55 protein-coding genes are annotated in these 55,949 nt (G+C 73.1%); 33 read left to right on the forward strand and 22 right to left on the reverse strand.

The genetic code is table 11. From position 1 onward, the window contains the following. Positions 1–101: 101 nt before the first annotated feature. Together M2302_RS26190 and M2302_RS26195 are read right to left on the reverse strand one after the other, a co-directional pair. Positions 102–1,640: an LPXTG cell wall anchor domain-containing protein gene (locus M2302_RS26190; protein WP_280840509.1), complete on the reverse strand. Its 1,539-nt coding sequence runs from the start codon at positions 1,638–1,640 to the stop codon at positions 102–104. 189 nt (positions 1,641–1,829) lie between these two features. Further along, on the reverse strand, positions 1,830–3,332 hold the full coding sequence (locus M2302_RS26195; protein ID WP_280840510.1) for an LPXTG cell wall anchor domain-containing protein: 1,503 nt from the start codon (positions 3,330–3,332) through the stop codon (positions 1,830–1,832). Between the two features lie 143 nt (positions 3,333–3,475). Here M2302_RS26195 and M2302_RS26200 point away from each other — a divergent pair, with 143 nt between their 5' ends. Beyond that, positions 3,476–3,961, forward strand: a complete 486-nt coding sequence (locus M2302_RS26200; RefSeq protein ID WP_280840511.1) for a SigE family RNA polymerase sigma factor — start codon at positions 3,476–3,478, stop codon at positions 3,959–3,961. After that, on the forward strand, positions 3,958–5,046 hold the full coding sequence (locus M2302_RS26205; RefSeq protein WP_280840512.1) for an LCP family protein: 1,089 nt from the start codon (positions 3,958–3,960) through the stop codon (positions 5,044–5,046). The genes M2302_RS26200 and M2302_RS26205 overlap by 4 nt, the downstream gene beginning before the upstream one ends. Here M2302_RS26205 and M2302_RS26210 read toward each other — a convergent pair. Continuing rightward, the gene (locus tag M2302_RS26210) at positions 5,037–5,249 is read right to left on the reverse strand and encodes a hypothetical protein (protein ID WP_210778686.1); all 213 of its coding nucleotides are present in this window, start codon (positions 5,247–5,249) and stop codon (positions 5,037–5,039) included. The two genes, M2302_RS26205 and M2302_RS26210, sit on opposite strands and share 10 nt — an antisense overlap. 131 nt (positions 5,250–5,380) lie before the next feature. Here M2302_RS26210 and M2302_RS26215 point away from each other — a divergent pair, with 131 nt between their 5' ends. Both M2302_RS26215 and fbaA read left to right on the forward strand, forming a co-directional pair. After that, complete coding sequence (locus M2302_RS26215; protein WP_280840513.1) at positions 5,381–5,764, forward strand: phage holin family protein; 384 nt, start codon at positions 5,381–5,383, stop codon at positions 5,762–5,764. Between the two features lie 126 nt (positions 5,765–5,890). Continuing rightward, on the forward strand, positions 5,891–6,913 hold the full coding sequence (fbaA, locus tag M2302_RS26220; RefSeq protein WP_238449110.1) for a class II fructose-bisphosphate aldolase: 1,023 nt from the start codon (positions 5,891–5,893) through the stop codon (positions 6,911–6,913). 52 nt (positions 6,914–6,965) lie between these two features. Here fbaA and M2302_RS26225 read toward each other — a convergent pair whose 3' ends face one another. Next, on the reverse strand, positions 6,966–8,177 hold the full coding sequence (locus M2302_RS26225) for a hypothetical protein (protein WP_280840514.1): 1,212 nt from the start codon (positions 8,175–8,177) through the stop codon (positions 6,966–6,968). Between the two features lie 252 nt (positions 8,178–8,429). Here M2302_RS26225 and M2302_RS26230 point away from each other — a divergent pair, with 252 nt between their 5' ends. Then, the gene (locus tag M2302_RS26230; RefSeq protein WP_280840515.1) at positions 8,430–8,858 is read left to right on the forward strand and encodes a DUF3151 domain-containing protein; all 429 of its coding nucleotides are present in this window, start codon (positions 8,430–8,432) and stop codon (positions 8,856–8,858) included. Positions 8,859–8,904: 46 nt separating this feature from the next. On the opposite strand, the gene M2302_RS26235 is transcribed toward M2302_RS26230, so the two are convergent. Both M2302_RS26235 and M2302_RS26240 read right to left on the reverse strand, forming a co-directional pair. Beyond that, entirely contained in the window at positions 8,905–11,397 is a 2,493-nt protein-coding gene (locus M2302_RS26235) for a chromosome partitioning protein (RefSeq protein ID WP_280840562.1), read from the reverse strand. A 79-nt stretch (positions 11,398–11,476) separates the two neighbouring features. Beyond that, positions 11,477–12,487, reverse strand: coding sequence for a hypothetical protein (locus tag M2302_RS26240; RefSeq protein ID WP_280840516.1), 1,011 nt, complete (start codon positions 12,485–12,487; stop codon positions 11,477–11,479). A gap of 123 nt (positions 12,488–12,610) precedes the next feature. On the opposite strand from M2302_RS26240, the gene M2302_RS26245 reads away from it, so the two are divergent. The 5 genes from M2302_RS26245 (at position 12,611) to M2302_RS26265 (ending at position 17,775) form a co-directional block, all read left to right on the forward strand. After that, entirely contained in the window at positions 12,611–13,900 is a 1,290-nt protein-coding gene (locus M2302_RS26245) for an adenylosuccinate synthase (protein WP_280840517.1), read from the forward strand. Between the two features lie 180 nt (positions 13,901–14,080). Further along, positions 14,081–14,986, forward strand: coding sequence for a type IV toxin-antitoxin system AbiEi family antitoxin domain-containing protein (locus M2302_RS26250; RefSeq protein ID WP_280840518.1), 906 nt, complete (start codon positions 14,081–14,083; stop codon positions 14,984–14,986). Between the two features lie 134 nt (positions 14,987–15,120). Continuing rightward, positions 15,121–16,368, forward strand: a complete 1,248-nt coding sequence (gene purD / locus M2302_RS26255) for a phosphoribosylamine--glycine ligase (RefSeq protein ID WP_280840519.1) — start codon at positions 15,121–15,123, stop codon at positions 16,366–16,368. 50 nt (positions 16,369–16,418) lie between these two features. Beyond that, positions 16,419–16,943, forward strand: a complete 525-nt coding sequence (locus M2302_RS26260) for a SigE family RNA polymerase sigma factor (RefSeq protein WP_348529457.1) — start codon at positions 16,419–16,421, stop codon at positions 16,941–16,943. After that, positions 16,936–17,775 carry a hypothetical protein gene (locus M2302_RS26265; RefSeq protein ID WP_280840520.1) on the forward strand — a complete coding sequence of 280 codons (840 nt, stop codon included), beginning with the start codon at positions 16,936–16,938 and terminating at the stop codon, positions 17,773–17,775. Before M2302_RS26260 ends, M2302_RS26265 begins: the two co-directional genes overlap by 8 nt. 61 nt (positions 17,776–17,836) lie before the next feature. Here the strand turns inward: M2302_RS26265 and M2302_RS26270 are convergent, their stop codons facing one another. The 3 genes from M2302_RS26270 to M2302_RS26280 form a co-directional block, all read right to left on the reverse strand. Continuing rightward, the gene (locus tag M2302_RS26270) at positions 17,837–19,399 is read right to left on the reverse strand and encodes an AMP-binding protein (RefSeq protein WP_280840521.1); all 1,563 of its coding nucleotides are present in this window, start codon (positions 19,397–19,399) and stop codon (positions 17,837–17,839) included. Positions 19,400–19,570: 171 nt separating this feature from the next. Further along, positions 19,571–20,785 (reverse strand): acyl-CoA dehydrogenase family protein, encoded by a 1,215-nt coding sequence (locus tag M2302_RS26275; protein ID WP_280840522.1) that lies wholly within the window; start codon positions 20,783–20,785, stop codon positions 19,571–19,573. A gap of 1 nt (position 20,786) precedes the next feature. After that, positions 20,787–21,239: an SCP2 sterol-binding domain-containing protein gene (locus M2302_RS26280; protein ID WP_280840523.1), complete on the reverse strand. Its 453-nt coding sequence runs from the start codon at positions 21,237–21,239 to the stop codon at positions 20,787–20,789. 77 nt (positions 21,240–21,316) lie between these two features. Here M2302_RS26280 and M2302_RS26285 point away from each other — a divergent pair, with 77 nt between their 5' ends. Then, complete coding sequence (locus M2302_RS26285) at positions 21,317–21,955, forward strand: TetR/AcrR family transcriptional regulator (protein WP_280840524.1); 639 nt, start codon at positions 21,317–21,319, stop codon at positions 21,953–21,955. Positions 21,956–22,002: 47 nt separating this feature from the next. Here the strand turns inward: M2302_RS26285 and M2302_RS26290 are convergent, their stop codons facing one another. From M2302_RS26290 to M2302_RS26300, 3 genes are all read right to left on the reverse strand, one after another. Next, a complete protein-coding gene (locus M2302_RS26290; protein ID WP_280840525.1) occupies positions 22,003–22,632 on the reverse strand; it encodes a DedA family protein in 630 nt (209 codons plus the stop codon). An 87-nt stretch (positions 22,633–22,719) separates the two neighbouring features. Beyond that, complete coding sequence (locus M2302_RS26295; protein ID WP_280840526.1) at positions 22,720–23,778, reverse strand: MaoC/PaaZ C-terminal domain-containing protein; 1,059 nt, start codon at positions 23,776–23,778, stop codon at positions 22,720–22,722. Then, on the reverse strand, positions 23,778–25,160 hold the full coding sequence (locus M2302_RS26300) for a 3-oxoacyl-ACP reductase (RefSeq protein ID WP_280840527.1): 1,383 nt from the start codon (positions 25,158–25,160) through the stop codon (positions 23,778–23,780). The genes M2302_RS26295 and M2302_RS26300 overlap by 1 nt, the downstream gene beginning before the upstream one ends. Before the next feature lie 56 nt (positions 25,161–25,216). Here M2302_RS26300 and M2302_RS26305 point away from each other — a divergent pair, with 56 nt between their 5' ends. The 5 genes from M2302_RS26305 to purB all read left to right on the forward strand — a co-directional run bounded on the left by M2302_RS26305 (position 25,217) and on the right by purB (position 30,219). After that, positions 25,217–26,509 (forward strand): acetyl-CoA C-acetyltransferase, encoded by a 1,293-nt coding sequence (locus M2302_RS26305; RefSeq protein ID WP_280840528.1) that lies wholly within the window; start codon positions 25,217–25,219, stop codon positions 26,507–26,509. Between the two features lie 142 nt (positions 26,510–26,651). Beyond that, complete coding sequence (locus M2302_RS26310) at positions 26,652–27,554, forward strand: TNT domain-containing protein (RefSeq protein ID WP_280840529.1); 903 nt, start codon at positions 26,652–26,654, stop codon at positions 27,552–27,554. A gap of 63 nt (positions 27,555–27,617) precedes the next feature. Then, positions 27,618–27,863 carry a hypothetical protein gene (locus tag M2302_RS26315; protein ID WP_179802599.1) on the forward strand — a complete coding sequence of 82 codons (246 nt, stop codon included), beginning with the start codon at positions 27,618–27,620 and terminating at the stop codon, positions 27,861–27,863. 228 nt (positions 27,864–28,091) lie between these two features. Next, complete coding sequence (locus tag M2302_RS26320) at positions 28,092–28,745, forward strand: NYN domain-containing protein (RefSeq protein WP_280840530.1); 654 nt, start codon at positions 28,092–28,094, stop codon at positions 28,743–28,745. A 49-nt stretch (positions 28,746–28,794) separates the two neighbouring features. After that, a complete protein-coding gene (gene purB / locus M2302_RS26325) occupies positions 28,795–30,219 on the forward strand; it encodes an adenylosuccinate lyase (protein WP_280840531.1) in 1,425 nt (474 codons plus the stop codon). 106 nt (positions 30,220–30,325) lie between these two features. On the opposite strand, the gene M2302_RS26330 is transcribed toward purB, so the two are convergent. Both M2302_RS26330 and M2302_RS26335 read right to left on the reverse strand, forming a co-directional pair. After that, the gene (locus M2302_RS26330) at positions 30,326–30,892 is read right to left on the reverse strand and encodes a YbjQ family protein (protein ID WP_280840564.1); all 567 of its coding nucleotides are present in this window, start codon (positions 30,890–30,892) and stop codon (positions 30,326–30,328) included. Positions 30,893–30,915: 23 nt separating this feature from the next. Beyond that, on the reverse strand, positions 30,916–31,599 hold the full coding sequence (locus M2302_RS26335) for a DUF1986 domain-containing protein (protein ID WP_280840532.1): 684 nt from the start codon (positions 31,597–31,599) through the stop codon (positions 30,916–30,918). 462 nt (positions 31,600–32,061) lie between these two features. On the opposite strand from M2302_RS26335, the gene purS reads away from it, so the two are divergent. From purS to M2302_RS26355, 4 genes are all read left to right on the forward strand, one after another. Next, positions 32,062–32,325, forward strand: coding sequence for a phosphoribosylformylglycinamidine synthase subunit PurS (purS, locus tag M2302_RS26340; RefSeq protein WP_088959474.1), 264 nt, complete (start codon positions 32,062–32,064; stop codon positions 32,323–32,325). Next, the gene (purQ, locus tag M2302_RS26345; RefSeq protein WP_154940681.1) at positions 32,322–33,005 is read left to right on the forward strand and encodes a phosphoribosylformylglycinamidine synthase subunit PurQ; all 684 of its coding nucleotides are present in this window, start codon (positions 32,322–32,324) and stop codon (positions 33,003–33,005) included. Before purS ends, purQ begins: the two co-directional genes overlap by 4 nt. Positions 33,006–33,075: 70 nt before the next feature. Beyond that, entirely contained in the window at positions 33,076–35,868 is a 2,793-nt protein-coding gene (purL, locus tag M2302_RS26350; protein WP_280840533.1) for a phosphoribosylformylglycinamidine synthase subunit PurL, read from the forward strand. Between the two features lie 4 nt (positions 35,869–35,872). Next, on the forward strand, positions 35,873–36,628 hold the full coding sequence (locus tag M2302_RS26355) for a 2-phosphosulfolactate phosphatase (protein ID WP_280840534.1): 756 nt from the start codon (positions 35,873–35,875) through the stop codon (positions 36,626–36,628). Between the two features lie 66 nt (positions 36,629–36,694). Here M2302_RS26355 and M2302_RS26360 read toward each other — a convergent pair whose 3' ends face one another. After that, on the reverse strand, positions 36,695–38,743 hold the full coding sequence (locus M2302_RS26360; protein WP_280840535.1) for a carboxypeptidase-like regulatory domain-containing protein: 2,049 nt from the start codon (positions 38,741–38,743) through the stop codon (positions 36,695–36,697). A gap of 152 nt (positions 38,744–38,895) precedes the next feature. Here M2302_RS26360 and M2302_RS26365 point away from each other — a divergent pair, with 152 nt between their 5' ends. The 5 genes from M2302_RS26365 (at position 38,896) to amcA (ending at position 43,605) form a co-directional block, all read left to right on the forward strand. Beyond that, positions 38,896–39,249 carry a sterol carrier family protein gene (locus M2302_RS26365; protein ID WP_210774374.1) on the forward strand — a complete coding sequence of 118 codons (354 nt, stop codon included), beginning with the start codon at positions 38,896–38,898 and terminating at the stop codon, positions 39,247–39,249. A 170-nt stretch (positions 39,250–39,419) separates the two neighbouring features. Beyond that, complete coding sequence (gene purF / locus M2302_RS26370; protein WP_280840536.1) at positions 39,420–40,958, forward strand: amidophosphoribosyltransferase; 1,539 nt, start codon at positions 39,420–39,422, stop codon at positions 40,956–40,958. Between the two features lie 55 nt (positions 40,959–41,013). After that, positions 41,014–42,168, forward strand: coding sequence for a phosphoribosylformylglycinamidine cyclo-ligase (purM, locus tag M2302_RS26375; protein ID WP_280840537.1), 1,155 nt, complete (start codon positions 41,014–41,016; stop codon positions 42,166–42,168). 128 nt (positions 42,169–42,296) lie between these two features. Beyond that, positions 42,297–43,400: a cyclophane-forming radical SAM peptide maturase AmcB gene (amcB, locus tag M2302_RS26380; RefSeq protein ID WP_348529461.1), complete on the forward strand. Its 1,104-nt coding sequence runs from the start codon at positions 42,297–42,299 to the stop codon at positions 43,398–43,400. Continuing rightward, a complete protein-coding gene (amcA, locus tag M2302_RS26385; protein WP_280840539.1) occupies positions 43,369–43,605 on the forward strand; it encodes a multiple cyclophane-containing RiPP AmcA in 237 nt (78 codons plus the stop codon). Before amcB ends, amcA begins: the two co-directional genes overlap by 32 nt. Before the next feature lie 143 nt (positions 43,606–43,748). Here amcA and M2302_RS26390 read toward each other — a convergent pair whose 3' ends face one another. Both M2302_RS26390 and M2302_RS26395 read right to left on the reverse strand, forming a co-directional pair. Beyond that, positions 43,749–43,964: a DUF3073 domain-containing protein gene (locus M2302_RS26390; RefSeq protein WP_179802609.1), complete on the reverse strand. Its 216-nt coding sequence runs from the start codon at positions 43,962–43,964 to the stop codon at positions 43,749–43,751. 290 nt (positions 43,965–44,254) lie between these two features. Beyond that, positions 44,255–45,337: a Glu/Leu/Phe/Val dehydrogenase gene (locus M2302_RS26395; RefSeq protein ID WP_280840540.1), complete on the reverse strand. Its 1,083-nt coding sequence runs from the start codon at positions 45,335–45,337 to the stop codon at positions 44,255–44,257. 170 nt (positions 45,338–45,507) lie between these two features. Here M2302_RS26395 and M2302_RS26400 point away from each other — a divergent pair, with 170 nt between their 5' ends. Both M2302_RS26400 and M2302_RS26405 read left to right on the forward strand, forming a co-directional pair. Further along, the gene (locus M2302_RS26400; protein ID WP_210774358.1) at positions 45,508–46,347 is read left to right on the forward strand and encodes a hypothetical protein; all 840 of its coding nucleotides are present in this window, start codon (positions 45,508–45,510) and stop codon (positions 46,345–46,347) included. Between the two features lie 252 nt (positions 46,348–46,599). Next, positions 46,600–46,809 (forward strand): BldC family transcriptional regulator, encoded by a 210-nt coding sequence (locus M2302_RS26405; RefSeq protein WP_007073996.1) that lies wholly within the window; start codon positions 46,600–46,602, stop codon positions 46,807–46,809. Between the two features lie 95 nt (positions 46,810–46,904). Here the strand turns inward: M2302_RS26405 and M2302_RS26410 are convergent, their stop codons facing one another. Further along, a complete protein-coding gene (locus M2302_RS26410; RefSeq protein ID WP_280840541.1) occupies positions 46,905–47,285 on the reverse strand; it encodes a PPOX class F420-dependent oxidoreductase in 381 nt (126 codons plus the stop codon). Positions 47,286–47,338: 53 nt separating this feature from the next. On the opposite strand from M2302_RS26410, the gene M2302_RS26415 reads away from it, so the two are divergent. Further along, on the forward strand, positions 47,339–48,118 hold the full coding sequence (locus M2302_RS26415; RefSeq protein ID WP_280840542.1) for a methyltransferase domain-containing protein: 780 nt from the start codon (positions 47,339–47,341) through the stop codon (positions 48,116–48,118). A 204-nt stretch (positions 48,119–48,322) separates the two neighbouring features. Here the strand turns inward: M2302_RS26415 and M2302_RS26420 are convergent, their stop codons facing one another. Beyond that, positions 48,323–48,628: a hypothetical protein gene (locus tag M2302_RS26420; RefSeq protein ID WP_154940649.1), complete on the reverse strand. Its 306-nt coding sequence runs from the start codon at positions 48,626–48,628 to the stop codon at positions 48,323–48,325. A gap of 160 nt (positions 48,629–48,788) precedes the next feature. On the opposite strand from M2302_RS26420, the gene M2302_RS26425 reads away from it, so the two are divergent. Then, positions 48,789–49,667, forward strand: coding sequence for a 3-hydroxyacyl-CoA dehydrogenase family protein (locus M2302_RS26425; protein WP_280840543.1), 879 nt, complete (start codon positions 48,789–48,791; stop codon positions 49,665–49,667). After that, positions 49,664–50,407, forward strand: coding sequence for an enoyl-CoA hydratase/isomerase family protein (locus tag M2302_RS26430; RefSeq protein ID WP_280840544.1), 744 nt, complete (start codon positions 49,664–49,666; stop codon positions 50,405–50,407). Before M2302_RS26425 ends, M2302_RS26430 begins: the two co-directional genes overlap by 4 nt. Positions 50,408–50,467: 60 nt before the next feature. Here M2302_RS26430 and M2302_RS26435 read toward each other — a convergent pair whose 3' ends face one another. After that, complete coding sequence (locus M2302_RS26435) at positions 50,468–51,823, reverse strand: ABC transporter substrate-binding protein (protein ID WP_280840545.1); 1,356 nt, start codon at positions 51,821–51,823, stop codon at positions 50,468–50,470. A 166-nt stretch (positions 51,824–51,989) separates the two neighbouring features. Here M2302_RS26435 and M2302_RS26440 point away from each other — a divergent pair, with 166 nt between their 5' ends. Continuing rightward, a complete protein-coding gene (locus tag M2302_RS26440; protein ID WP_154940641.1) occupies positions 51,990–52,379 on the forward strand; it encodes a hypothetical protein in 390 nt (129 codons plus the stop codon). Between the two features lie 38 nt (positions 52,380–52,417). Here the strand turns inward: M2302_RS26440 and M2302_RS26445 are convergent, their stop codons facing one another. Next, the gene (locus M2302_RS26445; RefSeq protein ID WP_088959459.1) at positions 52,418–52,831 is read right to left on the reverse strand and encodes a hypothetical protein; all 414 of its coding nucleotides are present in this window, start codon (positions 52,829–52,831) and stop codon (positions 52,418–52,420) included. Between the two features lie 118 nt (positions 52,832–52,949). Here M2302_RS26445 and M2302_RS26450 point away from each other — a divergent pair, with 118 nt between their 5' ends. Beyond that, complete coding sequence (locus M2302_RS26450; RefSeq protein WP_280840546.1) at positions 52,950–53,654, forward strand: DUF2786 domain-containing protein; 705 nt, start codon at positions 52,950–52,952, stop codon at positions 53,652–53,654. Positions 53,655–53,817: 163 nt separating this feature from the next. On the opposite strand, the gene M2302_RS26455 is transcribed toward M2302_RS26450, so the two are convergent. Then, positions 53,818–54,333, reverse strand: a complete 516-nt coding sequence (locus tag M2302_RS26455) for an SRPBCC family protein (protein ID WP_280840547.1) — start codon at positions 54,331–54,333, stop codon at positions 53,818–53,820. Between the two features lie 172 nt (positions 54,334–54,505). On the opposite strand from M2302_RS26455, the gene M2302_RS26460 reads away from it, so the two are divergent. Continuing rightward, positions 54,506–55,537: a hypothetical protein gene (locus M2302_RS26460; RefSeq protein WP_280840548.1), complete on the forward strand. Its 1,032-nt coding sequence runs from the start codon at positions 54,506–54,508 to the stop codon at positions 55,535–55,537. The last annotated feature ends 412 nt before the right edge of the window (positions 55,538–55,949 follow it).

Below are 55,949 nucleotides of genomic sequence, written 5' to 3' on the forward strand. Positions count from 1 at the left end.
GGGGGGGCGTGGGTGGGGGCCCGGGGGGGGGGCCCCGCCCCGCCCCGGGGGGGCCCCCCCCCCCGGGGGGGGGGGGGGGCCGCGCCGGGTGGTGCGGTGAATCAGGCGACGAAGCGGGTGCGGCGGCGGGCCACCACGTAGCCGCCGACGCCGGCGGCGAGCAGCAGGCCGCCGATGCCGGCGATCAGGCCCGTGTTCCCACCGGTGATCGGCAGCGAGCCACCGTCGCCGCCACCGTTGCCACCGTCGCCCGAGCCGCCGTTGCCCGGCTTGATGACGACGGCCGCCTCGTTGTTGTCCGCCTTCGGGTCGCCGTCCAGGTGGGTGGTCACCTTGCCGGAGGTCGGCCCGGTCAGCTTGTCGATCCGCAGGGTGAACGGGTACTTGCCGCCCACGCCCGGCTCCGGGTCACCCGCGGAGATGCAGCCGTACAGGTCGGCGCCCGGCTCACCCCCGTGCTCCCAGGGGTTCCAGGGCTCCTCGCTGTCCTTGTCGTACGGCGCGCACTCCTCCGAGACCTCGATCGCCTCGGTGCCCTTCGGGATCTCGACGGTCACGATCGGCTCGGTGAGCCGCCAGGCGTCCACCGTGGCCGGACCCAGGTTCGTGAAGCCGGCGGTCACCGTGACCTTGTCACCGACCTTGCCGGCGGCGGTGCCGCCCACGGCGGCCAGGTCGGCCGGGTTGTTTCCGCCGACCTTGATGTCGATGACCGTGAAGTTGTTCGTCTGGTCCACGTCGGTCTGCGGGACGGACGCCTGCCGGGCGGCCGGCAGCTCGACCAGGCTGAGCTTGTCGCCGGTGCTCGGGGTGCTCGGCGGCAGCGGAGAGCCGGGGTCGTCGTCGATGATCTGGGCCCAGTCGTCCTTGGTCAGCCAGTCGACGTAGTTGTGCAGCGTGCTGCCCGTACGGGCACCCTTGTCCAGCTTGACCGGGAGCTTCTCGGAGAGCCGGTAGCTCTTGCCCGGCTCCAGGTCGGTGTCGAAGGTGCAGATGATGGCCCGGCCCTCGAAGTCTCCACAGTTGCTGAAGTCACCGACGTACGGGCTGCGGTAGTCGTCGGTCTGCAGCCGCAGCACCGCGCCGTGCGCCGTGTTGTCGCCCGAGTTGCGGACCACGTCGCCGGGCAGCCCCACTGTGGCGCCCGGATCGCCGTCGGCCTTGGCCTCCGGCTCGGACTGGAGGTCGACGCCCTCGGCGATGGTGACCGTGACGCTGCTGCTGGCGGTCTTGCCGCCGCCGGCCGCCTTGATGCCCAGCTCGGCCTTCTGTCCGGGCTTCGCGTCCGCCTTGGCGGTCAGGTAGTAGTCGAGGCTGGGGACGCCCCACTCCGTGGCCTCCGCCTCGCAGTGCAGCGTTTCGCCGGAGGGGACGCACTCCCAGTCGGAGGTGATCAGCTCGATGGTGGCGACGTCGTTCACCGCGGACAGGTCCAGGTCCAGGGTCGCGCTCTTCAGCTGTTCCTCGCCGGCGATGTACGTGGCGATGAAGTTGTACGTGGTGTGTCCCGGGGCGACCAGGACGTCCCAGGCGGCGATCTCCAGGGGGTCTGCCGCGTGGGCGGGGGTGGCGGAGGCGGCGACGAACGCGCCTGCGACGCCCAACCCGGCGAGCCAGCGCCGGGTGGAGTGCGTGAGCATTGGGGGTTCCTCCCGTGGGGGTGTACAGGTGGAGCCTGCGGATCTTAAGGACTCCTTAAAACACCGCGTCACCCCGAATGGCGTCCGGGCCAGGCAATCGAGCCGAACGGCTGAGCATCTTCGGCGCAACGGGCCGACCCTGGCGACGCCCCGTCGCCAGGGCGGCGACGGGGCGTGACGCGGTGCTGGTCAGGCGACGAAGTCGGTGCGTCGGCGGCGGGCCAGCAGGACCCCCGTCGTACCGGCGGCGAGCAGCAGCCCGCCGACGGCCATCGTCAGCGCGGTCGATCCGCCGGTGATGGGCAGCGAGTCGTCGCCACCGCCGTTGCCGCCGCTCCCGGCCGGCGGGACGAGCACGATCTCCGCCCGGTCGTTGGCCGGGTCGGTGTCGGCCTCGACGTCGATGGTCACTCGCCCGACGGTCGGCCGCGGCAGCCGGTCCACCCGGAGGGTGACAAAGTACGAGACGGTCTCGCCGACACCGGCAATGTCGCCCGGGCCGCTGCAGCCGTACTCCCGCGCACCCGGTTGGCCGTACGTGTCGCCGGGTTTCCAGGGGCCGCCGCCGATCGGCGCGCACCCCCAGTGCACCTCGACCGCGGTGGTGCCGTCGGGGATGCGGAACCGCACCAGCGGGATCTCCCGCCAGGTCTCCACCGCCATGGGCCCGTGGTTGCGGAATCCGGGCGTCACCGTCACCCGGTCGCCGACCTTGGCGCTGACCCGCCCCCCGACGGCGGCCGCATCCGCGGTCCGGTCGCCGGTGACGGTGATGCCCACCGCGGTCCAGTTGTTCCAGGCGGCGGTGTCGGTCTGCCGCGCCGTCGGCTCCGCCACCAGACGCAACTCGTCGCCGGTACCGGTGGTGTCCGGTGGGAGCGGCACGTCCGGGTCCTGCTCGACCAGCGCCCAGTCGTCGACGGTCCACCACTGCAGGCGGTTGGGCAGCACGAGGCCGCTGCGCAGGAACGTCTTGAGGGTGAGCGGCAGCGGTGCCGACAGCCGGTAGCTGACCCCGGGCGCCAGTTCGGTGTCGAACCGGCAGATGGTGGGTCGGGCCTCGGCGCGTCGGCAGTTGCGAAAGTCGTCGACCGACATGACGTGCATGTCGGCGTCGAGGGTCAGCACCGCGCCGCGCACCGGCGCCGGGCCGGCATTGCGTACGGTGCTGGTCAGGTCGACGGTGCCGCCGGGCCCGGCGCGCAGCGCGGTCTTCGGCTCGGTGACCAGGTCGACTCCCTCGACCACGGTGACCGTGATCTTCCGGGTGGCCGTGCCGCCGGCCGAGACGGCCCGGACGGTCAGCTCGGCCCGCCCGTCCAGCGGAGCGTCGGCCCGCGCGGCGAGCTGGAAGTAGAGGGTGGGCGTCCGGCTCCACCGGCCGAAAGCGCCCAGGCAGCGCAGGGTGTCGGCGCGCCGGGCGCAGTCCCACCCGCCGTCGTCGGTCACCGTGAAGGTGCCCAGCGAGTCCCACTCGGACAGCTCGATGTCGAGGGTCACCGGGCTGCCGGCGGGGGAGGGGTTGCCGTCGACCCGTACCGCGCCGGGAGCGGTGTGTCCCGGGGCGACCAGCAGGTCCCGGGCGGCGATCCGGAGTTCGTTGGCGGCGATCGCGGGAGCGGCGGTGGCGGCCAGGAACGCGCCCGCGACGGCCGCGCCGGCGAGCCAGCGCCGGATGGAGTGCCGGAGCATCGACTGTCCTCCCGATCGGTGGCGGAGCGTGGTCAGCCTCTCACGGATGTCACTCTCCGCCGGCCTGCCGCGCCCGGCGAGCGGGCGGCGCAACGTTTCGGGCGCCCACTTCCGTCATCAAGGTCGGGACACCGGGAGGTGCAGTGACGTACGAGGAGTTCGCCGACTCGCGGCTGACCGCGCTGCTGCGGTACGCGGTCATGCTGACCGGCGATCCGCACCAGGCGCAGGACCTGGTGCAGGACACGATGGTCCGGGTCCAGCTGAACTGGCGGAGGGTGGCCCGGGCGGAGTCCCCGGAGCGCTACGTCCGCCGAATGCTCACCAACCAGTACGTCGACTGGCGGCGGGGCTCCTGGATGCGTCGGGTGCTGCTGCGCGGCGAGCCGGAGGAGTCCGCACCGTCGGCCACCGACCACGCCCAGGACGCCGTGGAGCGCGACCAGGTCTGGTCCTGGCTGGCTCGGTTGCCCCGCCGGCAGCGCGCCAGCCTGGTGCTCCGCTACTACGAGGACCTGCCCGACGCGGAGATCGCCGAGATCCTCGGCTGCGCCGTCGGGACCGTCCGGTCGTCCATCTCCCGCGCCCTGGCCACGCTGCGCGCCGAACACGTGGAGGTCTGCTCATGACCGAGGCCGAGCTGCGGGCCGCCTTCGCCCGCCACGAGTCGCTGACCCCGCCGGCCGGGCCGCTGCGGGCGGCCGTCGACCGGATCGTCGTACGCCGTCGCCGTCGGCGCCGCCGGCTCCGGGCCGGGGCCGCCGCGCTGGCGGTGCTGGGGCTGCTGGGCCTCGCGGTGCCGCAGGTCGTCCCGTCGCTCGGCGGGCAGAACGGCACCGCGGAGCTCCCCGCCGACCGGGTCGCGCCGGGCGGCGCGCTGAACGTGCTGCTGGTCGGGGTGGACGGTGCCCCCGATTCCCGGGTCCCCGGCGCCGATTCCGTCCACCGCGCCGACTCGGTGCTGCTGGTGCACGTCCCGGCGGACCGGAGCCGGCTGTATCTCGTGTCGCTGCCGCGCGACCTGATGGTGGCGATCCCCGGGCACGGCATCGACAAGCTGAACAGCTCCTTCCAGTTCGGCGCCACCGCATCGCGGCCCGGCCTGCGCCGGGGCTACGACCTGACCCGTCGGGTGGTCGGCGACACCACCGGCGTACGCATCGACGCCGGCGCGGTGCTGACGTACCCGGTGCTGCGGCGACTCACCGACGGCGTCGGCGGGGTGGAGGTCTGCCTGCCGGAGCAGGTCCGCTCGGTGCACACCCGGCGCGTCTTCCCGGCCGGGTGCCAGCGGCTGGACGGCAGGAAGGCGGTCGATCTGCTCCGCCAGCGCATCGGGATGACCGGGGGAGGCCAGGATCGGGACCGCAACGCCCAGCGCTACGCGGCGGGACTGCTGCGGCAGCTCGACAGTGGGGACGCCCTGCGCAACCCGGTGGCACTGAATCGGCTGTTGGTCGCCCTCGGCCCGGACCTGGTCACCGACACCGGCGACGCCTCGCTGCCGGAGCTTCTCACGCGCACCGTGCAGGCGTCCCGGGCCGCTCCGGTCGGTCTCGCCCTGCCGACCGTCGACTCGCCGAAGCGGCCGGGCAACCTGTTGCTCGACGAGCGTGCCGCACCGGCCCTGCTGACCGCGCTACGCCAGGACCGGCTGGCCGAGTGGGCGGCGGCGAACCCCGACCGGGTGACCGCCCTGGGGTCTCAGCGGTAGTCGTCCTCGTCGCCGGTGACCACCCGGGCCTGCTCCATCGCGTCCCAGTCGCCGACCTCCAGGCCCCGGTGCGGCTCGGCCTCGGCGTCGCCCGGGTCGATCGAGGCGGCCTGCTCGACCGCGTCGGCCGGCTCGGCCTCCAGGTCGCGCTCCTCCGGGCTGAGGTGGTCGCTCGGCGCGAAGTCCTCGTCGGGCTGACCCATCGTCCCTCCCTGGTTCCGGCGGACTGTCCCCCACACCGTACGGGCTGCGCGGCGCGGGTGCCCGGTGGGCGCGGCAGGCGGACTCGGTGGATCGTCCCACCGGGGCCTTCCGGCGGTGCCAGGATGGAGGCGTGGGCTTCCTGATCCGGCTGGCGATCACCGCGGTCGCGCTGTGGGTCACCACGCTGATCGTGCCCGGCGTCGACGTGACCGGCGGCAACGCCGCCGAGACGGCGTTCACCCTGATCGTGGTGGCGCTGATCTTCGGCGTGGTCAACGCCGTGCTCAAGCCGGTCATCAAGGTGGTCGGCTGCGTGTTCTACCTGCTCACCCTCGGTCTGATCGCGCTGGTGGTGAACGCGCTGCTGTTCCTGCTGACGGACTGGATCGCGCGTGGGCTCGACCTGCCGTTCCGGGTGGACGGTTTCTGGGCCGCCTTCTGGGGGGCCATCGTGATGGCGGTGGTGAGCTGGCTGATCAGCGTCGCCGTACCGGACAGTCTGGAGGACCGGTGAGGGGAGGCGGTTGTGCCCGCCGCCACCTTCTACGGGATACTGCCGGCGGTGGACAGCGCGGTCCGGCGCACCCGATGGAAGACAGCGGCCAGCTCGGCCGAGAGCGGTAAGTAAGGAGCGTTCGACATGCCCATCGCTTCCCCCGAGACTTACGCGGAGATGCTGGACCGGGCCAAGTCCGGCCGGTTCGCGTACCCGGCGATCAACGTGACGTCGTCGCAGACGCTGAACGCGGCGCTGAAGGGCTTCGCCGACGCGGAGAGCGACGGCATCATCCAGGTCTCCACCGGCGGTGCCGAGTACCTGTCCGGCCCGTCGGTCAAGGACATGGTCACCGGCGCGGTGGCGTTCGCCGCGTACGCCCGCGAGGTGGCCAAGAACTACCCGGTCAACATCGCGCTGCACACCGACCACTGCCCGAAGGACAAGCTGGACAAGTTCGTCCGGCCGCTGATGGGGATCTCCCAGGAGCGGGTGAAGCGCGGCGAGGAGCCGCTGTTCCAGTCGCACATGTGGGACGGCTCGGCCGTGCCGGTGGCGGAGAACATGGAGATCGCCGCGCAGCTCCTCGACGAGGCCGCCAAGGGCAAGATCGTCCTCGAGATCGAGGTCGGCGTGGTCGGTGGCGAGGAGGACGGCGTCGAGAACGCCATCAACGAGAAGCTCTACACCACGGTCGAGGACGGCCTGGCCATGGTGGAGGCGCTCGGCCTCGGCGAGAAGGGCCGCTACATGGCGGCGCTGACCTTCGGCAACGTGCACGGCGTCTACAAGCCGGGCAACGTCAAGCTCCGCCCGGAGGTCCTCGACCACATCCAGATGGCGGTCGGCGCCAAGTACGGCAAGGAGAAGCCGCTCAGCCTGGTCTTCCACGGCGGCTCGGGCTCGCTGCTGTCGGAGATCCGCGAGGCGCTGGACTACGGCGTGGTCAAGATGAACATCGACACCGACACCCAGTACACCTTCACCCGTCCGGTCGCGGACCACATGTTCCGCAACTACGACGGCGTGCTGAAGGTCGACGGCGAGGTCGGCAACAAGAAGATGTACGACCCGCGGGTCTGGGGCAAGGCCGCCGAGGCCGGCATGGCCGCCCGCGTCGTCGAGGCCTGCGAGCACCTGCGCTCGACCGGCACCAAGATGAAGTAACAGCGGTCAGCACGACGGCCGGCTCCCCGCCCGGGAGCCGGCCGTCGGCGTCTCAGGCGGTCGCGGTGAGCACCCGGACGGCCTCCCGGACGTCGTCGGTCAGGTGCACCGTGGTCGACAGGTCACCGAACGGGGACGCCGCGAACAGCGGCCGCAGCAGCGACTCGATCGGCAGTTCCCGGGTCCAGTACGCGCGGTCCAGGAAGACGTACGCCCCGCTCGCCCCGTCGGTCCCGTAGTAGGTCTTCGTCGCCGCCTGGAACACCTCCTGCACGGTGCCCGCCCGGCCGGGCGCGAAGACGATCCCGCCCCGGGCCAGCCGCAGGATCGTGTCCTCCCGGATGGCGTTGGAGAAGTACTTGGCGATCCGCCCGGCGAAGAGGTTCGCCGGTTCGTGCCCGTACAGCCAGGTGGGGATCGCCAGCCCGCCGGAGCGGGCCCAGTCGAGCTCCGGCGCCCGCTGCTGCGGAGCGGCCGGCCCGGTCGCGTACCGCTCGCGGACCGCCAGCGCCGCCGCCGTGTAGCGGTCGTGGTCGGTGAAGTCCGGCGCCACGGCGAGCAGGTCGATCGCGGCGGTCAGCTCCTCGGCCGGCCGACCCGCGAGGAACGCGCCGAGGTTGGCCGCCTCCATCACGCCCGGTCCGCCGCCGGTCACCACCAGCCGGTCGGCCCGCGCCAGCTCCCAACCCAGCACCGCCGCCATCCGGTACGGCACGCTGCCGCGCGGCACGGCGTGCCCGCCCATCACCCCCACCACCGACTGCGGCCCGTGCTTCGCGAGCCAGGACCGGGTGGCGTCGACCAGCGCGTTGTCCACGCCGTGGTCGTGCAGCCGCTGGCCGAGCGCCTCCCGGACGTCCGGCAGCGCGCCGCCGTGCTCGCGGAAGTGCGCGTACACCCGGGTGTCGTACATCCCGGCGAAGCCGCCCTCGGCGAACCCGGCGGCCAGCTCCTCCGGGGTGTAGAGGTGCGACGGCTGGGTCGGGTACGGCAGCCCGGAGAAGGGCGGCACCACGTTCGCCCCGCGCCGGACCAGGTCCGCGCCGACCTCTCGGGAGGCGAACCGGCAGCCGACGAAGAGGGTGCCGGCGACCTCGGTGCGGGTCAGGTCGGGGATCGGGTCCAGGTCGAGGCGGAGCCCCTGCACGGTCAGGCCGGCGAGGCTGCCGGTGGCCAGCCGCCGGTCGAACTCGGCGCGGGTCTCGATCTCGTCGTGGCTGGTGTCGTGCGGCGCGATGACGTCCGCGGGAGGTGGGGTCGGCACCAGGCCATCCTGCCCGGCCCGGGCAATGGCGCAAACCTGCCGGTCCGGGGGGCCGGGACGACAGGAGCCCGGCGGTCGAGACCACCGGGCTCCTGCGTAACCGGGTCCTGGGGAGGCTCCGGATTAATAGTTGTAATGGAAAACATCTCGCGGCGGCATGGGCCGCAGGCGTGACGGACGCCTCCCCCATTCAGCCAGAGCGCTGGGCCGATCCTCTCGCGCGCGGTAGGGCGAAGCCGGTTGAATGGGACGATGCAGAACCTGTTGCCTGAGCCACCGGCCACCCTCCTGCCCGCGCACGAAGAGGCCGACGCCACGCTCGCGGCCGCCGCCGAGAGGGGCACCGACGAGGCGTACGCCGGGGTCGCGGCCCGCTTCCCGACCTACAGCGCGGCCTGGGCGGTGCTGGCGACCCGGGCCTTCAACGCCGGCCAGGTCATCCCCGCGTACGCCTACGCCCGCACCGGCTATCACCGGGGCCTGGACCAGCTGCGCCGCAGCGGCTGGAAGGGCCACGGGCCGGTGCCCTGGTCGCACGGCCCCAACCAGGGCTTCCTCCGCTGCCTGTACGTCCTGTCGCGGGCGGCGGGCGAGATCGGCGAGGCGGACGAGGCGGCCCGCTGCGCGCAGTTCCTGCGCGACTGCGACCCGGCCGCCGGGGACGCCCTCGCCAGCGAGTGACCCGTCGCGACGGCCGGCCCGGCGGTGATCGGGCCGGCCGTCGCGGCTACAGCCCTTCGGCCACCGCGGCGGCGATCTTCAGCCAGGCGTCCCGGGTGGCGGCGGAGAGCCCGCCGTACCGGATCGGCTCCCCGGTGTCGATCAGACGCTCGTACGGCGCGAGCAGCACCGCCCGGGTGCGGGCGGCGAAGTGCTCCTGGATCGCCGGCAGGTCGATCTCCTTGCGGGACGGCGGCATCGACACCACCGTCACCGCCTGCCGGACCAGCCGCTGCCGGCCGCTCTGCTCCAGGTGGTCGAGCATCCGGGCGGCCGTCTCCGCCGAGTCGTTCCGGGCCGACATGGTCACCACCAGTTGGTCGGTGGCGTCCATCGCGGCCTGCCAGTTCTGCGCCCGGACGTTGTTCCCGGTGTCCACGAAGATCAGCTTGTAGAACCGGCTGACCACCTCACGGATCTCCGCGAAGGCCGCCGCGGTGAGCATCTCGCCGCCGGTGGCCGACTCGTCCGAGGCGAGCACGTCGAACATCCCCTCGCCCTGCGAGCGGACGTACTGCGACAGGTCGCCGATCCGGCCGTGCGCGCCCTGGAACTGCCCGAGGTCGCGCAGCATGTCCCGGACCGTACGGGAGTGGAAGTCCTGCTGGGCGCGCATGCCCAGGGTGCCCTGGGTCTCGTTGTTGTCCCAGGCCAGCACGTACCCGCCGCGCTTCTGACCGAAGGTCATCGCGAGCAGCAGGATGGCCACCGTCTTGCCGGCGCCGCCCTTCGGGTTCACCACGGTCACCTGGCGCAGCCCGCCGAAGTTGCGGCGGACCATCTCGACGTCCCGCTTGATCTCCTGCTCGTGCCGCCCCGGCGGCAGCTTCAGGCCGATCTTGTTGACCACCGCCCGTACCCCCATGGTGGCGACCGGGTCGGCCGGGCGGGCCTGCCGGCGGCGGGCGAAGTCCTCGGCGGTCGGCGCCGATGCGCCGTCCGGCGTCCAGCCCGCGTCCGGGTAGCCGCCCTGCGTCGCCCGCGCCGGCGGCTCCGGGTACGACTGCCGGGGCAGCCCGGCCGGCGGGGTGCTCTCCTGCCAGGACGGCTGGTACCACCCGGCGGGCGGCTGCGGCCCCGGCGGCCCGGGCGTCATCGGCCCGGGCTGCGGCGGGCCGGCGTGTGCAGGCGGCACCGCGAGCGTGGGCCCCGGTGGGTACTCCGTCGGCGGGTGCGGGCCGGGCGGCGTCAGCGGCGTGCCCGGCGAGGGCGGGAACGGACCCAGCTTCGGCGCCGGGGGCGTGGGCGCCGCGGGCTGGCCGGGCACGGTCGCGCTGCCGATCGCCTCGTCCCCGATCGCGGCTCCGCCGTGATCGCCGCCCATCGCCGGGTCGCCGCGCAGCGCCGGGTCGCCGTGCATCGCCGGGTCGCCGTGCAGCGCCGGGTCGCCAGCGGCGGCGGAGCGCTGCGGTGGCTGGGCCCACGGCGACTCGCCCTGTCCCCGGGCCGCCTGCGGGATGCTCGCCACGGGTACGACCGGGGTGCCCGGCGCGGTGTGCGGCACGGGCGCGGTGATCGGCTGGTCCAGGGTGAAGGGCAGGTCGAGGTCGACCGCCGGCTGCCCGACCCGGGGTGCCGGCGCGGGGTGCGTCGGCCGTCGGGCGTCCTCCGCCGGCTCCGGCTCGGCCTGCGGTTCGGCCTGCGGTTCGGCCTGCGGCTGGGCCTCCCCGGTCACCGGGCCCGCTTCGGCGGCCGCGACGGCGTGCCCGGCCGGCAAGCTGGCCTCGGCCACCATTCCGGGTTCGGCGGCCCTGCCGTTGGTCCCTGGGATGCTCGGGCCGGCGGCAGTGCCGCTCGCGGCGGGAATGTTCGGGCCGGGTGCGGTGCCGTTGGCGGCCGGGATGTCGGGTCCGGCGAAGGTGCCGTCGGGGGTGGCGCTCGGGATGGTGGTCGTGTCGCCCGTGGCTGGAGTGGCCGGGCTGTCCGCCGCGCTGGTCGTCGGCGGGGCACCGTGTCCGACGAAGCTCCCGTCGGGGGTGGCGCTCGGGCCGGTGGCGCCGCCGTTCGTGCCGGCCCCGCCGTTCCCGTTCGCCGCGAACCCCGTCGTGGGTGGGCCGCCACCAACGACGTGTTCGGCGCCGACCAGGCCGCGAACGCTGTCCCCACCGACCGGGCCGCCGCCGGCACTCACCGGGGCGCCGCCAGTGACGGTGCCCGCACCGGCGCTGGTGTCGTGGCCGAGCTGGGAGGGGTGTTCCTCGCCCGAGTCGGCCGGCGTGGCGGGTCGGTCGTCGGGACCAGCCGCGTACGGCGGCATCGGCGGTGGGGTTGGTTCGTCGGCGCGCAGGGACGCCCAGTCGCCGTCCGGCGGGGGTGCCGTCCAGCCGTCGGCGGCGGGGGCGGCGTTGACCTCGGCGGTCAGCGACGGGTACAACGGCGAGGCCTGGACGCCCCAGGTCGGGGCGGTGTCGGTCGCGTCGGGCGGCCAGAGCGGTTCGATGTCCCGCTCCGGCACCGCAGGCGGGCCGGGCAGCCGGCCCCGGTCGGCGTTCTCGTCCACCACGGTTCCTCCCCATTCCTCCTGCCGAGGATAGGCCGTCCCGTTCCGGTCACGGAACGTAGCGGAACGCCGTTCCGGGTCAGCTCGTCCAGACCGCCCAGGCGCCCGCCTCGGTCCACCAGGACCGCTTGCGGCTCAGTTCGCCCTCCACACCGTCGTCGAGGAAGGGGACCTTCTCGTCCCGGGGGACGACCGCGACCGCCCGGCCCCGGGCCCGGCGGACCTCGAACCGGATCCGCTTCCGACCGAACGCCTTCCGGGTGACCACCGGCACGGCCACCGCCACCTCGACCACGCCGTCGGTGGGGTCCGGCGCGGTCAGCAGCGGCAACCCGTCCAGGAACGCGTACCCGCCGGCGTTGCCGATCGCGCAGGCCAGGATCGGGTCCTCGCCGTCGGAGAGCACCGCGTCGTCCACCTCGACCCGGCCGCGCCAGTGCAGCGGGCGCCCCCCGTCGTCGGCCGCGCCGAGCAGCGCGCCGTCCAGGGTCACCGAGCCGGCGTCGTTGCGCAGCAGGTCGAGCCGGCGAGCGGTGCCGTCAAGCACCGCGGCGGCCACCGCCGCCGGGTCGCGGGGCAGCCCGAGCTGCGCCGCCAGGTCACCCCGCGTGCCGCTCCGGGCGGGGTCGAGCGGGAGTACGCCGATCGGCGGCAGGTCCGGCACCGTACGGTTGCCGGCCAGGTCCGCCGGGCGGCGGCTGGGCGGTGGGGCGTACCGCCGGACCAGCCGGCGCAGGACGGCGCGCAACTGTGCGTCGGTGGCCGTGGCGACGATCAGCCGGGTCTTGGAGTCGGGGTCGGGCCAGGTGAGGCCGTCGGGGCGGGCGGGCGCGTCGAGCCGGGCCAGCACCTCGTCGATCTCGGCGTCCGAGCGGGCGGTGACGGTCTCCACCCGGGCACCCCGGGCGGTCAGCGCGTCCGCGCAGGCCAGCACCGGTACGCGCGGCGTCTCGCAGCGCTCCTCGGGCTGCTTCGGCGCATCCGCGCCGTCGGACCCGGTCGCGCCACCGCAGCAGGCTCCGCCACTGCCGCAGCCTCCACCGGGAGCGTCCCGCTCCGAGCCGAGGGTGAGCAGCACCACGTCGTACACGAAGGAGCCTCCTGACTCTCGACGCGACCCCTGCCGGTCCCGCCGTCACTACTTGTTAGCCTGACACCCCGGGCTCGCCAACCGGTCGCCACCTGGCACCCGAGCCTTCTGGAGGCGGAGAAGATGCCAGCGATCGTGCTCATCGGCGCTCAGTGGGGCGACGAGGGCAAGGGCAAGGTTACCGACCTGCTGGGTGAGCGGGTCGACTACGTCGTGCGCTACTCCGGCGGCAACAACGCCGGTCACACGGTGATCACTCCCGACGGGCAGAAGTACGCGCTGCACCTGATGCCGTCCGGGGCGCTCTCACCGAGCGCGATGATCGTCATCGGCAACGGCGTGGTGGTCGACCCGAAGGTGCTGCTGGCCGAGATCGACGGGCTCGCCGAGCGCGGCGTGGACGTCTCCCGGCTGCGCATCTCCGGCGACGCGCACCTGATCATGCCGCACCACCGGGCGCTGGACCGGGTGGTCGAGCGCTACCTCGGCTCGGCCCGGATCGGCACCACCGGCCGGGGCATCGGCCCGGCGTACGGCGACAAGGTCGCCCGGATGGGCATCCGGCTCCAGGACCTGCTCGACCCGGGCATCCTGCGCAAGAAGCTGGAACTCGCGCTGCGTGAGAAGAACCAGCTGCTGTTCAAGATCTACAACCGCAAGGCGATCGACGTCGACGCGACGATCGAGGAGTACCTCCAGTACGCGGAGCGGCTCAAGCCGTACATCGCGGAGACCCGGGTGATGCTCTGGGACGCGCTCGACCGCGGCGAGACCGTGCTGCTGGAGGGCGCCCAGGCCACCATGCTCGACATGGACCACGGCACCTACCCCTTCGTGACCTCGTCGAACCCGACGGCCGGTGGGGCGTGCGTGGGCGCGGGCATCCCGCCGACGGCGATCAACCGGGTGATCGCGGTGAGCAAGGCGTACACCACCCGGGTCGGTTCCGGGCCGTTCCCGACTGAGTTGTTCGACGACAACGGCCAGCACCTGCGCAAGATCGGCCACGAGTACGGCACCACGACCGGCCGGGAGCGCCGCTGCGGCTGGTTCGATGCCGTCGTCGCCCGGTACGCCTGCCGCCTCAACGGCGTCACCGACCTGGTGGTCACCAAGCTGGACGTGCTCACCGGCATGGCGAAGGTGCCGATCTGCGTCGGGTACGAGATCAACGGCGAGCGCTTCGACGACATGCCGATGACCCAGACCGACTTCCACCACGCCAAGCCGATCTACGAAGAGCTCGACGGCTGGTGGGAGGACATCACCAAGGCCAGAACCGAGGAAGACCTCCCGGAGAACGCCCGCCGCTACATCGCCAGAATCGAAGAGATCACCGGCACCCGCGTCAGCGTCGTCGGAGTAGGCCCCGGCCGCGAAGAAAACGTAGTCCGCCACCCCCTCCTCCCCTAACCCCCTCCCTCCCCACCGTTTCCGCCTCGCCTCGGTGATCAAGAAGTTTGCGTCGGGATCCGGCCCGAACCTGACGCAAACTTCTTGATCACCGGCACAGGTCGGGGCGGTTGTCCACAGGGTTGGGGTGGTTGTCCACAGGGGTCGCCGGTGGGGGTGGGTGGGGGGCAGGCTGAGTGGGTGGGTGAGTTCGGCGCGCTGCGGCACGACGGGGTGGTGACCGTCGCCCAGGCGTTGGCCGCCGGTTACAGCCGGGATCAGATTCGGCACCTGTGCCGGTCAGGTCGGTGGCTGCGGGTGGCGCGTGGGTGCTTCGTGCCGGCATCCGAGGTGAGCGGGGATGCGCTGCGCCGCGCCCGCATCCGGGCGGCGGTCACGAGTCTCGGTGCCGGCGCGTTCGTCGTGCTCGACACCGCTGCCGAGTTGCACCGCATCGGCGGCCTCAGGCCGACCTCGGCCATCCACGTCTCGGTGCCGGTGGACCGCCCGCGCCCCCAGCGTCCCACCGACCCGGCTCTGGTGGTGCACCAGTTGACCGTCGACCGAGGCGACACCTGCCGGGTCGCCGGAGTGCCCGCCACCACCCCGCTTCGGACGCTCGCCGACGTCATCCTCCGGGCGGACCGCTATGCCGCCGTGAGCGCACTGGACTCCGGGCTGCACCGGCAGCTCGTCACCGGTGCCGACCTCTTGTCGATCCCCGCTCTGATCGCGAGTCGTCGGGGCGCCGTCGCGGCCAGGAGCCACTTGGCGGAGGCGGACGGACGGGCGCAGTCGCCGCTGGAGACGCGAACCCGGCTGCGGTGTGTCGACGGCGGGGTCCCGCCCGACGCGCTCCAGTTGGAGGTACGCGACCACGACGGCTACCTGCTCGGTATCGGCGACCTCGGCTGGCGGGCCGCACGCCTGATCGCCGAGGCGGACGGCCACGACCCGCACTGCACACCGCAGGCGGTCTACGAGGACCGGACGAGGCAGAACCGCCTGATCAACGCCGGTTGGCGGCTCCTTCGCTTCACCTGGTCCGACACCCTCCGCCCCGACTACATCCCGTACACCGTGAAGGCCGCCCTCCGCGCCCCTTGACCCACCCCCACCCACCGGCCCGGCCGCCCCGGCATTCGTAGTTGACCAAGAAGTTTTGGTCTCGGAAGGGCCGTATTGAGACGCAAACTTCTTGATCAACAGGGGTGGGGGTGAGGGTCGGTAGGATCGCCGGCGTGCGGGTTCTTCTTGTGGGTGGTGGGGGGCGGGAGCATGCTCTCGCGCTGGGGCTGGTCGGTGACCCGAGCGTTGCGGGGGTGATCGCGGCGCCGGGGAATCCGGGGATCGCCGGCATCGCCGAGCTGCGCGACGTGGCGGCCGCGGATCCGGGGGCGGTGGCGGCGCTCGCGGTCGAGGTGCAGGCTGACCTGGTGGTGATCGGGCCGGAGGCGCCGCTGGTCGCCGGGGTCGCGGACGCGGTGCGGGCCAAGGGCATCGCGGCGTTCGGGCCGTCGGCCGAGGCGGCCCGGCTGGAGGGTTCCAAGACCTTCGCCAAGGAGATCATGACGGCGGCCGGCGTGCCGACCGCGCGTGCCCACACCTGCACGGACGCCGAGAGCACCGCCCGGGCCCTGGACGAGTTCGGTGCGCCGTACGTGGTGAAGAACGACGGGCTGGCCGCCGGCAAGGGCGTCGTCGTCACCGAGGACCGGGACGCCGCGTTGAAGCACGCGCAGGAGTGCGGCCGGGTCGTGGTCGAGGAGTACCTCGCCGGGCCCGAGGTCTCGCTCTTCGTGGTCACCGACGGCGAGGCGGCGCTGCCGTTGCTCCCGGCGCAGGACTTCAAGCGGGTCGGCGACGGCGACAGCGGCCCGAACACCGGCGGCATGGGCGCGTACGCGCCGCTGCCCTGGGCACCGCCCGGCCTGGTCGACGAGGTGATGCGCGACGTCGTGCACCCGACGCTGGCGGAGATGCGCCGCCGGGGCACCCCGTTCGCCGGGCTGCTCTACGTGGGCCTGGCGCTGACCGCCGCCGGCCCTCGGGTGATCGAGTTCAACGCCCGCTTCGGCGACCCGGAGACCCAGGTGGTCCTCGCCCTGCTGGAGACCCCGCTGGCCGGGCTGCTGCACGCCGCGGCCACCGGCACGCTGGCCGCGCACCCGCCGCTGCGCTGGCGCGACGGCGCCGCCGTCACGGTCGTGGTCGCCGCCGACGGCTACCCCGCGTCCCCGCGTACCGGTGATGTGATCACCGGCGCGGACCGCGCCGGGATCATCCACGCCGGCATCCGCCGGGCCGCGGACGGCGCGTTGCTCTCCGCCGGGGGCCGGGTCCTCTGCGGTACGGCCACCGGCCCGGACCTCGCCGCCGCGCGGGACGCCGCCTACGCCCTGGTGCGCGGCGTCGAGCTGGCCGGCTCGCATCACCGCACCGACATCGCCGCCGCCGCGGTCGAGGGCCGGATCGCCGTTCCGGGCTGACCGGGCAACCTCCGGCACCGTCGCCTCCGTTTGAACGGTGAGGTGAGGAGGTGGCGGGATTGCCTGCCGACATCGAGGGCTACCGCGAGTACGTCGCGGCGCGGCTGGAACCGCTGCGCCGCACGGCGTACCTGCTCTGCGGCGACTGGCACACGGCCGACGACCTGGTGTCGACGGCGCTGGTCAGGTTGCTGCGGCACTGGCGGCGGGTGTCCGCCATGGACAGTCCGGACGCGTACGTCCGGCGTACCCTGCTGCGGGTCTGGCTGGACGAGCGCCGCCGGCCGTGGCGGCGGGAGGCCGCCTGGGCGCAGGTGCCGGACAGCGCGGTCCGCGCGACCACCGACGGTACGGCCGATCGCCTGACCATCCTCGCCCTCGTCGCCGAGTTGCCGCCGCGCCGCCGCGCGGTGCTCGTGCTGCGTTACTTCTGCGACCTGTCGGTCGAGGACACCGCCCGCGAGCTGGGCTGCACCCCGGGGACCGTGAAGAGCCAGTCCGCGCGGGCGATCGAGGCGTTGCGGGGCCGCCTCGTCACCGCACCGACCAGTCGGGAGGCACGTACCGATGGATGAGATCTCGCACGAGCTGCGCCTCGCGGTGGCCGACGCGCCACCCAGCCGGATCGACGTCGACCAGCTGATCCGGGTCGAGCGGCAGCGTCGTCGGCACCGGACCTGGGTGTGGAGCGGTACCGGGGTGGCGGCGGCCGTTGCCGCGGCGGTCGTGACACCGGCGCTGATCGCCGGGGGACCGGCGCCCCGGACGGCGGTGCCTCCGGCGATCGGCTCACCCACCGCCAGCCCCACCGCCGAAGTGCGGCTCTGCACCGGCGTGACGCCGAAGCCCAGCGGGCCGCAGCCGCCGCTGCAGTCGCACGCCACGGTGCGCGACCGCCCGACGGAGGAACCCGCCGCCGGGGTGGCCCGCCTGACCGCGGCGCTGCGGGACGGACTGCGCAACCGGCTGCCCGCCGACGTGCGGATCGACCCGGGGCAGAAGGGCTGCGCCGAGCCGCAGTTCCAGTACCACCCGAGCTACCGGGAATACGTCGTGGGCGGCACGGTCCGGCGGGGGAAGGACTCGGGCTTGTTCCTGCTCCGGGTGGCCCCCACCCCACGCGACGAGGCTGTCCCGAACTGCGCCCAGGCGCCCGACCCGGAGAACTGCGAGGTCGTCCGCTATCCCGACGGCTCGGTGGCCCTGCACAGCACGATGCCGGCGGAACGGCGGCATCGGCAACTGTCGGTCCTGCTGCTGCGGCCGGACGGCACCTCGGTGCTGGCCATCACCAACAACGGCGTCGACAACAGCGTGGAGACCGCGAAGACCGCCGACACGCCGCTGCTCACCCTGGACCAGCTCGCGACCGTCGCTCGGATGCCGGGGCTGACCCTCTACCCGTGAGCGTCCCGGGGGTCGCGCCGATCGCGCGGCCCCCGGCGCGGCGCTCAGCGCAACCGGCCGGTCAGCCGTAGTAGCGGCGCAGTTCCCGGCTCAGCACCTTGCCGGTGGCGTTGCGCGGCAGGTACTTCACGAAGATCACGTCCCGGGGTACGGAGAACCGGGCCAGGTAGTGCCGGACGTACTCGCGGACCGCCTCGGGGTCGAGCACCTCGCCGGGGTGCAGGCCGAGGAAGGCGGCGAGCCGCTGCCCGTACTCCGGGTCGGGTACGCCGATCACGGCGGCCTCCCGGACCTGGGGGAGCCGGGCCAGCAGATCCTCCACCTCGGACGGGAAGACGTTCTCCCCACCGGAGACGATCATGTCGTCGGCGCGGCCGTCGACGAAGAGCAGGCCGTCGGCGTTGATCCGGCCGAGGTCGCCGGTGTCCAGCAGCCCGTCGTGGGTCTCCCGCCGCGCCCCCGAGGTGTAACCCTCGAAGAGCATCTCGTTGCCCACGAAGATCCGCCCGACCCGCCCGTCGGGCACCGGCTGGCCGTCGTCGTCCAGGATCTCCAGTCGGGTGCCGTGCGGTGGCCGGCCGGCGGTGGTGGGCGCCTCGCGCAGGTCGGCGGGGCCGGCGATGGAGGCCCAGGAGACCTCCGTCGAGCCGTACAGGTTGTAGATCACATCGCCGTAGACGTCCATGAACCGCGGCGCCAGCCCGCCGGGCAGTGCCGAGCCGCTGACCGCGACCACCTTCAGCGGCGGCCGCGGGTCCGGCGGCGGCACGTCGAGTAGTCGCTGCACCATCACGGGTACGGCGAAGAGCGCCTGGCACTGGTGGGCCACCAGCGCGGCCAGCGTGGCGGCCGGCTCGAACCGGCGGTGCAGCACGATCGTGGCGCGCAGCGCGAAGGCGAACTGGAGGGCGGCGTACCCCCAGGTGTGGAAGAGCGGCGCGGCGATCATCACGGTGTCCCGGGTGTGCAGCGGGATTCGGTCGATGATGGACACCAGCGGGCCGAAGCCGTTGGGAGTGGGTCGACGGGCACCCTTGGGCGCGCCGGTGGTGCCGGAGGTGAGCACGATCGTCCGGCCGTCGCGCTCGGGCGGTTGCAGGTCGCCGCGAAGCGCGCCGGCGATCAGCTCTTCGAGGCCGCGCTCGTCCACCCGGTGCACCTCGGCGGGAAGGCCGAGGATCCGGTCGGCGAACTCGTCGTCGTGGACCAGCACCCGTAGCCGCTGTTCCTCGGTCACGGTGGCCAGTTGAGCGGCGGAGAGGCCACTGTTGACCAGCACCGCGTCGGCGCCGAGCACGGTGGCGGCGACGACCGCCTCGATCAGCCCGTGGTGGTTGCGGCAGAGCACCCCGACCCGGTCGCCGGCCTGTACGCCGAGCCCGGTCCGCATCGCCCGGGCCAGCCGCTCGGCCCGGTCGAGCAGCTCCTGGTAGGTCAGTTCGGCGCCCTGCTCGTCGATGACGGCGGTCCGGCCCGGGTCGCGGGCGGCGGCCTGCCGCAGCTCGCCGGCGAGGCTCCAACCCCACTTGCGCAGCGCCTGGAGCTGGGAGGCGACCCGGATCGGCCGGCCCGGGGTGAGCAGCCCCCGCCGGGTCAGCGTGGCCACGACGAACGGCAGGTCCATGCGGCGCCTCCTTCTCCGGGGGGGTGAGCGTGAAGGGCCCCCGCAGGGGCCCTTCAGCCGGACGTCACCTTTCGATCATGCACCGGATGCCTGCCGGAGCCCAACCGGTGCGAGCAGTTGCCACCTGGTGGACACCCGGCAGTGGCGGACGCCACCACCGAGGGTGACGGGTCAGCGGATCTGCATGCCGGAGATCGCGCGGGAGATGACCAGCCGCTGGATCTCCGAGGTGCCCTCGAAGATGGTGTAGATCTTGGCGTCCCGGTACCACCGCTCGACCGGGTGGTCGCGCAGGAAGCCCGCGCCGCCGAGCAGCTGCACCGCCCTGTCGGTCACCGCGACGGCCACCTCGCCCGCCTTGAGCTTGGACATCGAGCCCTCGCCGGCGGTGAAGGGGCGGTTGTTGCGGCCCATCCAGGAGGCCCGCCAGACCAGCAGCCGGGCGGCGTCGATCTCCATCTTCATGTCGGCCAGCGCGAACGCGACCGCCTGGTTCTCGATGATCGGCCGTCCGAACTGGACTCTCTCCTTCGCGTAGTCCAGGGCGTACTCGTAGGCGGCCCGGGCCACGCCGAGCGCCTGCGCGCCGACGGTGGGCCGGGACAGCTCGAAGGTGCGCATCGCGGCCTGGCCGGAGGCCTTCCGGCCGGAGCGGGCCCGGTCGAGTCGTTCCAGCAGGGCATCCCGGCCGCCGAGCAGGCAGCGCCCGGGCACGCGTACGTCGTCCAGGAAGACGTCGGCGGTGTGCGACGCGCGCAGCCCCAGCTTGCGCAGCTTGCGGGTCGCGTTCAGCCCGGCGGTCCCCGGCGGTACGACGAACGCCGCCTGCCCCCGCGAGCCCAGCTCCGGCTCGACCGAGGCGGTGACCACGTGCACCCCGGCGATCCCGCCGTTGGTGGCGTACGCCTTCTGCCCGCGCAGCACCCACTCGTCGGTGGCCTCGTCGTAGACCGCCCGGGTACGCATCGCGCCGACGTCGGAGCCGGCCTCCGGCTCGCTGGTGCAGAACGCCGCGACGGCGGGCTGGTCGACGTCGCCGAAGCACTGCGGCACCCACTCGACCATCTGATCGGGGGTGCCCGCGCCGTAGATGGCGGCGACCGCGAGGCCGGTGCCGAAGATGCTCAGGCCGATGCCCGCGTCACCCCAGAAGAGTTCCTCGCTGGCGATCGGCAGGGAGAGGCCGGTGGGGTCGGCCCAGCAGGTGGCGAGGAACTCGAAGCCGTAGAGGCCGACCTTCGCCGCTTCCTGGATGATCGGCCAGGGAGTCTCCTCCCGGGCGTCCCACTCGGCCGCGGCCGGGCGCACGACCTCGGCGGCGAAGCCGTGCACCCAGTCGCGTAGATCCCGCTGTTCCTCGTTCAGGTCGAGCGAGAACTCGCCCATGTCAGGCCTTGGGGATGTCGAACAGGTTGGCGATGTTCGCCGCGAGGCCCAGGTCGCCCTTGGCCTTGAGCTTGCCGGTCATGAACATCATCACCGGGTTGGCGCCACCGGAGACGATCTTCAGGAACTCGACCGGGCCCATGGTGAGGCTGAGCTTCGGGTCGTGCTGCGGGGTCTCGTGGACGTGGCAGGTGCCGTCGGCGATGGCGACCTCGTAGGTGTCGGTGCCGCCGTCGGGCCGGCCGGTGATGTTCCAGTGGATGGCCGCGTTGGTGGAGCCGGCCCGGTCCGCGCGGAACAGCTGCGGCATCCGGGCGAAGACCTCGCTGAGGATCTTGCCGCGCAGGTCGCCGGACATCACCTCGGCGATCTTGTCCTCGGGGGTGGACTTGACCAGCTGCGCGAACTCCTTGGGGCCGACGTTGGCGAAGTTGGCCGGGTCGAAGTCAGTCATGGGGGAATGCACCTCTCGGGCGGGCCGACTTTGGTTACTCGGGCGTAACCTTACGCACGAGTAGGTATGCTCGCAAGGTGTCCAGCACACCCACGTTCAAGCGCCTCCCGCGGGCCGTACGCGAGCAGCAGATGCTCGACGCGGCGGTCAAGGTCTTCTCCCGGCGCGGCTTCCACGCCGCCAGCATGGACGAGATCGCCGAGGACGCCGGCATCTCCAAGCCGATGGTCTACGCCTACCTCGGCACCAAGGAGGAGCTCTTCGTCGCCTGCCTGCACCGCGAGGGCACCCGGATGATGGAGGCGATCGCCGGGGCCGCCGCCCCGGACCTGCCCGCCGACGAGCGGCTCTGGCGGGGGCTGCGCGCCTTCTTCGGCTTCGTCGGGGCGCACCGGGACGGCTGGGCGGTGCTCTACCGGCAGGCCCGGGGCTCGCAGCCGTTCGCCGCGGAGTTGGCCACGATGCGCGCCCGGCTGGTCGAGGTGGTCGCCGGGATGCTCGACCACGCGCTGCGCGCCGACGGGCGCGAGGTGGGCGAGACCGAGCTGGAGGTCGTCGCGTACGCCCTGGTCGGCGCGACCGAGTCGCTGGCCGACTGGCTCGCCGACCACCCCGAGGCCGACCCGGAGAAGACCGCCACCCGGATGATGAACGTCGCCTGGCTCGGCGCCGGCCAACTGCTGCGCGGCGCCACCTGGCGACCCCCGGCGGCCTGACGGCCACGCCCCGACTCCCGATTACGGGCGGCGCGAGGGAGCGACGGTCAGCGGCGGGCGACGGCGCGGCGGTCGGCGCGGCGGTGGGCGCGGCGGCGCAGCCAACGGGCCGACTCGACCAGCCCGGTGACGGCGAGGGAGAGGCCGACGCCGGCCAGCAGGGCCTTGACCGGGTCGCGCTCGAAGGCCAGGCCGCCGAAGTAGCCCAGCAGGGCGCAGTAGGTCCCCCAGGTGCCGGCCGCGAAGGCGTCGAAGAGCAGGAAGCAGCGCAGCGGGTAGCGGACCGCGCCCATGGTCAGGGTGACCGCGGTGCGGCCACCGGGCACGTACCGGGAGGTCATCAGGATCATCCCGCCGCGCCGGTCCACGGCCCGGCGGGCCCACTCGGAGCCGGTCCGGCGGCGGCTCTCCGCCGGGAGCCGGGCCAGCCGGTGCGCGCCGCCACCCCGGCCGATGCCGTAGGAGATGTGGTCACCGACGAGCGCCCCGAGCGCGGCGGTCGCGATCACCGCCACGATGTTCGGCTCACCGCCGGCGGCGAAGACCCCGGCGGTGATCACCACGGTCTCGCCGGGCACCGCCGGGAAGAACGCGTCGACCGCGGTGACCACGAGGATCACCAGGTACACCCACGGCGAGGTGACCGTGTGGTGGAGCAGGTCGAGCACGGACTCCATGCCCTCATGCTCCGGGCTCGACCACCGCCCCCGGGCCGAGTCGGCGGATCAGGCCACCGCCGACCGCCGCCGCGCACGCCCCGTCGTTCAGCGGACGGTGCCGACCAGGTGCGGACGGCCGGTCCGCGCGTCGTGCAGGGCGAAGTCCCAGGCCGGGGTGGCGCTGAACGCCACGGTGCCGGGCAGCGGCACCGGCAGCTTGAACGCCACGTCCACCGTGTACGCCTCCGGCAGCCGGCTCTCCAGCGCCGCCAGGCAGCGGGCCTTGCTCCACATCCCGTGGGCGATCGGGCGGGGGAAGCCGAGCAGCCGCGCCCCGAGCCGGGAGGTGTGGATCGGGTTGTGGTCGCCGGACACCCGGGCGTAGTCCGTACCGACCCGGGGCTCGACCCGCCAGCGGGCGGTGGCGGCCGGCGACGCGGGCCGCTCACCCCGCTCGCGCCGCCCACCGCCGCCGGGCGTGCGCTCCTTGCCCAGGTACGTCGAGACGCCGCGCCAGACCTCCTCGCCGCCGACCGACCCGATCAGGACGACGTCGACCTGCCGCCCCCGCTCGTGCGGCCGCAGGTTCTCCGCGTGGGTGACGAAGTCCAGCGTCTCGCCGGCCTCGATCGGGCGGTGCACGGTGATCCGGTTGCCCACGTGCACCACGCCGGTCAGCGCGATGGGGAACTCCGGCGTGGTCATCAGCCGCAGCGACAGCGGAAAACCCAGCACGTGCGGGTACGTCGCCGGCAGCCGGTCGGAGAGCCGGAACCCGCAGACCCGGTCGTAGTCGGCGAGGTGCGCACGGTCCACGGTGACGCCGGCGACGGCCAGCTCGACCTGCGGCGGGGCGTCCGGGCGGCGGGACCGGCCGATGACCGGTACCGCGTCGCGCAGCGCCCGCCGGTAGAGCGCGCCGGGTGCGGGCAGCCGGGGCAGCTCGACCCGCGCCCGTGCCGCCGGGGCGGCGTGCGCGGACAGATCCGTGGTCGCGTACGCCGACAGGTCGTGGGTGGCTTCCAGGCTCACGTCGTGCTCCGACGAGGCGGCCCGGACGGCGGCCAGGTCCGCCGCCGAGATCACCTCGGTCGGCCCGTCGATGAGGTCGTGGACGGAGAGGTTCTCCGCCGGGCCGTCCTCCGGCCGCTTCTTCCTTGCCATCACGCCCCCAGCAGACTCTGGCCGCAGACCCGGACCACGTTGCCGCTGACCGCGCCGGACGCCGACCAGGCCAGCCAGCCGATTGTCTCGGCCACGTCCACCGGCAGGCCGCCCTGCGACATGCTGTTCATCCGGCGGCCCGCCTCGCGCAGCGTCAGCGGGATACGCGCGGTCAGCCGGGTCTCGATGAACCCGGGGGCGACCGCGTTGACGCTGATCCCGCGCCCGCGCAGCGCCGGGGCCAGCGACTCGACCAGCCCGATCACGCCGGCCTTGCTGGTGGCGTAGTTGGTCTGGCCCCGGTTGCCGGCGATGCCGGCGATCGAGGAGACCGAGACGATCCGCCCGCCGGCCGGGATCAGGTCGCGGGCCAGCAGCACGTCGTTGATCCGCTCCTGGCTGGAGAGGTTGACGTCGAGCACCTGGTCCCAGCGGTCGGCGTCCATCCGGCCCAGCGTCTTGTCCCGGGTGATGCCGGCGTTGTGGATCACCACGTCGACCCGGCCGTGCCGGCCGGCGAGGTGCTCGGCGAGCCGGGTGGGAGCGTCCGGGGCGGTCAGGTCGAGCTGGACGGCGCTGCCGCCGATCTCGTTGGCCACCGCGGCCAGCTCGTCACCGGCCGCCGGGATGTCCAGTGCGACGACCTGCGCGCCGTCGCGGGCGAGCACCCGGGCCAGCGCCGCGCCGATGCCCCGCGCCGCCCCGGTGACGAGGACGACCTGCCCGTCGAGCGGGCGGTCCCAGTCCGCCGGCGGCTGGGCGGTGCCGGCGCCGACCCGGACCACCTGCCCCGAGACGTACGCGGACCGGCCCGAGAGGAGGAATCGGAGGGTCGATTCCAGGCTGGTGAGGGTGCCGGCTGAGAGGTCCGGGCCGTCCGAGGCGTTACCTGCCTCCTTCGTGACGTACACGAGCTGGGCGGTGACGCCGCGGCCGAACTCCTTGCCGATGCTGCGGGTCAGCCCCTCCAGGGCCCGCTGGGCGGTCGCCTCGCGCGGCGAGTCGCACTCCGCCGGCGGGGTGCCCAGCACGATCACCCGGCCGCTGGGCAGCAGCGTGCGGGCCTGCGGGTGGAAGAAGTCGTACAGCTGGCGCAGGCCGGTGGAGTCGGTGATGCCGGTGGCGTCGTACACCAGGGCACCGAAGCGCGCGGTGGCGTCGACGGCGGCGGGATCGCGCAGCTCGACGCCGGCGGCGGTCAGGATCTTGCCGACCGGCTCGGCGAGCCGGCCCCCGGTGGCCGTCCCGAGCAGCACCGGCCCTTCGACGATCGGGTCGCCGGGCGTGTGCCTGCGCAGTCGCGGCGGATCGGGCAGCCCGAGGCGCTTGACCAGCGCGCGGCCGGCCCCCGATTGGACGAAGCTCGCGTACCTGTCGGTCATAGGCGTAGCCTACTGGCCAGTAGGTTGTGGGCAAGTCCTGAAACGGAGGCGGGATCGTGCAGAGCATCCGGCGGGTCGCGGTCATCGGCGGCAACCGCATCCCCTTCGCCCGGTCCAACTCCCGCTACGCGAACGCGTCCAACGCGGACATGCTGGGCGCGGCGCTGGACGGGCTGGTGGCCCGGTTCGGGCTGGCCGGGCAGCGGGTCGGCGAGGTGGTCGCCGGCGCGGTGCTCAAGCACGCGAAGGACTTCAACCTGACCCGCGAGGTGGTGCTCGGCTCGACGCTCGACCCGCACACCCCGGCTTACGACATCCAGCAGGCCTGCGGCACCGGCCTGGAGGCGGCCATCCTGGTCGCCAACAAGATCGCCCTCGGCCAGATCGAGGTGGGCATCGCCGGCGGCGTCGACACCACCTCCGACGCGCCGCTCGCGGTCAACGAGGACATGCGCCGCACGCTGCTCAAGCTCAACTCCGCCCGCACCCTCGGCGAGCGGTTGAAGATCGCCGCCAAGCTGCGGCCGCACCAGCCGTTCAAGCCGGAGATCCCGCGCAACGCCGAGCCGCGTACCGGGCTGTCGATGGGTGAGCACGCTGCGCAGACGGCGGTGCGCTGGCAGATCGACCGGCAGGCGCAGGACGAGCTGGCGCTCCGCTCGCACCAGCGGCTCGCCGCCGCGTACGACAAGGGCTTCTTCGACGACCTGATCACGCCGTACCTGGGGCTGACCCGGGACCAGAACCTCCGCCCGGACACCACCCTGGAGAAGCTGGGCTCGCTCAAGCCGGTCTTCGGCGCCAAGGGCCCGGACGCCGACCAGGCGACCATGACCGCGGGCAACTCCTCCCCGCTCACCGACGGCGCGTCGGCGGTGCTGCTCGCGTCGAAGGAGTGGGCCCGGGAGCACCACCTGCCGGTGCTGGCCTGGTTCTCCTGGTCCGAGGTTGCCGCCGTCGACTTCGTGCACGGCGACGAGGGGCTGCTGATGGCCCCCGCGTACGCGGTGCCCCGGATGCTCGCCCGGGCCGGGCTGACGCTGCAGGACTTCGACTACTACGAGATCCACGAGGCGTTCGCCTCGCAGGTGCTGGCCACCCTCGCCGCCTGGGAGTCGCCGGAGTTCTGCAAGGACCGGCTGGGCCTGGACGCCCCGCTCGGATCCATCGACCGCGACAAGCTCAACGTCAACGGCTCCTCGCTGGCCGCCGGGCACCCGTTCGCCGCCACCGGCGGCCGGATCGTCGCCACCCTGGCGAAGCTGCTCGCCGAGAGGGGGAGCGGCCGGGGGCTGATCTCCATCTGCGCGGCGGGCGGGCAGGGCGTCACCGCGATCCTGGAGCGCTGACCGTTCCGCGTGGCTACCCGCTCGTCCACGGGACGAGCGGGTAGCGGTCCCCCTTTCGGCGGCAAAGGGCACAAAGCCTCACATTCTCGCCCCGCTCTCCCGACGATGAAGGCGTTGACCGTCCTTCACCGGGAGGTTCGTCGTGGACCGCAGACGCTGGCTGCTCGCCCTGCTCTCCGGCGCGGCGCTGATCCTCTTCCCCGGGCCCGCCGATCAGGCCGCCGCGCCCGACGTGGTCGCGCGGGCCGGCACCCACCCCGACGACGGCGCACCGGAAGCGGGCGACGCCGGCGGCCGGCCCGGCGACCCGCCTGGTGTCCGCCCCGGCGCCGACCAACCGCAGCCGCCGGCCGGGCCGAGCCTCTGCCGTCCCGGCCTGCCACCGAGCGCGCCGCCGACCACCCGGTACCTCGACGACAACCCGCTGCTCGGCCCCGCCCGGTTGCCCACCGCGTCGCCGCTCGGGCCGCTGCTCGCCGGCTACCAGCGCTTCGGCGGGCTGACCGAGAGCCGGTTCCTGGCCCGGTACACCACCGGCACCCCCGCCGGGTACGTCTTCCCGCCGGCCAACGGCTTCGTCGTCGCGCCGGACGGCACGCCGCTCAAGACCCGCCAGACCCTGCTGGCCGGGTACCGCCTGGACCGCTTCGGCTTCGCCGGCGGCGTGTTCCTGGCCCCGCTCGGCACCCCGGTCAGCGCCCGCTCCCTGGCGCCGCAGAGCCTCGACACGCCGCCACTTCCCGCACCGCGGCCGGCGCTTCCGTCGGCCGCGCCGCTGGCGAACTACCACACCTACTGCGTGCTCAAGCCGTTCGACGTCGACTCCGGCCCGACCGCGCCGTGGTTCGCGCAGCCCGGCCTGGGCACCCAGTTCCAGCTGAACCCGGCCTACCTGCCGCAGGCCGGTGTGAACCTGACCGTGCAGTGGCTGGTCGACCACCGGTTCCTGGTGGAGGAGTCTCTGGCCGGCGGGGAGTGCGTGACCGACAGCGTGCCCCGGCGGGGTGGCGCGGGTGGCGGCGTTCCCGCCGTACACGTCTGCTGACCCGGCGGGCGGTCACCGCAGCGGCGACCGCCGGAGCGGCCGGTGCGGAGCGGGAGGTCGGGAGTGGATCGACACGAGGTGCGCAACGCCCTGCTGGCGACGGGACTGTCGCCGGACGCCTTCGAGCTGGAGGGGGTGCACGAGCACGTGCCGGTGCCGCCCGACTTCTGGTTCCTGCGCCGGTCGGCTGGTGGGCGCTGGGAGATCGGCCTGTACGAGCGCGGGACGCGGGACGTGCGGCAGGTCTTCGACACCGAGGAGGAGGCGTGCGCGGGACTGTGGCGGGCGCTCACCGGCCGCCCCGCGTGACGCGAATGGGGCTGCGCGGGAATCAGTGGCGGACGTGCGAGAAGGGCCTGATGCCCGATTGGTGCGCGAACAGCCGTAATCGCGAGCTGGTAGACCTTTGCTCTGGTCTGGATAGGGTGGCAGGGCCTCAAGCGGACAAAAAAACGGCCCCTTGCGGGGCCGTTCCTGCCGTATCTCTCGGCGTCGTATGAGACAACCATACACCCTCGTGGCTGTGAAGGAGTGGACGTGGCCACGGTCGCTGCCTACATCGACGGCTTCAACCTGTACTACGGGATGAAGAACAAGTACGGCCGCAAGCACCTGTGGCTGGACGTCGTAGAGCTTGTTCGTCAACTGCGACCGAAGGACCAGGTGGGGGTGGTTCGGTACTTCTCGGCCATCGTGAAGAACGAACCAGCGGCGGCGCAGAACCAGCTGGACTACATCGAGGCCATGAAGGCGCGCAACGGCCCCCTGCTCGACGTGCATCTGGGCCGCTTCAAGGACCGCACCATCCGGAACTGTCACCGCTGTGGTCAGCCCTACATGTGCAAGTGCGGTCGGCTGTACCGGAGTTATGAGGAGAAGGAGACCGACGTGGCGCTCGGGGCCATGATGGTTGCCGACGCGGCGCTCGAGGTCGCCGACACGACACTTCTGGTGAGCGCCGACACCGACCTCGTGCCCGCACTGGTGGCAGTCCGGCGGGTGAAGCCTTCGCAGCGGATCTACCTGGCCATGCCGCCGGGGAGCGGCGGGGCGGCCCGCCACAGGGCCAGCGTGGGCGATCTCGGCTTCTTCTCGATCAACGAGCCTGCCCTACGAAACGCTCAGATGCCCGCCCTCGTGGCGGATCGCGGGACCGGGCTGTCCTACCGCCGACCCGTGAAGTGGGCCTAGCCACCCGCCCGACGTGGCCAGCGCCTGTGCGTGCGAGAGAATGAGGCACGTGACGACGATCCCGAACGTGCTCGCCAACCGGTACGCCTCACCCGAGCTGGTCGCCCTCTGGTCACCGGAGGAGAAGGTACGGCTGGAGCGTCGGCTCTGGCTCGCCGTACTGAAGGCCCAGCGCGACCTCGGCGTGGCCGTGCCGGACGGGGTGGTCGAGGCGTACGAGCGGGTGGTCGACGACGTCGACCTGGCCTCGATCGCCGAGCGGGAGCGGGTCACCCGGCACGACGTGAAGGCCCGGATCGAGGAGTTCAGCGCGCTCGCCGGGCACGAGCACGTGCACAAGGGGATGACCTCCCGGGACCTCACCGAGAACGTCGAGCAGCTCCAGGTGCGCCGCTCGCTGGAGCTGATCCGGGACCGCGTCGTCGCCGCCCTGGCCCGGCTGGCCTGGCTCGCCCACGAACACTCCGGACTGGTGATGACCGGGCGCTCGCACAACGTCGCCGCGCAGGCCACCACGCTGGGCAAGCGCTTCGCGTCGGCCGCCGAGGAGCTGCTGATCGCGTACGAGCGGCTGGAAGACCTGATCAACTGGTACCCGTTGCGCGGGATCAAGGGCCCGGTCGGCACCGCCGCCGACCAGCTCGACCTCTTCGACGGCGACGCGGAGAAGGTGGCCGAGCTGGAGCGCCGGGTGGCCGGGCACCTCGGGTTCAACCGGGTGCTGGACAGCGTCGGGCAGGTCTACCCGCGCTCGATCGACGTGGCGGTGCTCGCGGCGCTCTCCCAGGTCGCCGCCGCGCCGTCCTCGCTGGCCACCACGATCCGGCTGATGGTCGGCCAGGAACTGGTCACCGAGGGCTTCAAGCCCGGCCAGGTCGGCTCCAGCGCGATGCCGCACAAGATGAACACCCGCTCGTCGGAGCGGGTGAACGGCTTCGCCGTGATCATCCGGGGCTACCTGTCGATGGTCGGCGAGCTGGCCGGCGACCAGTGGAACGAGGGGGACGTCTCCTGCTCGGTGGTCCGCCGGGTCGCCCTGCCGGACGCGTTCTTCGCCGCCGACGGGCTGTTCCAGACCTTCCTCACCGTGCTGGACGAGTTCGGGGCGTACCCGGCGGTGATCAACCGGGAGCTGGAGCGGTTCCTGCCCTTCCTGGCCACCACCAAGATCCTGGTGGCGGCGGTACGCCGGGGCGTCGGCCGCGAGGTCGCCCACAAGGTGATCAAGGAACACGCGGTCGCCGTGGCGCTCGCCATGCGGGAGAAGGGCGCCGCCGAGAACGACCTCTTCGACCGCCTCGCCGCCGACGGCCGCCTCGGCCTGAGCCGGGCCGAGATCGACGCCCTGGTCGCCGACCCCACCACCTTCACCGGCGCCGCCCAGGCCCAGGTCGACGCGGTCACCAAGCGCATCACCGCGGTCGTGACGGCCCACCCCGAGGCCGCCACCTACTCCCCGCCGCCCATCCTCTGACCCTCGGCGGTCGCCTCCGTTTGCGGCGTGTCGCGGTGTCATCCGGCCGGGACTCCGCGACACGCCGCGAACGGAGTGGATCAGGCGCGGCGTCGCCGGCCCAGGGTCAGGAGTTGCGGGTGGGGGTGTCGGCGGCGGAGGAGAGGTTCGGGGCGCTCGCCGGCTCCGCGATGCCGCCGGGGGCCTCGGTGAAGCCGGGCTCCTGGGCGGTCTCCGCCGCGACCAGCGGCTGGTCGCTCGGCATGACGTCGGGCACCTTGGGTACGACGATCACCGCCGTGCCGTACGCGCAGATCTCCATCCACATCTCGCCGCAGTCGCGGCTGTCGAAGCGCATCCCCACCACGGCGTTCGCGCCGAGCCGGAGCGCCTCCTCGCCGAGCCGGGCCACCGAGTCGGTCCGCCACCGGGTGAGGTTGTCCGGCGCCATCGGGTCGTACGCGCCACCGCGCAGGTTCTTGACCCCCTCGCGGTACGGGTTGCGCGTCCGGGCCATCGATGAGACCACTTCGCCGAGGATCTGGCGGATCTCGTAGCCAGGCAGTTGATCCGTCGTCACGACCAGCACGGTTCCGATGCTGTCAGTCCGCGCCCGGGCCGTTCGCGAGCCGTGTTCACCTGATCGGATGCTGCAAAACGAGGCGGCGCGGACGGCGGGCGCTCGGCCGGCCATCCGCGCCGCCACGGCGCTAACCGTCAGACACCGGAAACCGAGGTGATCCAGGCCCGGTTGTACGCGACGCTGCCGTAGTTCTGGATGCTCACGCCGTCGGCGGTGGAGGCCACCCCGACCTGCCGGCCGTTGTAGAACTGCGGGCCGCCGGAGTCACCGCGCCAGGCGTTGCCGCTGATCTCGGTGCTGCGGATCGCCTGCCCGCCGTACGCGTCGGTCACGTTGTTGCTGGTCACCTGGACCGAGGCGGTCTTGAGCTGGCTGGAGGCCGAGCAGCCGCTGTAGCAGGTCATGCCCCAGCCGTAGATCGAGTTGGTGGAGCCGACCGGCGGGTTGCTGCTGGCCAGCGTCACCGCGCTGGTGGTGACCGGGCTGGACAGGCGCATCAGGGCGAGGTCGTAGCGGCTGTAGGTGGCGCTGACCGTGCGGGTGACACCGCCGGAGGAGCGGTAGACGCTGCCCACCCGGACGGACATCGAGCCGCTGATGCAGTGCCGGGCGGTGAGCACCCACTGCGCCGAGATCACGCTGCCGGAGCAGGTGAACGAGCCGTTGCTGAACACCGCCGCGGCCCACGGCGCGGAGGAGACGGTGTTGCCGCCGATGATCGGCTGGGGGCCGGCCGGGGCGGCGGTGGCGCCGGAGGCGGTGGCGAGGACGCCGGCGAGCGCGGTGGTCAGCACCGCGAGCAGGGGGCGGAGGCGCATGGGGGAACTCCTTGGTCGGGGGCCCGGGGTCGCCGGGTGGAGTCGGCCTCGGCGGGCGGGGGTGATCCGCCGGGGACGTCGAAAGCATCGACGTCTGCCGATGTAGGCTAGAGCCCGCGAGTCCCGTTCACAAGAGTTATATCGAGATTAACGGATGTGACGCCGCCGGCTCGGGGCCTGCTCGTCCGTGTTTGTCGGGAACCGGTCAGCCCTGGCGAACTCTTGCCGGGGAATTGCCTGGTCAGCGCGGTGGCGACGGCGGTCCATCGACGCAGCAGGCAACGAAACCGCATCGGCCCGGCAACGAACGCGCATCGGCCCTCCGCCGGGACGCGTCGTTATGTCGATCACTGCCTGAACTGCCCCCGGCCGGTGCGTCCGGACCGGAATCTGCCAGGTACGCTGGCTGCGCTCGCCCGTAGTGGGCCGGCACCCAACTGCGTACACAGTCAGGAGTGCCCAGTGCCTCGCGTCGTCGTCGACGTCATGCTCAAGCCCGAGATCCTCGATCCTCAGGGCCAGGCCGTCGCAAACGCGCTGCCGCGGCTCGGCGTCAGTGACGTCGCCTCTGTCCGGATCGGCAGGCGGATCGAGATCGAGTTCACCGGCGAACCGGACCTGGACCGGGCCCGCGAGATCGCCGACAAGCTGCTCGCCAACCCCGTCATCGAGGACTTCACCGTCCGGGTGGTCGAGGCGGACGAGACCGTGGACGCGCACCCGTGACCGCCCGCGTCGGTGTGGTGACCTTCCCCGGTTCGCTGGACGACGGGGACGCGGCCCGGGCCGTACGGATCGCCGGGGCCGAGCCGGTCCGGCTCTGGCACGGCGACGCGGAGCTGCACGGGGTGGACGCCGTCGTCCTCCCGGGTGGCTTCTCCTACGGCGACTACCTGCGCTGCGGCGCCATCGCCCGGTTCGCCCCGGTGATGGACCGGATCGTGGACGCGGCCCGGGGCGGCCTGCCGGTGCTCGGCATCTGCAACGGCTTCCAGATCCTCTGCGAGGCCCACCTGCTGCCCGGCGCGCTCACCCGCAACCAGCACCTGCACTTCCGTAACCGGGACCAGATCCTGCGCGTCGAGTCGACCGGCACCGCCTGGACGAACGCCTTCCAGGCCGGTCAGGAGATCCTGATCCCGGTCAAGAACGGCGAGGGCTGCTACGTCGCGGACACCGCGACCCTGGACGAGCTGGAGGGCGAGGGGCGCGTCGTCGCCCGCTACGTCGGCGGCAACCCCAACGGGTCGCAGCGCGACATCGCCGCGATCACCAACCCCGCCGGCAACGTGGTCGGCATCATGCCGCACCCCGAGCACGCGGTGGAGGCGCTCACCGGCCCCTCCCTGGACGGTCTCGGCTTCTTCACCTCGGTGCTCAAGCACCTGGTGGGGGCGCCGGCGTGACCGTGCGCGGCGGGATCATCGGTCGGCTCCCCCGCCCGACGGGCGGCCACGAGCGCAGCGAGGAGACGTCATGACCACCCATCCGGACCCGGTCGTACGGGAGACACCGGGCGCCTTCCCGGCCGCCCCGACTGAGCCGCGCGCGGCCACCGTGGTGCCGCAGGGCGGCCCGGCCGACGGGGGCCGGCACGCCGGCTCGGCGCCGGCCGCCGACTGGACCGCCGGCGTGGACACCGTGTCGCAGGCCGCCGGCACTCCCGAGGAGCTCCAGCCGTACGCCGAGCTGGGCCTGCGGGACGACGAGTACGACCGGATCCGGGACATCCTCGGCCGGCGCCCCACCCAGTCCGAGCTGGCCATGTACTCGATCATGTGGAGCGAGCACTGCTCCTACAAGTCGAGCAAGGTGCACCTGCGCCAGTTCGGCGAGAAGGCCCCGCCGAGCGACCGGCTGCTCGCCGGCATCGGTGAGAACGCCGGCGTCGTGCGGATCTCCGACGAGCTGGCGGTGACCTTCAAGGTCGAGTCGCACAACCACCCGAGCTTCGTCGAGCCGTACCAGGGCGCGGCGACCGGCGTCGGCGGCATCGTCCGGGACATCCTCGCCATGGGCGCCCGCCCGGTCGCCGTGATGGACCCCCTGCGCTTCGGCGCGGCCGACCACCCGGACACCGCCCGGGTGCTGCCCGGCGTGGTCGCCGGCGTCGGCGGCTACGGCAACTGCCTCGGCCTGCCCAACATCGGCGGCGAGCTGGTCTTCGACCCCTGCTACCAGGGCAACCCGCTGCTCAACGCGCTCTGCCTCGGCGTGCTGCCGGTCGACCGGCTGCAGAAGAAGGACGCCACCGGCCCGGGCAACATCGTGGTGCTGCTCGGCGCCAAGACCGGCCGGGACGGCATCGGCGGCGTGTCGGTGCTGGCCAGCGCCACCTTCGACGAGGGCAGCGAGCAGCGCCGCCCGTCCGTGCAGGTGGGTGACCCGTTCACCGAGAAGCTGCTGATCGAGGCCTGCCTGGAGCTGTACGACGCCGAGCTGGTCGTCGGCATCCAGGACCTGGGCGGCGCCGGCCTGACCTGCGCGCTCACCGAGACCGCCGCCTCCGCCGGCACCGGCATGCGGGTGTGGCTGGAGCGGGTGCCGCTGCGCGAGCCCTCGATGGAGCCGCACGAGATCCTGGCCAGCGAGTCCCAGGAGCGGATGCTGCTGGTCGTCGCCCCGGAGAAGCTGGAGGCGGTGCTCAAGACCGCCGACAAGTGGGGCGTGCTGGCCACCGCGATCGGCGAGGTCACCGCGCCGTCCCCGGACGGGCAGCCGGGCCGGCTGCTGGTCACCTGGAACGACCACGTGGTGGTCGACGTGCCGCCGGGCTCGCTGGTGGACGACGGCCCCGTCTACGCCCGCCCGATGCGCGAGCCGGCCGACCTGATCCTGCTCCAGGCCGACCGGGCCGAGACCCTGCCCCGGCCGAGCACGCCGGAGGCGCTGCGGGAGACCCTGCTCCGGATGATCGCGTCGCCGAACCTGGCCGACAAGACCTGGGTCACCGAGCAGTACGACCGGTACGTGCTGGGCAACACCGTGCTCGCCCAGCCGGAGGACTCCGGCGTGATCCGGATCGACGAGCGCACCGGCCTCGGGGTGGCCCTGTCGGTGGACGGCAACGGCCGGTACGCCCGCCTCGACCCGTACAACGGGACCAAGCTGGCGCTGGCCGAGGCGTACCGGAACGTGGCGGTGACCGGCGCGAAGCCGATCGCGGTGACCAACTGCCTCAACTTCGGCTCGCCGGAGGACCCGGGCGTGATGTGGCAGTTCGCCGAGGCCGTGCGCGGCCTGGCGGACGGCTGCCTCGAGCTGGGCATCCCGGTGACCGGCGGCAACGTCAGCTTCTACAACCAGACCGGCGCCGCCGCGATCCACCCGACCCCGGTGGTCGGCGTGCTCGGCGTGCTGGACAACGTCGCCGACCGGGTGCCGATGGGCTTCGCCCCGCGGGCCGGTGGCGACCACGACCAGCTCTTCCTGCTCGGTGACACGCACGTCGAGCTCTCCGGCTCGGAGTGGGCCTGGGTGACCCACGAGCACCTGGGCGGCATGCCGCCGCAGGTCGACCTGGCCCGCGAGCGGGTGCTGGCCGAGCTGATGGCCGAGGCGGCCCGGGTGGGTCTCCTCAGCTCCGCGCACGACCTCTCCGACGGTGGTCTCGCCCAGAGCCTGGTCGAGTCCTGCCTGCGGCGCGGGGTCGGCGCCCGGATCGCCGTGCCGGAGCGGTTCGCCGACGGTTCGCTGCCGTTCGTCTTCCTGTTCAGCGAGTCGGCCGGCCGGGTGCTGGTCTCGGTGCCGCGCGGTCGCGAGAAGGCGTTCACCGCCCTCTGCGGTGAGCGCGGTGTGCCGTGGGAGCTGATCGGCGTGACCGACCCGGCGGGCGGCGCCCTCGAGGTGCACGGCCAGTTCCGGATCGGCCTCGACGAGCTGCGCGAGGTGCACACCGCCACCCTGCCGCGGCTCTTCGGCGGCGCGGAGGCAGTGCAGGTCGAGGTCGAGGCGACCCGGACCGGCACCACCACCGTCGCGCCGGCCACCGCCGTGCAGCCGGTGGACGTGCCGACCGCCGCCGACACGGAGGCCGAGCGGGCCGAGGCCGACGAGGACGCGCGGCCGGAGCCGGCCGCCGCCGACGAGTCGCCCCAGCCCGAGGCCGGTGTCGCCGAAGGCACCGTCGCCGAACCCACCGCCGCCGAGGCGGCGGAGCGGGAGCGTCCGACCACGGAGGTCACCGCAGATGCGACGGCTCCCGGCGCTCCGGCGGCCCCGTCCGACCCGGGTGACGACGAGCAGCCCTCCGCGCCCGATAAGCGCTGAGGCATTGGCCGGGGCCGTCTACGCCCAACCCGGTGCCGGCGCCCGGTTCGACTGGGGGCTGACCGGGGCGGCCGAGCTCGGCCGGGTCTGTGCCGTGCTGGTGGTGGTGGACGTGCTCTCGTTCACCACCGCCGTCGAGGTGGCGGTCGGCCGGGGCATGCGGGTGCACCCGTTCCCCTGGGGTGAGCAGGCGGCGGACTTCGCGCGGCGGGTCGGCGCGGTCGCCGCGGTCGGCCGCCGGCAGACCACCCCGGAGCACCCGTGGTCGCTCTCGCCGGCGGCGTTGAGCACCGCGCCGGTCGTCACCGACCTGGTGCTGCCGTCGCCGAACGGCTCCGCCATCAGCGCCGCCGCCAGCGCCACCGGCCTGCCGGTGGTCGCGGCGTGCCTGCGCAACGCCCGCGCCGTCGGGCGTTGGCTGCGCCGCCAGGGGTACGGCTCGACCGACGCCCCGGTGGGCGTGGTCGCCGCCGGTGAACGCTGGCCGGACGGCTCGCTGCGCCCCTGCGTGGAGGACCAGCTGGGCGCGGCGAGTGTGCTGGACGCTCTCTCCGGCGTACCGGGTGGGCTCTCGGTGGAGGCGGCGATGGCGCTCGCCGCGCTGGCCAGCACCCCTGACGTTCCGGCGGCGGTGCGCGGGTGCGTCTCCGGCCGGGAGCTGATCGAGGGCGGCTTCGCCGACGACGTGGAGGTCGCCGTGCGGGTCGGCGTCTCCGAGGTGGTGCCGTTGCTGCGCCAGGGCGTCTTCTCCGCCGCCTGACCAGGCAAAGCGAAAGGTAAGGGCCGCCCGGTGCTCCGGGCGGCCCTTACACGTCGGTCCCTGCGGTCAGTCGTCCAGCCAGTCGAGGCGACGACCGCCGCGGTCCTGCTGCGGCGCCGCGTCCGGCCGCCCCCGACCCGCCTGGGCCTGGTCGCCGTAGTAGCCGCCGCCCTGCTGCTGGTCGTAGCCCCGGTCGTCGTACCCGGCGGTGCGCTGCTGCGGCGGGTCCTGGTCGTAGCCGCCCTGCTGGCCGTAGCCACCCTGGCCGGCGCCGTAGCCGCCGGCCGGCTGCTCGTAGCCGCCCTGCTGGTCGTACCCGCCCTGGCCGGCGCCGTAGCCGCCGCCCTGCTGGTCGTAGCCGCCCTGGGCAGCGCCGTAGCCGTTGTCGTAGCCCGGCTGCTGGCCGCCGGCGTCGTAGCCGCCGCCCGGCCCGCCGTAGCCGTTGCCGCCGCCGTAGCCGCCGGCCGGTTCCTGGCCCCGGCCGTACGGCGCCGTGTCCGGCTGGCCGTAGCCCTGGCCCTGGTCGGGCTGGTAGGTGCTGGTCGGGTAGGGGTCGGCCGCCGGGGCGTACGCGCCGGTGCTCTCCCCGGTGTACCGGCCGGTGGGCTCGTCGTAGCGCTCGCCGTAGCCGCCGCCCTGCTCCTGGCCGGCGTAGCCCGGGCCGCCGGCCGGAGCGCCGTAGTCCTGGCTGCCGTAGCCGCCGGCGGAGGCGGGAGCGTTGCCGTAGCCGCCGGCCGCCGCGCCGGCCGCGCCGTAACCGGCGTCGGCGGACGGGGCGCCGCCGTAGCCGCCACCCGAGGCGGGAGCGCCGCCGTAGCCGCCGCCGGAGGCGGGAGCGTTGCCGTAGCCGCCCTGCTGGCCGTATCCGCCCTGGGCGGGCTCGTCGCCGTAGCCGCTGCCGGCCCAGCCGCCCGCTGCGGCACCCGCGGCGCCGTACGGCTGCGGCGGAGCCCCGTACGGGTCCGGCGGGACGTCGTCCACGACCGGACGGTGCATCATCGTCGGCGCGTCGCTGAGCGAGGTGCCGCCGATCATGGTCGGGTCCGGCCCGGCCGCCCCGACCCGGTTGACCACGCGGGTCTGGTCGTCGGCCCCCCGGAACGCGCCCCGTGCGCCGGGAACCGCGCCCGCGGCGGCGGCGCCGGCCGGGGCGTCGTCGTCCTCCTCGTCGGCGTTCTTGCGCCGCATCCAGAGCAGCACGATCGTGCCGACGCCGGCCGCGACGAGCAGGCCGCCGAGCAGGATGATGATGAAGGAGCCGGCGCCGCCGCCGTCGTCCGAGGCGGCCTGGGACTGCCCGGGGGCAGCCGCATCGGTCTCCTCGGGGGTCTCCTCGGTCGCCTCATCGGTGGGCAGCGGCTCCTCGGTCGCCGACGGCGTGGCGCTCGGCGAGACCTCCACCTTGAGTGCCAGGGCGATCCGCTGGCCGGTCAGGCTCTGCCCGGCGCTCGCGTTGATCGTCTTGGTCGCGCGGATGTTGTCCTTGGTGGCGCCGAGGTCGATCCGGCCAGGGCTGATCGGCTGCGTACTGGAGCCGCTGAAGCGGTAGTTGCCGCTGCCGTCGCTGGTGGTCTGATACTGGTGTCCCTGCGTGTCGAGCAGCAGCACCACGGCGTTGGGCACCGCGTCGCCGTTGGCCGCCACCACCACCTTGCCGGAGATCGACTTGACCGTCTGGTTCTGCGGCGGGGTGGTCGGCGGGGCAGCCTTGGCGTTCACGGTCACGCTGAGCGGCTTGGAGTCGGAGCCCCCGTCGCCCTCGACGCGCACGGTCGCCCGGGTCCCGTTGGCCGCCGGCGCGTCGTCACTGGCCGACAGGGTCAAGGTGACCCGCTGCGACCCGGGAATCAGGCCGAAGTCGACCTCCCCGCAGCCGCCGCAGGACACGCCTTGCGGAAGACCGGTGACGCTGACGTTCGCCGTCTTCTCGCCGTCGTCCGGATTGACCTGGACGCTGATGCGGCTGCTGCGGCCGGCGTCGATGGTGACCGAGCCGTCGGACGAAGTGATCTTGGCCGCGAGGGCCGGTGTGGCGGGGACGGTGAGCAGGGCGCCGGCAACCAGCGCTACGACCACACCGGCCCGCTGCTTCCAGGCACGTCGGTGTGTTGACACGTCCACCGCCTTCCGGACTGACTTCCCGGGCCGGGTGGGCCCGGAATCATCACGGTACGAATACGCCGTCGGCAACTATGCCTTGTCTGACCGGATCAGCGCGACCCAGGGCCAGCGTCGCGGCCTCTGCCGTCGAGTCGTATCGTCCCGTCGTGTCCTCTCCGCACATTAAGTCCGCCGCGGTCGCGGCGGCGTTGTCGGCGCTCGACGAGGGGCGTACGCCCGAACGGCCGGTGTACCGAGAGGCGGTCCGTGCCTTGTTGACCGCCCTCGCGGAGCGCGCCCCCGGCCGATCGGTGGAGGTGCGTGTCCCACCTTACGGTGCAGTTCAGTGCCTTCCGGGCCCCCGACACACCCGGGGCACCCCGCCGAACGTGGTGGAGATGGATCCGGCGACCTGGTTGGCGCTGGCGACCGGCCGGCTCTCGTGGGCCGAAGCCGTCACCGAGGGTCGCGTACAGGTGAGTGGGAACCGGGCGGACCTTTCCGCGCATCTACCGCTCTAGCAGCGACTCCACGACCGTCGTGGTGACGCGCCGGAGCCAAATCGTGACTATCTGTATCGACTGCCATTCGCGTACACTGTCAGGCGACGACAGTGGTCCCGGCCGAGGAACGCGGATCAGCACCTCTGATTCCGCCAGGCCAGTCCAGACCAGCATGAGGGAGCGGCAGGGTGCCCCGAGGCGACGGCCGGCTGAGCCACGACCTTGATCCCCAACGACCCGGCCCGCAGGACGCCTGTGGCGTCTTCGGGGTCTGGGCCCCCGGCGAAGAGGTCGCCAACCTGACCTACTTCGGCCTGTACGCGCTCCAGCACCGGGGTCAGGAGGCCGCCGGCATCGCGGTGAGCGACGGTTCCGGTGTCGTGGTCTACAAGGATCTCGGTCTGGTGGCCCAGGTCTTCGACGAGCCGACGCTGGCGAGCCTGCGTGGCCATGTCGCGATCGGGCACGCCCGTTACTCCACCACCGGCGGCTCGACCTGGGAGAACGCCCAGCCGACCATCCGGTCCACCACCTCCGGCACCACCATCGCGCTGGCCCACAACGGCAACCTGGTCAACACCGCCGAGCTGCAGAAGGAGGTCGCCGAGCGGGGTCTGGTCGCCGACGGCGCCACCAATGACACCTCGCTGGTGACCATGCTGCTGGCCAGCCGCCCCGACCTGTCCGTGGAGGCCGCCGCGCTGGAGGTGCTGCCGCAGCTGCGGGGCGCGTTCAGCTTCGTCTTCATGGACGAGTCGACGCTCTACGCGGCCCGCGACCCGCACGGCGTACGCCCGCTGGTGCTCGGCCGGCTGGAGCGCGGCTGGGTGGTGGCCAGCGAGACGGCCGCGCTGGACATCGTCGGCGCCAGCGTGGTCCGCGAGGTCGAGCCGGGTGAGCTGATCGCCATCGACGCCGAGGGGCTGCGGTCGGCCCGGTTCGCCGCGCCGGAGCCCAAGGGCTGCCTCTTCGAGTACGTCTACATCGCCCGCCCGGACGCCACCATCGCCGGGCGCAACGTGCACTCCGCCCGGGTGCAGATCGGCCGCCAGCTCGCCAAGGAGCACCCGGTCGAGGCCGACCTGGTGATCCCGGTGCCGGAGTCCGGCACGCCGGCCGCGATCGGGTACGCCGAGGAGTCCGGCATCACCTACGGCGCCGGCCTGATGAAGAACCCGTACGTCGGGCGCACCTTCATCCAGCCGTCGCAGACCCTGCGCCAGCTCGGCATCCGGCTCAAGCTCAACCCGCTGCGGGAGAACGTGCGCGGCAAGCGGCTGGTGGTGGTCGACGACTCGATCGTGCGCGGCAACACCCAGCGGGCCATCGTGCGGATGCTGCGCGAGGCGGGCGCGCTGGAGGTGCACGTGCGGATCTCCTCCCCGCCGGTCAACTGGCCGTGCTTCTACGGCATCGACTTCGCCACCCGCGCCGAACTGCTGGCCAACGGGCTGGACAACGAGGGCATCCGCCGGTCGATCGGCGCCGACACCCTCGGGTACGTCTCGCTCCCGGGTCTCATCGCCGCGACCGAGCAGCCCAAGACCCGGCTCTGCCGCGCCTGCTTCGACGGGGAGTACCCGATCGAGCTGCCGGCCGGGAACCTGATCGGCAAGCACGTGCTCGAAGGAGTGGGGCGGCGGGTCACGAACCAGCCCTCCGACGACCTCGGGCACACCGCCCCACCGCTCGTCGCCACTCCCGGCGGCGCGACCGTCCACCCGTAGCACCACCGGCGCCGCCCGGCACCCCGAGCGGCACCGTGAACCAAAGGGGAGAACCGTGACGCACGTGTCCGAGCGCAGCGGCGCAGGAAGCAGCCCGACGGGCGCCGGCGGCGACCGCCAGCCCTGGACGGCCGGCTCCGGCCGCACGGCGCGCAAACGCTCGGTCTCGTACGCGGACGCCGGTGTGTCGATCGAGGCGGGCGACCGCGCGGTCGAGCTGCTGAAGTCCAAGGTCAAGCAGACCCGGCGGCCGGAGGTCATGGGCGACCTCGGCGGCTTCGCCGGCCTGTTCCGCCTGGACACCAAGAAGTACAAGAACCCGATCCTGGCCTCGTCCACCGACGGCGTGGGCACCAAGCTGGTGATCGCGCAGCAGATGGACATCCACGACACGGTCGGCATCGACCTGGTCGCGATGGTCGTCGACGACCTGGTGGCCTGCGGCGCCGAGCCGCTGTTCCTGCTCGACTACATCGCCACCGGCGAGGTCGTGCCGGACAAGGTCGCCGAGATCGGCGCCGGCATCGCCGACGGCTGCCGGTACGCCGGCTGCGCGCTGCTCGGTGGCGAGACCGCCGAGCACCCGGGTGTGCTGCGCCCCGACGAGTACGACATCTCCGCGACCGGCGTCGGCGTGGTCGAGGAGAGCGACATCCTCAGCCCGGAGCGGGTCGAGGTCGGCGACGTGGTGATCGCCATGCGCTCCTCGGGCCTGCACTCCAACGGCTACTCCCTGGTCCGGCACGTGCTGCTCGGCGCGGGCCGGATGCGGCTGGACGTGGTGATCGAGGACTTCGGCCGGCAGCGCACGCTCGGCGAGGAGCTGCTCACCCCGACCAAGATCTACGCGCAGGACTGCCTCAAGCTGATCGCCGAGGCCGAGGTGCGGGTGCTGGCCCACGTCACCGGCGGCGGCATCCCGGGCAACCTGGTGCGGGTCCTGCCGGAGCACGTCGACGCGGTGGTCAACCGCTCCACCTGGAAGCCGCAGCCGGTCTTCGACCTGATCCAGACCAAGGGCCGGATCGAGGACCCGGAGATGGAGGCGACCTTCAACATGGGCGTCGGCATGTTCGCGATCGTCTCGGCCGAGGACGCCGACCGGGCGCTGGCCACCCTGACCGGCCGCGGCGTCGACGCCTGGCAGGCCGGCGAGATCATCGAGGGTTCCGGCAACGTGCAGATGATCGGGCAGCACACCCGCGGGTGATCACGCTGCGTTGATCATCCGGGCACCTGATCAGGGCTTCACCCGAGTGGCCATCGCCGCCTAGCCTGAAGGGCCTCAGGCACGGGGGAGGAGGGCCGATGGCTGCTCGGGCACAGCCCGTGACGGGGATGCGGGGCATCGCCGGAGTCCCCTCGTACGTGGTGATGCAGCCGACGACCCTGTGCAACCTGGACTGCGTCTACTGCTACCTGCCGTTCCGCGCCGTCGACCGGCGGATGCCGGTGGCGGTCGCGGAGGCGGTCGCCGCCGCCGTCGGCCCGTGGGCGGCCACCGGGCGGTTCTCGGTGGTGTGGCACGGCGGGGAGCCCCTTGCGGCCGGCCGGGAGCACCTGGCGGCCCTGATGGCCCCGTTCGGGCCGCAGGTGGAGCATCACGTCCAGACCAACGCCACGCTGATCGACGACGCCTGGTGCGCGTTCTTCGTCGAGCACGGGGTGCGGGTGAGCGTGAGCGTGGACGGCCCCCGGGAGCGCAACGGCGACCGGGTGACCCGGGCCGGGCAGCCGGCGTACGACCGGATCGTGCGGGGGGTGGCGGCGCTGCGCCGGCACGGCCTGCCGTTCTCGGCGCTCGCCGTGGTGAGCCGGCCCGCCCCCGGCTACGCCACCGAGCTGTACGACTACTTCCTCGACCTCGGCTGCGACGTGCTCGGCGTCAACATCGAGGAGACCGAGGGGGTCAACACCCGCGGCAACGCGCACGACGCGGCGACGGTGACCGCGTTCTGGGCGGAGCTGGTCGCGGCCTGGCGCCGGGCGCCCCGGATCCATCTGCGGGAGGTGGAGTGGTCGTTGCGCTACGCCGCGGCGGTGCTGGACGGCGCGGCGGACGACCTGCTGCCCCGGCAGCTCGACCCGATCCCCACGATCGGCCACGACGGGTCGGTGACCGTGCTCTCCCCCGAGCTGGCCGGCTTCACCCACCCCCGCTACGGCGACTTCAGCAGCGGCAACGTGCTGGCGACCCCGCTGGCCGAGATCCTGGCCGGCGCGGCGGGCACGCCGTGGGTCGGCGAGTTCCTGGCCGGGGTCGAAGCGTGCCGGTCGTCCTGCCCGTACTTCGGCTTCTGCGGTGGCGGCCACGCGGCCAACCGTTACTTCGAGCTGGGGCGTTTTGACGGTACGGAGACCGAGCACTGCCGCAACAGCAAGATCCGCCTACTGGAGGGAGTGTTGGAGCATGCCCGAGACCACGAGTCACCGGCAGCCTGAGCACGTCGGGAGAGACGTCGTCGATCCGGTCGTGGACCGGGTCCGGCAGGCCGCCCCAGGGCTTACCGCCCTGCTCCACGAGGCCGAGGCCGCGCGTCGGTCACGGGCGGAGGTGTCGGGTTCCGACGGCGCCAGCGCGGTCTGCGCGTGGAACCACTTCGAGAACATCCCGACGTTCTACAACTGGAACAACCGCCCGCGCTGAACAGGCCGCGATCAGGGACCTGCCGGCCGGCCGGAGAGCGTTCCGGCGGGGCGAGGTCCCTGATCGTCGGTCGTGGTGCCGCTTCTGTCGGGCACATGCGTGAGCACGCGGGGAGTTACCGCGTGCTCAGATGCGACCGGAGGTCAGCGGGTCGGAGGAACCCAGGGATCCGGGTCGTCGTCCGCGTGATCCTCATCATCGTCGTCGACATACTCTTTGTAGTCGTCGTCGAAGTTGTGCTCAGACTTACCAGCACCCGCCAGTTCGCGCTGCAAGGCGGTGAGGTCGGTGTTCGGGGAGTGGTACTTCAACTCCCGGGCCACCTTCGTCTGCTTGGCCTTAGCACGGCCGCGCCCCATGGCTCGACCCCCTCGCACAGAATGCGGGGCAGCCCGAAGGCGGGCCCCGATGACGTCAGGCATCTCTCGTGGCTCTTACGGTACATGGGGATGCCACCGTTCGGCACCTCGGGTTACCGTCAGCCGGCCCTGCGCGTCGCAGCGATCCGGCCGTCACCGAGTGTACCCGGTAAGGAGCGGATGCCGGGGCCGGCCGTGACACCGGACAGATCGTGACGAACTCCCCGAATGGAGCTTACTCGGGGGAGCCCCGGGGCGCGGGGCGGTGCCCGCACCCCGGGGGGCTGCCGTCAGCGCAGGAGGATGCTGCGCAGCCGGCCCACGTCGGCCATCCGGCGCTCGGCCAGCCGGTCGGCGGCCACCGCCGGCGGCACGCCCTCGTCGTCGGCGAGCTGCAGGATCTCCCGGGTGGTGTCGTAGATCTTCGTGGCGCGCAGCTTGGCCCGCTCGAAGTTGAAGCCCTCGATCTCGTCGGCGACCTGGATCACGCCGCCGGCGTTCACCACGTAGTCGGGGGTGTAGAGGATGCCCCGGTCGGCGAGCAGCTTCTCGATGCCCGGGTGGGCGAGCTGGTTGTTGGCGGCCCCGGTGACGACCTTGGCGCGCAGCGCCGGCACGGTGTCGTCGTTGAGGGCGCCGCCCAGCGCGCACGGGGCGTACACGTCGATGTCGGCGGCGACGAGCGCGGAGGCGTCGTCGACCAGCTCGACCTGCGGGTGGGTGGTGCGCACCCACTCCAGGGCCTTCGGGTTGACGTCGGTCGCCACGACCTCGGCGCCGTCGTCGAGCAGGTGCTTGGTGAGGTACTTACCGACCTTGCCCAGGCCGGCCACGCCGACCCGCTTGCCGGCCAGCGTCGGCGCGCCCCAGACGTGCTCGGCGGCGGCGCGCATGCCCTGGAACACGCCCCAGGCGGTGAGGATCGAGGAGTCGCCGGCGCCGCCGTGCTCCACGCTGCGGCCGGTGACGTAGCGCGTCTCCCGGGCGATCACGTCCATGTCGGCGACGTAGGTGCCGACGTCGCAGGCGGTGTAGTAGCGGCCGGCCAGCGACTCGACGAACCGGCCGTACGCGCGCAGCAGCGCCTCGCTCTTGATCTGCTCCGGGTCGCCCCAGATGACCGCCTTGCCGCCGCCCAGGTCCAGCCCGGCGAGGGCGTTCTTGTACGCCATGCCGCGGGAGAGGTCGAGCACGTCCGCCAGCGCCGCATCCTCGCTGGCGTACGGGTAGAACCGGGTGCCGCCGAGCGCGGGGCCCAGCGCGGTCGAGTAGATGCCGATGATCGCCTTGAGGCCGGTCTGCTTGTCCTGGCAGAAGACGACCTGTTCGTGACCGGTCGATCCCGGATCGTCGGTGCTCGCGAATACGCCCATGGCTTGCTCCTGTTTCGGTGTGCGCCCTTGTGGGACGCGGACCTGGTGGACGCCGGCGGGATGCTGCCGGTGCTGCTGAGCCTAATATCGGTCCACGCCGCACCGCCGTCCACGTCATGCCTGCCGGGCGCTGACGGCGCTGGGGCCCCGTCTCGTGGGAGGATCGCGCCGTGCCGTCGCTCTTCGCTGCTTATCTGCGCGTCTACGAGCCGCTGACCGCCTTCGACCGGGACCGTCAGTCGTACTGGCGGCGCTACGTGCGGGAGGGGCGGGCGGTCGCCCCGCTGGAGGGCCCCGGACGGCAGCGCACCTCGGTGATCGAGGCGCTCGGCGCGGGCTGGACCCGGCTGCCCGACCTGCCGGACGAGGCGTACGTCCTGGAGGCCGACGACACGCTGCTGGTCTGCCCGTGGAACCTGCGGATCCGGGTGGCCGAGGCGGCGCTCAGCGCGCGGGACGGGGTGCCGTCGGTGCTCGCCGACGCGTTCGTCCCACCCGTGCTGGCGGGTCAGGCCAAGGCGGTGGTCGACGACTGGCGCAGCGGGGCGCGGGTGCTCGAACACGGGGTCCCGCGGCTACACGAGCAGATCGCCACCTGGGGCGTGCCGCTGCGGTGGTTCGTGCTCTTCGAGCCGGCGGAGCGGGACCTGGTCACCCACCCCGGGCGGCGGGCGCTGCGCTACCGCACCGAGATCTCCAAGGCCCGCCGCCGGTCGTCCCGGGCCTTGTCGGTGCTGCGCAAGTCGGTCGGGGACGCCCCGATCACCGAGGCGGTCGAGGAGGCCGCCCGCTGGCTGGAGGAGTTCCATCCGCGCTCGGTGGTGGAGCTGGACTACGGCGGCCTGGTGCAGCTGCTCTCCGACGAGACGCTGACCGCGGACGACTCGACGGAGCTGGTCGCCGCCGGCCTGGCCGGGCTCGCCCGGGGCGAGGCGGAGGAGGCCTCCGCGGCGTACGACCGGCTGGTGGCCCGCTGGCGTGCGGTGCAGCTGCTCGAGCGGTGCAACTGACCACGAATCCACCCAGCGATGCCGTCAGATCCGAGGCGATCTCGTAGTTGACGCATCACGAACCGTGATCATGAGTCCGAATAAGGTACTTTCTGCCCTGTAAAAGTCAGATAAATCGGGCATGGTTCATCCGTCCGTCTAGGGACCTTCGGCCGTTCGGCCCATGTCGGACATCGGGGACTAGCCGGACCATGGGAGACGCGTCGGCCGGCGGGACCCCGGCCGATGTCTATACACGTGGAGGAGTGACCGATGGCATCGCGAACGCACGAACCAGAGCCGCTACTCACGCCGGCCGAGGTGGCGTCGATGTTCCGTGTCGACCCGAAGACGGTGACCCGGTGGGCCAAGGCGGGAAAGCTCAGCGCGATCCGGACCCTGGGCGGCCACCGTCGGTACCGTGAGTCGGAGGTTCGGGCCCTGCTTCAGGGGCAGATCCCGCAGCAGCGTCAGGGAGACTGACCTACCGACACCGAGAAGCGTTCCGGTCTCAGGGGCGGGCGGACGTCGCGACAGCGACGATCCACCGCCCCTGAACCATGTCCGGGCTCCCACGCTCACTCCTGGACGGTGATCCGGATCCCGATCGTGCCCCGCTCGCCCCGGCGCAGCCGGCTGCCCAGCAGGCTGAGCCGGCCCAGCAGCCGGTACTTCCGCTTGATGAGGTCGCGGACCCGGTTGGTCTCCTCGGGGGAGCAGAGCACGGCGTGCCCGGGGACCGCCGTACCGCGCGGGCGGCCTCGCACGTCGCAGGGGGCCACCGTCACCGTGCCGTCGCGCCGGATCCGCTTCACCTTGCCCGAGTCCGCCGCCGTCCACACCGCCAGCGTGTCGCCGTCGCGCACCGCCCAGACCGGGGTCGGCACCGCCCGACCGTCCTTGCGGAACGTCGTCAGCAGGACGTACTTCTCCGCCGCCAGGCGGTCCAGGTCGGTCACGCCGCCAGGATACGACCGCGACAGGTCCCGGCCGCACGGATAGCGTGAACCCCGTGACCGGGGAACCGAGGATCGGCGACGTGTTCGGCGAGATGCTGCGCGACGCGTACGCCGTGCACACCGGCATCGGTCCCCGGCCGCTGGTGGGCGGGCGGCTGCCCCGACCGGTCATCGAGATCATCGAACGGGAGGACGGGCTGATCAACGGCGCGCCCGCCGCGCACTACCTCGACGGGCCGCAGGACTGGCAGCCGTACGACCACCGGGCCGTGGACCGGGCCCGGGGCGCGACGCTCGACATCGGCGTCGGGGGCGGGCGGATCGCGCTGCTGCTCCAGGAGCGCGGCCTACCGGTGACCGGACTGGACACCTCGGTCGGCGCGCTGCGGGTGTGCCGGCACCGGGGGGTACGCGACCTCGTCCTCGGCACGGTCGACGAGCACGCCGCCGACGGCCGGCGGTACGACACGTTCCTGCTGCTCGGCAACAACCTGGGGCTGATCGAGGGGCGGCACCGGGCGGCGGCGTTCCTGGCCGCGCTCGCCGCGATGGCCGCCCCCGGCGCGCAGGTCATCGCGCACGGCACCGACCCGTACGGCACGAAGGACCCGGTGCACACCGGCTACCACGAGCTCAACCGGCGGCGTGGCCGGCTCGGCGGCCAGTTGCGGCTGCGGCTGCGCTACCGCGAGCTTGGCACGGAATGGTTCGACTACCTCGTCTGCTCGGCCGAGGAGCTGGCCGAGCTGGTCCGGGACACCGCCTGGCGGCTGACCGACGTGGACGACCGGGACGCCCCGTACTATCTGGCCACCCTGCGGCTGCCGGGCTGAGCGCGCCGCCGGGACCCCGGACCGGGGCCCCGGCGCGGGGTAGGCCGTGTTTCATGAGGACTGGCCGGCCTGCGGCGGGCCCAGGCGACGGCCGGCAGCGTTGCGATTCCGTCCGGATACAACACCGGTATCCGGACGAAACCGCGCCTTGCCGGACCGCCGCCTGGGCTCCGCCTCGGCTCGACCGCCCTCATGAAACACGGCCTACACCTGCACGGTCGGGGGCAGCTGCTCCGGCGGCAGCCCGCCGTCGCCGTCGACCACCTCGTCCGGGGTGCCGTCCTCGTCGATGTCGACCATCGTGATGTCGACCTTGCCGTCACCGTCGGTGTCGAACTGGAACAGGTCGGCCTTGCCGTCACCGTCGGTGTCCACCACCCACACGTCGGTCTTCCCGTCGTTGTTGGTGTCGGCGCGGAGCAGGTCGACGCGCTCGTCGCCACGCGTCTCCACGGTCTCCCCACCCTCGCTGGTGCCGGTGCCGTCCACGGTCTCCGGTGCCTGGCTCATGCGCTACGTCCTTCCCTTGACGTTGAGGGCCGTCTGTACCCGGTCCGGCGGTCCCCCACGCATGCCGCCCGGGGCACTGCTGCATAGGGTCGCACCCAGGAGCGGGCGGCAGGGCGCGACGGAGACCCCGGCGCGTCGCCGCGCGCAGCGAGGGAGCGTCATGAGTGGTCGTTTTGTCGTCGTCGGTGCCGGCACGATGGGGCTCGGGATCGCCTACGTCGCCGCCGGTGCGGGACACGCCGTCGAACTGGTCGAGGTGGACCGGGGCCGGTCGGAGGCGGCGGCCGCGCGCCTCGGTGAGCTGTGGGACCGGGCCGTGCAACGCGGGAAGCTGAGCGCTGACGAGGCCGCCGGGCACCGGGCCCGGGTGACCCTGCGCGCGGCGCTGGGTGACGTCGCGCCGGAGCCGGACGTGGTCGTGGAGGCGGTGCCCGAGCGGCTCGAACTCAAGCGTGCCGTGCTGCGTGAGGCCGAGGGGCTGCGCCCGGTGCTGCTGGGCAGCAACACCTCGAGCATCCCGATCGCCGAGCTGGCCGACCCGCTGGCCCGGCCGGAGCGCTTCCTCGGGCTGCACTTCTTCAACCCGGTCTGGGCGATGGCCCTGCTGGAGGTCGTGGTGGGCCCGGCGACCGCCCGGGAGACCACCGAGGCGGCGGTCGCGCTCGCCGGCCGGCTCGGCAAGGACCCCGTCGTCGTACGCGACATGCCCGGCTTCGCCACCTCCCGGCTCGGGGTCACCCTCGGCCTGGAGGCGATCCGGATGGTCGCCGACGAGGTGGCCAGCCCCGCAGACATCGACAAGGCGATGGTGCTCGGCTACCGGCACCCGCTCGGCCCGCTGGAGCTCACCGACCTGGTCGGACTGGACGTCCGGCTCGACATCGCGCGCACTCTCCAGGCCGCCTACGGCGACCGCTTCGCGCCGCCGCCGCTGCTGGTGGAGATGGTCGCCGCCGGAAAGCTCGGCAAGAAGTCCGGCCAGGGCTTCTACCGCTGGGTCGACGGCCGCAAGGCCGACGGGGAAGGGGCGGGCCGGTGAGCGGGCTGCGGATCGAGGAGCTGCCGGAACGGCTGGTGGTGACGCTGGACCGGCCCGAAAAGCGCAACGCGATCGACGCCGACCTGATCGGCGAACTGCACGAGGTCTGCGCCGAGCTGGAGGCCCGGCCCCGGCTGCTGCTGCTCACCGGCGGCACCGAGGGCATCTTCGCCGGCGGGGCCGACATCGGCCAGCTGCGCGAGCGCGGCCGAACCGACGCCCTCGCCGCGATCAACCAGGCGGCCTTCGCCCGGATCCGGGCCCTGCCGATGCCCAGCGTGGCCGCGGTGGACGGGCCGGCGCTGGGCGGTGGCGCCGAGCTGGCGTACGCGTGCGATCTGCGGGTCTGCACGGCGCGGGCGGTGTTCGGCCAGCCCGAGGTGCGGTTGGGCATCCTGGCCGGCGCCGGCGCGACCTACCGGCTGCCCGCGCTGGTCGGCGAGGCCCGGGCCAAGGAGCTGCTCTTCACCGGCCGGCGGGTGGACGCCGAGGAGGCGCTGCGGATCGGCCTGGTCAATCGGGTGGTGACCGAACCGACCGAGCTGCTGCCGAGCGCGCACGAGCTGATCGACGAGATGGCGAAGGGCTCTGCCCTGGCGCTGCGGCTGACCAAGCTGGCGGTGGACGCGCCGCCGGCCGCGCACCCCCACCTCGACCTGGTCAGCCAGGCGGTGCTCTTCGAGGACGAGGAGAAGCGGCGGCGGATGACCGAGTTCCTGGAGCGGCGCCGCTCCCGCTGACCGACCCCGTACGCGCGACGGCCGCACCGGATGTCCCGGTGCGGCCGTCGTCGTCGGTGCTCAGTGCCGGATCGACACGTCCGCGTCGTCCAACGCCCGGATCAGTCCGGCGGACTCGGCGAAGCCGATGACCAGTACCGCCTCCGGGGCGTAGCTCTTGATCTCCTTCGCGGTGCCGACGAAGTCGACGCCGTCGGCGCCCTCGCCGTCCGCCGGCGGCTCGTAGGTCAGCAGCTTCACCCGGTCGCTGCCGAACCCGGCCCGCTCCAGCTCGACGCGAACGGTCTCCTGGAGACCCTCACCGTAGGAGTCCTTGCGGGCCACCACGACGATCTTGTGCGGACCGTCCCGCAGTATCACGTCGGCCAGCGCCCGGCCCTGGAGGCTGTCCGGCGGTGCGGTGCGGAAGTAGAGGCCCTTGTCGTCGGCCTTGGTCAGCCCCGAGTCGGTGTTCGACGGGGAGAACAGGATCCGCCCCGCGGCGACCACGTCCGGCAGCACCGAGCTGGAGATGCCGGACCCGCCGGCGCCGATGATGACCTGCACCTTGTTGCTGATGTGCGAGGCGACCGTGGCCTTGGCGACCGCCGGGCTGGTGCCGTCGTCGCCGTCGATCCAGACCATCGGCTCGCCCAGCACGCCGCCGGCCGCGTTGATCTCCTTGACCGCCAGCGCCGCGCCCGCCGCGATCGGCGGGTTGGCCAGGGCCAGGTCACCGGTCTTCGGCAGCAGGCCGCCGAGGATCAGCGGGGAGCCGTCGCTGCGGTCGGTCTTGCCGCCGCGCTGCTTCTTGGGCTTCGGCGGGGCCTTGGTGCTCGCCGCCGTCTCGAAGCCCGCGCCGACGAACTCGGTCTTCGCGTCGTTGATCTTCTGGGCGTCGAAGTGCAGCGTCGCGTAGCTGGCGGTGGCCGGCTCGCCCTCGTCCGTGAAGCCGGCCCGGGTCAGCGACGGGCCGCGGTATTCCACGTCCTGCCCGTCGCGGGCCAGGGTCAGGCAGGTCTCGGCGTCCGAGCAGCGCTGACCGTTGTTGGTCACGCCGACTATCTGCTTGGCGATGTCCGCCGGGTCGGTACTGCCGGCGAGCTGCGCCGCCAACGCGCTGATCATGACCGCGTCGTACGCCTCGGCGGCGTAGAGGAAGTCGGTCAGCTTGGGATCGACCGCCAGTAGCCGGTCCTTGAAGTCGTCCGTCAGCGGCGTCAGCGGGGTTGTGCCCTTCATGCCGTCGACCAGGTCGGCGCGCTCCTTCAGCTCGCCGGCGAAGGAGTTCAGCATGTTGCCGTCGGTGCCGTACAGACGCACCTGTTGGGTGGCTGTGTCTTCGGGCTTGTCGGTCGTCCCGCAGGCGCTGGTGACGAGCAGGAACGCCGCACCCGCCGCCAGGATGGCAGCGCGCGGGCCGCGTGTTACGAGCATGGTCGTCCTTACCTTTGGGGAGTTCCGCTGGGCACCATAGCGCGCCGGGGCGGCGGGTGGGAGCGTGGATGCCACCGGTAGGCGTCGGCCATCCGTCACGGCTACGCTCCGTGATCAACGGGCTGTTCCGGGTCACCGCTTGACCCGCCGTCCTACTGTGCGGCAGGTGACCGAAGTACCTGACCAGACGCTCGACGACGCGACCGCCGTGCTCCGTTCGGCGCTGGCCGGGGACGGTGACGCGGTGGTGGGAACGTTCGACGCCGTGGTCGACCGGTCCGGGCTCGCCGGGGCGTACGGGGTGGCCTGGTGCCTGGCCGCCACCATGGTCGGCGACCCGCCGCCGCCCGGCGCCTGCGCGCTGGACTTCCCCGGCATCGACGAGGCCGGTTACGACACCCGCTGGGTGGCCCGCTTCGTCAGCGCGTACGCCAACCACGACGCGGACACCGGCGAGGCGCTGTTCGGGGCGGCGGCCGCCGACGGCCTGCTGCCGGACTGTCTGCTCACCCTCGCCGGCTCGACCGTGGCCACCCTGCGCAGTCGGGCCGGTTGACGGCGCGGCGCCCGGTTCGGGCGCCGCGCCGGCCTCCCTCAGTACGCGTGGTACGCCACCAGCGGCTCGTACTCGTAGCGCAGCGTCTCGAAGCGGACCTGGAACCGGACCCCGTCCCGGACGTTCGTCGCCACGGTGATGAAGCCCGACTTCGACGGCAGGTACGTCCGGTAGTTGCACCGGTCCGTCTTGTCCACGAAGATCACGCACGCCTCGACGCCGAACTCGCTGGCGTTGCGGACGTTGATGTCCTTGCACCGGGTGCTGGTGCGGTACGGGCCGGCGTCGCCGCCCCAGCCGCCGGTCTGGAAGTACGAGCGGACCGCGCCGCCGTAGCAGGTGGCGTACGACTCGAACAGGTTGGTCTCGGGGGCGGCCTGTGCGGGGGAGCCGAGGGCGAGCAGCGACAGCGCCGCCGTGGTTGCCGCCAGGCGGGCGACCGGGGATGCCATGCGGTTGCCTCCAGGGATGGGGGTGCACCCTGCGTTGCGGACAGGGTGCCGAGCGTGGTGATGGTACCGGCGGTTCGTCCGGAGTGGACCATCCCGCCGATGTGATAGCTCTGGTGACATGTCCGAGGCGATGCTGAGCAAGGTGCGCAAGTTGCTGGCCAAGGCCGAGGACCCGGCCTGCACGCCCGCCGAGTCGGCGGCCTTCACCGCCAAGGCCACCGAGCTGATCGCCCGCTACGGCGTCGACCGGGCGCTGCTGGCCGCCCGCGACCCGGCCACCGACCCGGTCGGCGACCGGGTGGTCGACGTCGTTGCCCCGTACGCCCGGGACAAGGCCGGGCTGCTCGCGGCGGTCGCCGACCCGCTGCGCTGCCGCTGCGTACGCCGGGCCCGGGGCGACGGCTTCGCCCTGCACCTGTTCGGCTTCGCCAGCGACTTGGAACGGGTCGACCTGCTCTTCACGTCGCTGTTGGTGCAGGCTGCGCACTGGCTGTCCGGGACGGCCGTGCCGGCCGGCGAGCATCCGGCCGCCTTCCGCCGCTCCTGGCTGGCCGGTTTCGCCCGAGTGGTCGGGGAGCGGCTGCGGGCCGCCGAGGCGGGCGCGGTGGCCGAACGGGACGGCCCGTCGGTCGCGCTGGTCCTGGCGGACCGCTCGGACCGGGTGGCCCGCCGGGTGACCGAGGTCTACCCGAGGTTGCGTACCGCCCCGGTCCGCCGGCTGGCCGGCACCGGCTTCGGCGCCGGGGCCGAGGCGGGCCGCCGGGCGGACCTCGGCGGTCGCGGAGTCGTCGACGGTGCCGGGGGTCGGGGGATCGCGGGCTGAGCCACGCTGCTCCCGTCCCCGGCCGAGCGGCGGGGCTCCGGCCGGGCCCACCTGCCGCTCGTGTCGCCGTCGTTCGGCCGCCCGGATCAGCCGTCGCCGTTCAGCCGCCGCCGGCTCAACGGCCCGCCGGTGAGCGCGTGGTCGGGCCGGCTGGTGGGCTGGCTCAGCCCGGCTCGGCGTCGTATCGGGTGAGGGTGTCCAGGTAGCGGCTGAGCAGCTCGTGCCAGCCGGCGGTGAGCGCCTCCCGGTAGCCCTCGGCTGCCGCGCCGTGCCGGTCGAAGTGCCGGTGCTCGACCTCGATCCGGGTCTGCCCCGACCCGTCGGGCAGGAACAGCACCTCCACCTCGCTGGCCCGCGCCGGATCCGGCACCGGCACCCGGTCGGGGCCGATCTGCCAGGTGAAGACGAGCCGCTTCGGCGGATCCCAGGTGAGCACCCGGCCCCAGTCGCTGCGGAAGCCGTACGGGCCGATCTCGTAGAGCATGCCGCCGGCCTTCGGCTCGATCCCCAGCTCGGCCAGCGCCTCCGGCCCCGACCAGGTGTATTCGCGGACCCACCAGTCGGCCAGCGCCCCGGTGAACACCGCGAACGCCTGCTCTGCCGTGGCTGGGGCGAGGAGGGTGCTGCGGAGTGCGTACCGCTCGACGTCCTGCCGGACGTCCGCCATCTCCTGTCCCATAGGCCCGGACCATACCGGCTGATGCCTCGCTGTGCAGCTTCGCGTACTGCCCCCTTCCGGACACTCGTTCGGAACCCACCGTGTCGGATGCGGCACGGATGGCCACCGGGAAACCGGGTAACCGCGCCTGACGTGGCCCGACGGCCGGGCCTCGGGTGAGGGAGCGGGAAGCATGAGCGAGAGCGGGGCGGCGGCGCGCGGACCGGACCGGACCGGCGGGGGTCGGGAGCTCGAGCCGGACGTCCTGCTCGACGTCCCCCGGCTGTCCGTCGACTCGCTCCGGCTGGCGGTGGACGGGCTCGATGCGGATCTGTCGCTGCGCGCCCGGCTGGCCAACCTGCTCCAGCTCGACGCCGGCGTGCGGGTGCACCTGGAACAGGTGGAGCTGGACATCGAGGGGGTCCGCGCGGAGGCGGTGCTGAAGGTCCGGCTGGAGAAGGTGCTGGAGATCCTGGACCGGGCGTTGAGCACCATCGACCGCAACCCACAGATCATCGCCGCGCTGGCCAACAGCGCGAACCTCACGCTGAACGACGTCAACCGGGTGGCCGACCGGGTCGCCAACGCGGCCACGCCGGTCGTCAACCAGGCCGGCCAGCAGGTGGGCCAGCTCGGCCAGGTGGCCGGCCAGCAGGCCGGCCAGGCCGGGCAGGTGGCGCAGCAGCAGGGGATGCCGGCCGGAGCGCAGGTGGCCGCTGAGGCCGGGCAGCAGGGCGGGCGGCAGGGCGCTGAGGCCGGACCTCAGACGGGCCAGGCTGGCCAGCAGGGCGGCGCGACCGCCGGCGTGGGCCCCGGTGGGAGGCCGGCGGGCCCCGAGGGCCCGTCAGGTGGGCGGACCGCCGGCCAACCGGCGCCGACCGCACCGGAGCGGCCCGCGGGGCCTCGCCCGGAGTCGCCGGCCGGTCCGTTGCCGGCGGGGTCGCCGCAGGAGCCGCCGCTGGGCCCGGCGCCGTCCGGCCGGGCGGGCGCCGAGGGGGGCCGGCCCGCCGACCGGGGTACGACCGCGGGCGACCGCGAGTCGCGCGGCGAGGCCGAGGGCGGCGGATCGACCCAGGGCGGGCGGCAGCAGGGTGGAACCGCGCAGGCGTCCCAGCTCGCCGGGCAGGCGGGCGAGACGCTGCGGCAGGCCGGTCGGAGCGTCTGGGAGGCGATCCAGGGCGGCATGGCGCAGCGACGCCAGGGGCAGCAGCGCCGGGACCGCTGACGCGAAACCCGGCGCCTCAGCTCCGCGGCTTCTGATGACGAGTGGGAAACCGTCGCGGGTCCTAGGGAACGCCGGCGGTGTCCCGGACGACGGGGTGACCGGCGTCGGGCCGCTGGCCGACGGTGCGGCTCGCCGGGCGCCGTCATGGCGGCGACCGACCCCGCTGCCGCCAGAGCAACCGGCGGCATCCACCATCGATGGAGGCCCAGCCGCGCCAGTCGTTCGTAGGTCAGGCTGGACCGACCATTGTGATCGATTGTCGCCTTCCTGTGGCGTTGATTTACGCGACCCGGCGACAATCGTCCTCTGCGGCCACGAGCAGCAGGGTGTGCCGTATTGGCAACCACTTTTTGTCAAGATCGTGACTCGTTGTCAATCGTTGCTGCGGCTGTTAACAGGAATCGCAAGAGAA

This window comes from Micromonospora sp. A200, assembly GCF_029893845.1.
Lineage (GTDB): Bacteria > Actinomycetota > Actinomycetes > Mycobacteriales > Micromonosporaceae > Micromonospora > Micromonospora purpureochromogenes.

Coding starts and splice junctions, on each gene's coding strand:
- M2302_RS26190 (WP_280840509.1), bottom strand. CDS start 1,640: ATGCTCACGCACTCCACCCGGCGCTGGCTCGCCGGGTTGGGCGTCGCA.
- M2302_RS26195 (WP_280840510.1), bottom strand. CDS start 3,332: ATGCTCCGGCACTCCATCCGGCGCTGGCTCGCCGGCGCGGCCGTCGCG.
- M2302_RS26205 (WP_280840512.1), top strand. CDS start 3,958: ATGACCGAGGCCGAGCTGCGGGCCGCCTTCGCCCGCCACGAGTCGCTG.
- M2302_RS26210 (WP_210778686.1), bottom strand. CDS start 5,249: ATGGGTCAGCCCGACGAGGACTTCGCGCCGAGCGACCACCTCAGCCCG.
- fbaA (WP_238449110.1), top strand. CDS start 5,891: ATGCCCATCGCTTCCCCCGAGACTTACGCGGAGATGCTGGACCGGGCC.
- M2302_RS26230 (WP_280840515.1), top strand. CDS start 8,430: ATGCAGAACCTGTTGCCTGAGCCACCGGCCACCCTCCTGCCCGCGCAC.
- M2302_RS26245 (WP_280840517.1), top strand. CDS start 12,611: ATGCCAGCGATCGTGCTCATCGGCGCTCAGTGGGGCGACGAGGGCAAG.
- M2302_RS26265 (WP_280840520.1), top strand. CDS start 16,936: ATGGATGAGATCTCGCACGAGCTGCGCCTCGCGGTGGCCGACGCGCCA.
- M2302_RS26270 (WP_280840521.1), bottom strand. CDS start 19,399: ATGGACCTGCCGTTCGTCGTGGCCACGCTGACCCGGCGGGGGCTGCTC.
- M2302_RS26275 (WP_280840522.1), bottom strand. CDS start 20,785: ATGGGCGAGTTCTCGCTCGACCTGAACGAGGAACAGCGGGATCTACGC.
- M2302_RS26280 (WP_280840523.1), bottom strand. CDS start 21,239: ATGACTGACTTCGACCCGGCCAACTTCGCCAACGTCGGCCCCAAGGAG.
- M2302_RS26290 (WP_280840525.1), bottom strand. CDS start 22,632: ATGGAGTCCGTGCTCGACCTGCTCCACCACACGGTCACCTCGCCGTGG.
- M2302_RS26295 (WP_280840526.1), bottom strand. CDS start 23,778: ATGGCAAGGAAGAAGCGGCCGGAGGACGGCCCGGCGGAGAACCTCTCC.
- M2302_RS26300 (WP_280840527.1), bottom strand. CDS start 25,160: ATGACCGACAGGTACGCGAGCTTCGTCCAATCGGGGGCCGGCCGCGCG.
- M2302_RS26330 (WP_280840564.1), bottom strand. CDS start 30,892: ATGGCCGGCCGAGCGCCCGCCGTCCGCGCCGCCTCGTTTTGCAGCATC.
- M2302_RS26335 (WP_280840532.1), bottom strand. CDS start 31,599: ATGCGCCTCCGCCCCCTGCTCGCGGTGCTGACCACCGCGCTCGCCGGC.
- purL (WP_280840533.1), top strand. CDS start 33,076: ATGACCACCCATCCGGACCCGGTCGTACGGGAGACACCGGGCGCCTTC.
- amcB (WP_348529461.1), top strand. CDS start 42,297: ATGCGGGGCATCGCCGGAGTCCCCTCGTACGTGGTGATGCAGCCGACG.
- amcA (WP_280840539.1), top strand. CDS start 43,369: ATGCCCGAGACCACGAGTCACCGGCAGCCTGAGCACGTCGGGAGAGAC.
- M2302_RS26390 (WP_179802609.1), bottom strand. CDS start 43,964: ATGGGGCGCGGCCGTGCTAAGGCCAAGCAGACGAAGGTGGCCCGGGAG.
- M2302_RS26395 (WP_280840540.1), bottom strand. CDS start 45,337: ATGGGCGTATTCGCGAGCACCGACGATCCGGGATCGACCGGTCACGAA.
- M2302_RS26405 (WP_007073996.1), top strand. CDS start 46,600: ATGGCATCGCGAACGCACGAACCAGAGCCGCTACTCACGCCGGCCGAG.
- M2302_RS26420 (WP_154940649.1), bottom strand. CDS start 48,628: ATGAGCCAGGCACCGGAGACCGTGGACGGCACCGGCACCAGCGAGGGT.
- M2302_RS26425 (WP_280840543.1), top strand. CDS start 48,789: ATGAGTGGTCGTTTTGTCGTCGTCGGTGCCGGCACGATGGGGCTCGGG.
- M2302_RS26435 (WP_280840545.1), bottom strand. CDS start 51,823: ATGCTCGTAACACGCGGCCCGCGCGCTGCCATCCTGGCGGCGGGTGCG.
- M2302_RS26445 (WP_088959459.1), bottom strand. CDS start 52,831: ATGGCATCCCCGGTCGCCCGCCTGGCGGCAACCACGGCGGCGCTGTCG.
- M2302_RS26450 (WP_280840546.1), top strand. CDS start 52,950: ATGTCCGAGGCGATGCTGAGCAAGGTGCGCAAGTTGCTGGCCAAGGCC.
- M2302_RS26455 (WP_280840547.1), bottom strand. CDS start 54,333: ATGGGACAGGAGATGGCGGACGTCCGGCAGGACGTCGAGCGGTACGCA.
- M2302_RS26460 (WP_280840548.1), top strand. CDS start 54,506: ATGAGCGAGAGCGGGGCGGCGGCGCGCGGACCGGACCGGACCGGCGGG.